This window comes from Actinoplanes sp. GCM10030250, from assembly GCF_042666575.1.
Lineage (GTDB): Bacteria > Actinomycetota > Actinomycetes > Mycobacteriales > Micromonosporaceae > Actinoplanes.
In genome coordinates this window covers 62,640-120,310 of the sequence record NZ_JBHTDO010000027.1, presented here as the reverse complement: position 1 = coordinate 120,310, position 57,671 = coordinate 62,640, and the positions used below count along the sequence as shown (strand labels likewise).

Annotated in this window: 52 protein-coding genes and 1 riboswitch (1 of these 53 only partly in view); of the genes, 30 read left to right on the top strand and 22 right to left on the bottom strand. The window is 71.9% G+C overall.

All coding sequences use genetic code 11. From position 1 onward, the window contains the following. The 4 genes in view from ACFQV6_RS29905 to ACFQV6_RS29890 are tightly spaced (at most 59 nt apart) and all read left to right on the top strand, a layout consistent with a single transcriptional unit that may run on beyond the window. Positions 1 to 123: the end of a phage holin family protein gene (locus ACFQV6_RS29905; RefSeq protein WP_378030957.1), read on the top strand. It extends 285 nt beyond the left edge of the window; only the last 123 of its 408 coding nucleotides appear in the window; its start codon lies beyond the left edge, outside the window; the stop codon is at positions 121 to 123. Then, a complete protein-coding gene (locus tag ACFQV6_RS29900) occupies positions 99 to 740 on the top strand; it encodes a DUF3618 domain-containing protein (protein WP_378030956.1) in 642 nt (213 codons plus the stop codon). The genes ACFQV6_RS29905 and ACFQV6_RS29900 overlap by 25 nt, the downstream gene beginning before the upstream one ends. A gap of 59 nt (positions 741 to 799) precedes the next feature. Next, positions 800 to 1,789 carry a TIGR03557 family F420-dependent LLM class oxidoreductase gene (locus tag ACFQV6_RS29895; protein WP_378030955.1) on the top strand — a complete coding sequence of 330 codons (990 nt, stop codon included), beginning with the start codon at positions 800 to 802 and terminating at the stop codon, positions 1,787 to 1,789. Beyond that, positions 1,786 to 2,640: a glycosyltransferase family 2 protein gene (locus tag ACFQV6_RS29890; RefSeq protein ID WP_378030954.1), complete on the top strand. Its 855-nt coding sequence runs from the start codon at positions 1,786 to 1,788 to the stop codon at positions 2,638 to 2,640. The genes ACFQV6_RS29895 and ACFQV6_RS29890 overlap by 4 nt, the downstream gene beginning before the upstream one ends. Here the strand turns inward: ACFQV6_RS29890 and ACFQV6_RS29885 are convergent. The 3 genes from ACFQV6_RS29885 to ACFQV6_RS29875 are packed head-to-tail and all read right to left on the bottom strand — an operon-like array spanning position 2,595 to position 5,233. Further along, positions 2,595 to 3,110, bottom strand: coding sequence for a DinB family protein (locus tag ACFQV6_RS29885; RefSeq protein WP_378030953.1), 516 nt, complete (start codon positions 3,108 to 3,110; stop codon positions 2,595 to 2,597). The two genes, ACFQV6_RS29890 and ACFQV6_RS29885, sit on opposite strands and share 46 nt — an antisense overlap. Before the next feature lies 1 nt (position 3,111). After that, a complete protein-coding gene (locus ACFQV6_RS29880) occupies positions 3,112 to 3,807 on the bottom strand; it encodes a nucleotidyltransferase domain-containing protein (protein ID WP_378030952.1) in 696 nt (231 codons plus the stop codon). A gap of 19 nt (positions 3,808 to 3,826) precedes the next feature. After that, entirely contained in the window at positions 3,827 to 5,233 is a 1,407-nt protein-coding gene (locus ACFQV6_RS29875) for an aldehyde dehydrogenase family protein (RefSeq protein ID WP_378030986.1), read from the bottom strand. Between the two features lie 173 nt (positions 5,234 to 5,406). Here ACFQV6_RS29875 and ACFQV6_RS29870 point away from each other — a divergent pair, with 173 nt between their 5' ends. From ACFQV6_RS29870 to ACFQV6_RS29820, 11 genes are read left to right on the top strand one after another with little or no spacing between them, the layout of a single operon-like run. After that, on the top strand, positions 5,407 to 7,056 hold the full coding sequence (locus tag ACFQV6_RS29870; RefSeq protein WP_378030951.1) for a carbamoyltransferase: 1,650 nt from the start codon (positions 5,407 to 5,409) through the stop codon (positions 7,054 to 7,056). After that, complete coding sequence (locus ACFQV6_RS29865; protein WP_378030950.1) at positions 7,053 to 8,069, top strand: glycosyltransferase family 2 protein; 1,017 nt, start codon at positions 7,053 to 7,055, stop codon at positions 8,067 to 8,069. The genes ACFQV6_RS29870 and ACFQV6_RS29865 overlap by 4 nt, the downstream gene beginning before the upstream one ends. Further along, positions 8,066 to 9,643 carry an HAD-IIIA family hydrolase gene (locus ACFQV6_RS29860; protein WP_378030949.1) on the top strand — a complete coding sequence of 526 codons (1,578 nt, stop codon included), beginning with the start codon at positions 8,066 to 8,068 and terminating at the stop codon, positions 9,641 to 9,643. The genes ACFQV6_RS29865 and ACFQV6_RS29860 overlap by 4 nt, the downstream gene beginning before the upstream one ends. Continuing rightward, a complete protein-coding gene (locus ACFQV6_RS29855; protein ID WP_378030948.1) occupies positions 9,640 to 10,566 on the top strand; it encodes a glycosyltransferase in 927 nt (308 codons plus the stop codon). The genes ACFQV6_RS29860 and ACFQV6_RS29855 overlap by 4 nt, the downstream gene beginning before the upstream one ends. Continuing rightward, positions 10,551 to 11,753 (top strand): glycosyltransferase, encoded by a 1,203-nt coding sequence (locus ACFQV6_RS29850; RefSeq protein ID WP_378030947.1) that lies wholly within the window; start codon positions 10,551 to 10,553, stop codon positions 11,751 to 11,753. The genes ACFQV6_RS29855 and ACFQV6_RS29850 overlap by 16 nt, the downstream gene beginning before the upstream one ends. Beyond that, entirely contained in the window at positions 11,750 to 12,349 is a 600-nt protein-coding gene (locus ACFQV6_RS29845; protein ID WP_378030946.1) for an SIS domain-containing protein, read from the top strand. The genes ACFQV6_RS29850 and ACFQV6_RS29845 overlap by 4 nt, the downstream gene beginning before the upstream one ends. After that, a complete protein-coding gene (locus tag ACFQV6_RS29840) occupies positions 12,346 to 13,698 on the top strand; it encodes a PfkB family carbohydrate kinase (RefSeq protein ID WP_378030945.1) in 1,353 nt (450 codons plus the stop codon). The genes ACFQV6_RS29845 and ACFQV6_RS29840 overlap by 4 nt, the downstream gene beginning before the upstream one ends. A gap of 3 nt (positions 13,699 to 13,701) precedes the next feature. Further along, positions 13,702 to 14,382, top strand: coding sequence for an SDR family oxidoreductase (locus ACFQV6_RS29835; RefSeq protein WP_378030944.1), 681 nt, complete (start codon positions 13,702 to 13,704; stop codon positions 14,380 to 14,382). Further along, a complete protein-coding gene (locus tag ACFQV6_RS29830; RefSeq protein WP_378030943.1) occupies positions 14,379 to 15,308 on the top strand; it encodes a glycosyltransferase family 9 protein in 930 nt (309 codons plus the stop codon). The genes ACFQV6_RS29835 and ACFQV6_RS29830 overlap by 4 nt, the downstream gene beginning before the upstream one ends. Beyond that, positions 15,289 to 16,248, top strand: coding sequence for a DNA topoisomerase IB (locus tag ACFQV6_RS29825; RefSeq protein ID WP_378030942.1), 960 nt, complete (start codon positions 15,289 to 15,291; stop codon positions 16,246 to 16,248). Before ACFQV6_RS29830 ends, ACFQV6_RS29825 begins: the two co-directional genes overlap by 20 nt. Before the next feature lie 8 nt (positions 16,249 to 16,256). Then, the gene (locus ACFQV6_RS29820; RefSeq protein ID WP_378030941.1) at positions 16,257 to 16,424 is read left to right on the top strand and encodes a hypothetical protein; all 168 of its coding nucleotides are present in this window, start codon (positions 16,257 to 16,259) and stop codon (positions 16,422 to 16,424) included. A 117-nt stretch (positions 16,425 to 16,541) separates the two neighbouring features. Here ACFQV6_RS29820 and ACFQV6_RS29815 read toward each other — a convergent pair whose 3' ends face one another. The 6 genes from ACFQV6_RS29815 to ACFQV6_RS29790 form a co-directional block, all read right to left on the bottom strand. Then, positions 16,542 to 17,504, bottom strand: coding sequence for a hypothetical protein (locus ACFQV6_RS29815; RefSeq protein WP_378030940.1), 963 nt, complete (start codon positions 17,502 to 17,504; stop codon positions 16,542 to 16,544). A 401-nt stretch (positions 17,505 to 17,905) separates the two neighbouring features. Further along, entirely contained in the window at positions 17,906 to 18,505 is a 600-nt protein-coding gene (locus ACFQV6_RS29810) for an exonuclease (protein WP_378030939.1), read from the bottom strand. After that, entirely contained in the window at positions 18,489 to 19,052 is a 564-nt protein-coding gene (locus ACFQV6_RS29805; protein ID WP_378030938.1) for a TetR/AcrR family transcriptional regulator, read from the bottom strand. The genes ACFQV6_RS29810 and ACFQV6_RS29805 overlap by 17 nt, the downstream gene beginning before the upstream one ends. 79 nt (positions 19,053 to 19,131) lie before the next feature. Next, positions 19,132 to 22,551 (bottom strand): thiol reductant ABC exporter subunit CydC, encoded by a 3,420-nt coding sequence (gene cydC, locus ACFQV6_RS29800; RefSeq protein WP_378030937.1) that lies wholly within the window; start codon positions 22,549 to 22,551, stop codon positions 19,132 to 19,134. Positions 22,552 to 22,634: 83 nt separating this feature from the next. Further along, positions 22,635 to 23,615, bottom strand: coding sequence for a cytochrome d ubiquinol oxidase subunit II (gene cydB / locus ACFQV6_RS29795; protein WP_378030936.1), 981 nt, complete (start codon positions 23,613 to 23,615; stop codon positions 22,635 to 22,637). An 8-nt stretch (positions 23,616 to 23,623) separates the two neighbouring features. Beyond that, a complete protein-coding gene (locus tag ACFQV6_RS29790) occupies positions 23,624 to 25,030 on the bottom strand; it encodes a cytochrome ubiquinol oxidase subunit I (RefSeq protein ID WP_378030935.1) in 1,407 nt (468 codons plus the stop codon). Between the two features lie 73 nt (positions 25,031 to 25,103). Here ACFQV6_RS29790 and ACFQV6_RS29785 point away from each other — a divergent pair, with 73 nt between their 5' ends. The 4 genes from ACFQV6_RS29785 (at position 25,104) to ACFQV6_RS29770 (ending at position 29,145) form a co-directional block, all read left to right on the top strand. Beyond that, on the top strand, positions 25,104 to 25,457 hold the full coding sequence (locus ACFQV6_RS29785; protein WP_378030934.1) for a BlaI/MecI/CopY family transcriptional regulator: 354 nt from the start codon (positions 25,104 to 25,106) through the stop codon (positions 25,455 to 25,457). Next, positions 25,454 to 26,365, top strand: coding sequence for a M56 family metallopeptidase (locus ACFQV6_RS29780; RefSeq protein ID WP_378030933.1), 912 nt, complete (start codon positions 25,454 to 25,456; stop codon positions 26,363 to 26,365). The genes ACFQV6_RS29785 and ACFQV6_RS29780 overlap by 4 nt, the downstream gene beginning before the upstream one ends. A gap of 108 nt (positions 26,366 to 26,473) precedes the next feature. Continuing rightward, positions 26,474 to 26,611, top strand: a riboswitch (cyclic di-AMP (ydaO/yuaA leader). Positions 26,612 to 26,625: 14 nt separating this feature from the next. Further along, positions 26,626 to 27,615: an NlpC/P60 family protein gene (locus tag ACFQV6_RS29775; RefSeq protein WP_378030932.1), complete on the top strand. Its 990-nt coding sequence runs from the start codon at positions 26,626 to 26,628 to the stop codon at positions 27,613 to 27,615. A 195-nt stretch (positions 27,616 to 27,810) separates the two neighbouring features. Beyond that, a complete protein-coding gene (locus ACFQV6_RS29770) occupies positions 27,811 to 29,145 on the top strand; it encodes an AAA family ATPase (RefSeq protein WP_378030931.1) in 1,335 nt (444 codons plus the stop codon). On the opposite strand, the gene ACFQV6_RS29765 is transcribed toward ACFQV6_RS29770, so the two are convergent. Continuing rightward, positions 29,118 to 29,291: a hypothetical protein gene (locus ACFQV6_RS29765; protein WP_378030930.1), complete on the bottom strand. Its 174-nt coding sequence runs from the start codon at positions 29,289 to 29,291 to the stop codon at positions 29,118 to 29,120. The genes ACFQV6_RS29770 and ACFQV6_RS29765 overlap by 28 nt on opposite strands. A gap of 77 nt (positions 29,292 to 29,368) precedes the next feature. Here ACFQV6_RS29765 and ACFQV6_RS29760 point away from each other — a divergent pair, with 77 nt between their 5' ends. Further along, entirely contained in the window at positions 29,369 to 30,259 is an 891-nt protein-coding gene (locus ACFQV6_RS29760; protein WP_378030929.1) for a tetratricopeptide repeat protein, read from the top strand. A 46-nt stretch (positions 30,260 to 30,305) separates the two neighbouring features. Continuing rightward, on the top strand, positions 30,306 to 31,139 hold the full coding sequence (locus tag ACFQV6_RS29755) for a phosphatase PAP2 family protein (protein WP_378030928.1): 834 nt from the start codon (positions 30,306 to 30,308) through the stop codon (positions 31,137 to 31,139). Between the two features lie 85 nt (positions 31,140 to 31,224). Here the strand turns inward: ACFQV6_RS29755 and ACFQV6_RS29750 are convergent, their stop codons facing one another. Then, the gene (locus tag ACFQV6_RS29750; protein ID WP_378030927.1) at positions 31,225 to 32,421 is read right to left on the bottom strand and encodes an outer membrane lipoprotein carrier protein LolA; all 1,197 of its coding nucleotides are present in this window, start codon (positions 32,419 to 32,421) and stop codon (positions 31,225 to 31,227) included. A 175-nt stretch (positions 32,422 to 32,596) separates the two neighbouring features. Between ACFQV6_RS29750 and ACFQV6_RS29745 the strand changes: the two genes are divergently transcribed. After that, positions 32,597 to 33,265: a response regulator transcription factor gene (locus ACFQV6_RS29745; RefSeq protein ID WP_378030926.1), complete on the top strand. Its 669-nt coding sequence runs from the start codon at positions 32,597 to 32,599 to the stop codon at positions 33,263 to 33,265. Further along, entirely contained in the window at positions 33,266 to 34,627 is a 1,362-nt protein-coding gene (locus ACFQV6_RS29740; RefSeq protein ID WP_378030925.1) for a sensor histidine kinase, read from the top strand. Here ACFQV6_RS29740 and ACFQV6_RS29735 read toward each other — a convergent pair. The 3 genes from ACFQV6_RS29735 to ACFQV6_RS29725 form a co-directional block, all read right to left on the bottom strand. Then, on the bottom strand, positions 34,615 to 34,884 hold the full coding sequence (locus ACFQV6_RS29735; RefSeq protein WP_378030985.1) for a DUF2277 domain-containing protein: 270 nt from the start codon (positions 34,882 to 34,884) through the stop codon (positions 34,615 to 34,617). The two genes, ACFQV6_RS29740 and ACFQV6_RS29735, sit on opposite strands and share 13 nt — an antisense overlap. A gap of 108 nt (positions 34,885 to 34,992) precedes the next feature. Then, positions 34,993 to 36,447, bottom strand: coding sequence for a DUF6114 domain-containing protein (locus ACFQV6_RS29730; protein ID WP_378030924.1), 1,455 nt, complete (start codon positions 36,445 to 36,447; stop codon positions 34,993 to 34,995). A gap of 144 nt (positions 36,448 to 36,591) precedes the next feature. After that, complete coding sequence (locus ACFQV6_RS29725; protein WP_378030923.1) at positions 36,592 to 37,206, bottom strand: DUF6230 family protein; 615 nt, start codon at positions 37,204 to 37,206, stop codon at positions 36,592 to 36,594. A 370-nt stretch (positions 37,207 to 37,576) separates the two neighbouring features. Between ACFQV6_RS29725 and ACFQV6_RS29720 the strand changes: the two genes are divergently transcribed. From ACFQV6_RS29720 to ACFQV6_RS29710, 3 genes are all read left to right on the top strand, one after another. Beyond that, positions 37,577 to 39,505 (top strand): ATP-binding protein, encoded by a 1,929-nt coding sequence (locus tag ACFQV6_RS29720; protein ID WP_378030922.1) that lies wholly within the window; start codon positions 37,577 to 37,579, stop codon positions 39,503 to 39,505. A 241-nt stretch (positions 39,506 to 39,746) separates the two neighbouring features. Beyond that, the gene (locus tag ACFQV6_RS29715) at positions 39,747 to 40,535 is read left to right on the top strand and encodes an FAD binding domain-containing protein (protein WP_378030921.1); all 789 of its coding nucleotides are present in this window, start codon (positions 39,747 to 39,749) and stop codon (positions 40,533 to 40,535) included. Next, positions 40,532 to 43,144 carry a molybdopterin-dependent oxidoreductase gene (locus tag ACFQV6_RS29710; RefSeq protein WP_378030920.1) on the top strand — a complete coding sequence of 871 codons (2,613 nt, stop codon included), beginning with the start codon at positions 40,532 to 40,534 and terminating at the stop codon, positions 43,142 to 43,144. Before ACFQV6_RS29715 ends, ACFQV6_RS29710 begins: the two co-directional genes overlap by 4 nt. Positions 43,145 to 43,416: 272 nt before the next feature. Here the strand turns inward: ACFQV6_RS29710 and ACFQV6_RS29705 are convergent, their stop codons facing one another. Next, positions 43,417 to 44,196: an AraC family transcriptional regulator gene (locus ACFQV6_RS29705; RefSeq protein WP_378030919.1), complete on the bottom strand. Its 780-nt coding sequence runs from the start codon at positions 44,194 to 44,196 to the stop codon at positions 43,417 to 43,419. Positions 44,197 to 44,246: 50 nt separating this feature from the next. Here ACFQV6_RS29705 and ACFQV6_RS29700 point away from each other — a divergent pair, with 50 nt between their 5' ends. Then, complete coding sequence (locus ACFQV6_RS29700) at positions 44,247 to 44,687, top strand: DUF2000 family protein (RefSeq protein WP_378030918.1); 441 nt, start codon at positions 44,247 to 44,249, stop codon at positions 44,685 to 44,687. A gap of 45 nt (positions 44,688 to 44,732) precedes the next feature. Here ACFQV6_RS29700 and ACFQV6_RS29695 read toward each other — a convergent pair whose 3' ends face one another. The 6 genes from ACFQV6_RS29695 to ACFQV6_RS29670 form a co-directional block, all read right to left on the bottom strand. After that, positions 44,733 to 45,680 carry a ricin-type beta-trefoil lectin domain protein gene (locus ACFQV6_RS29695; protein ID WP_378030917.1) on the bottom strand — a complete coding sequence of 316 codons (948 nt, stop codon included), beginning with the start codon at positions 45,678 to 45,680 and terminating at the stop codon, positions 44,733 to 44,735. A 91-nt stretch (positions 45,681 to 45,771) separates the two neighbouring features. After that, positions 45,772 to 48,504, bottom strand: a complete 2,733-nt coding sequence (locus tag ACFQV6_RS29690; RefSeq protein WP_378030916.1) for a VIT domain-containing protein — start codon at positions 48,502 to 48,504, stop codon at positions 45,772 to 45,774. Continuing rightward, entirely contained in the window at positions 48,501 to 49,310 is an 810-nt protein-coding gene (locus ACFQV6_RS29685) for a MerR family transcriptional regulator (RefSeq protein ID WP_378030915.1), read from the bottom strand. The genes ACFQV6_RS29690 and ACFQV6_RS29685 overlap by 4 nt, the downstream gene beginning before the upstream one ends. A 185-nt stretch (positions 49,311 to 49,495) precedes the next feature. Beyond that, positions 49,496 to 51,586, bottom strand: a complete 2,091-nt coding sequence (locus tag ACFQV6_RS29680; RefSeq protein ID WP_378030914.1) for a peptidase M6 immune inhibitor A — start codon at positions 51,584 to 51,586, stop codon at positions 49,496 to 49,498. A 57-nt stretch (positions 51,587 to 51,643) separates the two neighbouring features. Next, complete coding sequence (locus tag ACFQV6_RS29675; protein ID WP_378030913.1) at positions 51,644 to 52,426, bottom strand: ABC transporter permease; 783 nt, start codon at positions 52,424 to 52,426, stop codon at positions 51,644 to 51,646. Beyond that, positions 52,423 to 53,334: an ABC transporter ATP-binding protein gene (locus ACFQV6_RS29670; RefSeq protein ID WP_378030912.1), complete on the bottom strand. Its 912-nt coding sequence runs from the start codon at positions 53,332 to 53,334 to the stop codon at positions 52,423 to 52,425. Before ACFQV6_RS29670 ends, ACFQV6_RS29675 begins: the two co-directional genes overlap by 4 nt. 131 nt (positions 53,335 to 53,465) lie before the next feature. On the opposite strand from ACFQV6_RS29670, the gene ACFQV6_RS29665 reads away from it, so the two are divergent. Then, positions 53,466 to 54,710 carry a sensor histidine kinase gene (locus tag ACFQV6_RS29665; protein WP_378030911.1) on the top strand — a complete coding sequence of 415 codons (1,245 nt, stop codon included), beginning with the start codon at positions 53,466 to 53,468 and terminating at the stop codon, positions 54,708 to 54,710. Beyond that, complete coding sequence (locus ACFQV6_RS29660) at positions 54,707 to 55,357, top strand: response regulator (protein ID WP_378030984.1); 651 nt, start codon at positions 54,707 to 54,709, stop codon at positions 55,355 to 55,357. The genes ACFQV6_RS29665 and ACFQV6_RS29660 overlap by 4 nt, the downstream gene beginning before the upstream one ends. 158 nt (positions 55,358 to 55,515) lie before the next feature. Here ACFQV6_RS29660 and ACFQV6_RS29655 read toward each other — a convergent pair whose 3' ends face one another. Further along, a complete protein-coding gene (locus ACFQV6_RS29655) occupies positions 55,516 to 55,782 on the bottom strand; it encodes a hypothetical protein (RefSeq protein WP_378030910.1) in 267 nt (88 codons plus the stop codon). A gap of 170 nt (positions 55,783 to 55,952) precedes the next feature. Between ACFQV6_RS29655 and ACFQV6_RS29650 the strand changes: the two genes are divergently transcribed. Next, positions 55,953 to 57,671 (top strand): APC family permease (locus ACFQV6_RS29650; RefSeq protein ID WP_378030909.1); only part of this gene is annotated, 1,719 nt, incomplete at its 3' end.

The following is a 57,671-nucleotide window of genomic DNA, read 5'->3' as shown; positions in this document are numbered from 1 at the left end:
GCCATCGGCGCCGTTCTCTTCGTCAACGGCCGCAAGAAGCTCAAGACCGTCGACCCGGTGCCGCGCCGCACCGCGGAAACTTTGAAGGAGGACGCCCAATGGCTGAAGAACCCGACCGGCTGAGGCAGAACATCGAGAACACGCGTGCCTCGCTGACGCGTGACGTCGACCTGCTCGCTGAAAAGACAAACCCCCGCCAGGTAGCCCGGCGGCGCTGGACCGCGGTGAAGGAGAAGGTCATGGGCACCACGCAGGACACCGGGTACGCCGTGCAGGACAAGGCGTCCAACCTGGCGAGCACGGCGAGCGACAAGGCGTCGGGCCTGGCGAGCACCGCCAGTGACAAGGCGTCGCAGCTCAGCGACAAGGCCGGCGAGGCGGCACACGGCGCCGCGGACGCGGTACGGTCCGCGCCGCAGGCGATCGCCTCCCAGGCGCAGGGCAACCCGATCGCCGCGGGCATCATCGCCTTCGGTGTCGGCCTGCTGGCCTCCTCGCTGATCCCGGTCACCGACGCCGAGAAGCGGGCCGGCCAGCAGATCAAGGAGCACAGCGGCGACCTCACCGACAAGGTGAAGGACGTGGCGAGCGACCTCAAGGAGGACCTCGGCGGCACCGTGCAGCAGGCGGCCGGCGAGCTCAAGGAGACCGCCCGCGACGCCGCGCAGACCACCAAGGAGACGGCGCGCTCCGACGCGCAGGACGTCCGCGACCAGACCAAGCAGGCCGCGACCTCCTGATCGACCCGCAGGTGTAAGAAGGGCGGCCGACGGCCGCCCTTCTTGGCGTCCGGAAGCGTTTGTGCCGGTGGAACTCGGGAATCGCGTGCACCATGAGAATCGGATACAAACTGGCGGCCGAGGCGTTCGGCCCGAAGGACCTGATCGACCAGGCCGTCCGCGCCGAGCAGGCCGGCTTCGACTTCGTCGAGATCAGCGACCACTATCACCCGTGGCTCGACGTGCAGGGGCACTCCCCGTTCGCCTGGAACGTGCTGAGCGCCATCGCGGTCAAGACCCGTACGCTCGGCCTCGCGACCGGCGTGACCTGCCCGTCGGTGCGCTACCACCCGGCGATCATCGCGCAGGCCGCGGCCACCCTGGCGATCATCTCGGACGGCCGGTTCACGCTGGGCATCGGCTCCGGCGAGCGGCTCAACGAGCACATCGTCGGGTCCGGCTTCGGCAGCGTCAGGCAGCGCCACGAGCGGCTCACCGAGGCCCTGGACATCATCAACCTGCTCTGGCAGGGCGGCTACCAGTCGTACGAGGGCAAGCACCTGCAACTCGACGACGCCCGCGTCTTCGACCTGCCGGAGAAGCTCCCGGCCATCGCGGTCGCCGCCGGCGGAAAGTCGGCCGCGGAGCTGGCCGCCACCCACGGCAGCGGCCTGTTCGCCACCGAGCCGCGCGCCGACCTGGTCGAGACGTTCACCGCGGCGGGCGGCACCGGGCCGAAGTACGCCGAGGTCCCGGTCGCGTGGGCGCCCACCGAGCAGGCCGCGATCGCCGAGGCGCACCGGACCAGCCGCTGGATGGTCACCGGCTGGAAGGTGATGTCCGAACTGCCCAACCCGGTCAACTTCGAGGCGGCCTCGGCCACGGTCACCGAGGACGACGTCCGTGAGCTGGTCACCGCCGGCCCCGACCCGGCCCGCTACGTCGAGGCGATCCGGGAGTACACCACCGCCGGGTACGACCACGTCGTGCTGATGAACGCCGGCCCCGACCCGGACGGCTTCTTCGACTTCTTCGCCAAGGAACTGCGCGACCAGCTGGGCGACCGGTGACCGACCGGGTCACCGTGGTCGTGGCGACCCGGAACCGGCGGGACCGTCTCTTCGAGACCCTGCCGGAACACCGGGCGCCGGTGATCCTCGTCGACAACGGCTCCACCGACGGCGGGCCGGACGCGGTCGAGGCCGCGTTCCCCGCCGTCGAGGTGGTGCGGCTCGGCGAGAACCGGGGCGCGGCGGCCCGCAACGAGGGGGTACGGCGGGCCACCACGCCGTACGTGGCCTTCGCCGACGACGACTCGTACTGGTCGCCGGGTTCACTGGACCGCGCCGCCGCCCTGATGGACACCCACGACCGGCTCGGCCTGGTCACCGCGCGCGTGCTGATCGGGCCCGAGGGCCGCACCGACCCGGTCTCACAGGCCATGGCCGCCGCGCCGATCGGCATCCCGCCGGGCGCACCCGGCCCGTCCGTGCTGGGCTTTCTCTCCTGCGCCGTCGTGGTCCGGCGCGAGGCGTTTCTCGCGGCGGGCGGTTTCCAGCCACGTCTTTTCGTGTACGGGGAGGAAGCTCTCCTGGCGATGGACCTGGCCGCCGCGGGCTGGTGGCTGTGTTACGACCCGGCCCTGGAGGTGCGGCACTTCCCGCTCCCGGCCGGCCGTGACGGCGGCGCCCGCCGGCGGATCGAGACCCGCAACCGGATGCTGACCGCCCTGCTGCGCCGCCCGCCGGCCGTGGTCGCCCGGACGGTGACCGGAGCCTTGCCGGAGTCACCGGCGGCGGTGTGGGATGCGGTGCGGGCACTGCCGTGGGCCCTGCGCCACCGGCGGCCGCTGCCCCCGGGCGTGGAGGCCGATCTTCAGCGGCTCGCGGCGGCTGACGAGCTGGAGCCGGTCGCGGGGTAGTGGACCCCGCCGCTGAGGATCTGTTCGCGGAGGATGTCGGCGTGGCCGCAGTGCTGGGCCAGCTCGCGCAGCACGTGCAGGTAGACCCAGCGCAGCGGCAGCGGACCGCGCCGGTTGCCGAGCAGCAGGTCGTCCAGCGTCAGGCCGGCGGTGGCCTGCCGGGAGGCCTCGCAGGCGTCGCGGTGGGCCTGCTGGACCGAGGCGACGGTGTCGGTCCCGGTGAGGACGAACGACTCGTCCGGGGTGGCGGGGATGCCGATCTCGGCGCGGGAGCGGCCGGTGATCGCCTCGTCGAACCAGACCCGCTCCACGAAGGTGGCGTGCTTCACCAGGCCCAGCGGTGTGGTGCGGGACGGCACCAGCGAGCGCCGGGCCTGCTCCTCGGTGAGGCCGTCGAGCGAGGCGGTGAGCGCACGGCGGTGCTCGTCGAGGAAGGCGTCGAACTGGGTGCGCAGCGGCTGATCGAACACGTCAGGAGTCTGCCATCGTGTGGATCAGCTCGATGTCGGAACCCCAGCTGTCGAGGACGTCGCCGTGGCCGTGGTCGCGGGCCAGGGCCGCGACCGCGGGGAAGAGGCGGAGGGCGGCGGCCGGCAGGGCGGCCGGGTCGAGAGCGCTGTTCCAGGAGCCGGGCAGGGGGTACGCCGACAGCTCCCACGGCAGGTACTTGTTGTACGGCCGTAACCGTCCGTGCAGCGCGAACACCGTTTCGAGGAGCCACGGGACGGCCTCGATCTCGTCCAGGCGGGCGACCGCGGCGAACCCGTCGCGGTGGCTCTTGACCGCGCGGTAGAGCTGGTTGACGTACCCGTCGAGGTTCGTCCGTGCCGCCGCGGTGGCCTCGTCGGGGGAGGGGATAGCCTGCCGCTCCACCAGGGCGGCGATCCCGCCGTCCAGCCGGTCCAGCAGCACCCGGGCACCGCGGAAGCCGTAGCGGATCCAGTGCACCGAGGTGTCGGCGAGCGCGCCGGCGGTGCACACCGTCTCGTCGAGGTCGGCGTTGCGGACCCGGTGCCGCCACGGCTCTTCCTGGGTGTCCACGACGAGCGTGACGTCCAGGTCCGAGTGCGGGCCGGCCAGGCCGCGGGCGTGCGAGCCGGTCAGGATCAGGCCGCGCACGCCCGGGTCGGCGGTGGCCTCGGCGAGGACGTCCTCCAGGATTCCCACGCCGCAGGCTAACCCGGTCCTACCAGCCGGAGGGGGGCGCCTCGATGTGGACGGCCTTGGTCACTGTCATCTCGTCGAGGAGCTCAGGACCGTACCCGAAGCCCTGTCCGCTGCCGCGGCGCGGATGTGCGGCACCGCCCGGCGCACCGCCGAAGACCGCGTTGATCTTCACGGTGCCGGCCGGCAGCTCGCGCCAGGCCTGTTGCGCGTGGCTCATCGAGGTGGTGAGCACGGTCGCGGCGAGGCCGTACGGCGAATCGGCCGCCCGCTGGAGCGCCGACTCGAACGAGTCCACGGTGACCACTGGCGCCACCGGCCCGAAGGTCTCCTCCCGCACCACCGCCATGTCGTCGGTGCAGTCGGCGAGAACGGTCGGCGGGTAGAACGCACCGGGCCCCTCCGGCACCTCACCGCCGCAGACCACCCGCGCCCCCGCCGAGACGGCCTCCCGCACCTGCGCGTCGACCAGCGTGCGCAGCTGCTCATCGACGAGCGGCCCGATCTCGGCGGACCAGCGGGAAGCCTCCTCAGCCAGCGCGTCCACGAAAGCGCCGGAGATCGAGGAGTGCACGTAGACCCGCTCGACAGCCACGCAGATCTGCCCCGAGTTGACGAACGCGCCGAGCGCCACCTGCTGCGCCGCCCACCGCGGGTCGACACCGGCGTCGACGATCACCGGGTCGCTGCCGCCGTTCTCCAGCAGGGCCTTGGCCCCGGTCACCGCGCACGCTGCCGCGATGGCCCGCCCGGTGGCGGTGGAGCCGACGTGGGCGACCACGTCGACCTCCGCCGCGGCGAGCGCGGCGCCGACCGGCCCGTCGCCGTTGACCAGGGTCAGCACGTTCTCCGGGAAGTGCGGTGCGAGCAGCCGGGCGAGCCGCCAGCCGGTGCCGGGGGTGCGCTCGCTCGGCTTGTGCACGACGGTGTTGCCGGTGACCAGGGCGGCGCCGAGCAGGCCGAGCGAGACCGCGACCGGGTCGTTCCACGGGGTGATCACCGCGACGACGCCGCGGGGCGCGTACGCCATCAGGTCGATCGCCGCGCTGTCACCGGCCAGGGTGCGCCCACGGTGGACGGCGCCGAGTTCGGCGTACTGGCGCAGGGTGCCGACGCCGGCCCCGATCGAGTCCCGGGCGCCGTCGACCGGCTTGCCCATCTCGGCGGCCATGATCTCGGCGAGCTCGTCCGCCGCGGCCTCGACGGCGGTGGCGGCGGCGTGCAGGGCGGCGGCCCGGGCGGCCGGTGCGGTGCGGGCCCAGCCGGGTGCGGCGGCGCGGGCGGCCTTGACCGCGGCGGCAACGTCCGCTTCGGAGGAGACCGGCACCCGGGTGACCGGCGTGCCGTCCCGTGGATCCGTAACAGTCAGCGTCCGCCCGCCGCTGCCAGGACCCCAATGACCATCGATGAGCTGCTCTACCTCACGCATGCGGCCCGGTGTTCCCCACTGCATCGCATAGAAACGTGACATACGGCAACTATCTTGTTTCGGAGGTTGAGGATCAGTGCAGGTGAACCCCGAATTCTCGTCCTGAGGGATGGTTTTGCGGGAAGTCGATGATCATGTGCGTACTTGCAAAAAACTGGGGTAACCGCCCCGCCATGCGAGTTCTCGGAATCAACGCGATCTTCCACGATCCATCGGCTGCCGTGATCGTCGACGGTCGTGTGATCGCCGCGGCGGAGGAGGAACGGTTCAGCCGCCGCAAGCACGGCAAGCGGCCCGTGCCGTTCTCCGCCTGGGAGCTTCCCGAACTCTCCGCGGCGTGGTGCCTGCGGGAGGCGGGCCTGCGGCCGGGTGACCTGGACGCGGTGGCCTACTCCTTCGACCCGGCGCTGTGCCAGGAGTCGGCCGGGCTCGCCGCCAGTGACCCGTGGGACCACCTGCGGGTCGACTACGCCCGCCGGGCACCACAGTTCCTGGCCACCGCGCTTCCCGGCCTCGACCCCGACCAGGTGCGGTTCGTCCCGCACCACGTCGCGCACGCCGCGTCGGCCGGGCTGAGCGTCGAGGAGCCCAGCGCGGTCCTGGTCCTGGACGGGCGCGGTGAGTCCGCGAGCCACCTCGCCGGGGCGTACCGGGACGGTCAGCTGGAGACCTTCCGCAGCCAGGAGCTGCCGCACTCGCTCGGCCTGCTCTACGAGGACCTCACCCGCCACCTGGGGTTCATGCACTCCAGCGACGAGTACAAGGTGATGGCCCTCGCCTCGTACGGCCGCCCGAAGTTCCTCGGCCTGCTGCGTGACCTGGTCCACGCGAACGACGACGGCGGCTTCACCGTCGAGCGCATCGACTGGGACGCCCTCGCCAAGGCGCGCACCGCCGACGGCGAGATGACCGAGGCACACGCCGACCTGGCCTCCAGCGTGCAGATCCGCCTCGAAGAGGTGCTGCTCGACCTGGCCCGCTGGACGTACGAGGCGTCCGGCGGCCTGACGACGCTGACGATGGCCGGCGGCACCGCCCTGAACTGTGTGGCGAACGCCCGGATCGCCGCCGAGGGCCCGTTCGAGCGGGTCTGGGTGCAGCCGGCCGCCGGTGACGCGGGCACCGCCCTCGGCGCCGCGCTCGCCGTCACCGGGCGGCACATCCCGTTCGGCAGCGCGGCGCTGGGCCGCGGCTGGTCCGACGACGAGCTCGAGGCCGAGCTGAAGCGGGCGGCAGTGCCCTACGAGCGGCCGGAGTCGATCGCCACCGCGGCCGCCGAGGTGCTCGCGCGCAACGGCATCGTCGCCTGGTACCAGGGCCGCAGCGAGTACGGCCCGCGCGCCCTCGGCCACCGCTCGCTGCTGGCCCACCCCGGCGACCCGGACACCCAGACCCGGATGAACGACGTGAAAGGCCGCGAGCAGTTCCGCCCGATCGCCCCGATGGTCCGCGCGGAACGCTTCGCCGACATCTTCACCGGCGTCTACCCCAGCCCGTACATGCTCTTCGTGCACCGGGTGAAGCCGGAATGGAAGGACCGCATCCCTGCTGTCACGCACGTCGACGGCACCGCCCGCGTGCAGACCGTCCACACCGAGACCGAGCCGCTGGTGGCCGAGATGCTCGCCGAGTTCGAGCGGCTCACCGGCCTGCCCGTCGTGATCAACACGTCGCTCAACACCGCCGGCCGCCCGATGGTCGACACGCCGCGCGAGGCCCTCGAGCTATTCGGCTCCGCGCCCGTCGACCTGCTCGCGATCGGCCCGTTCGCGGTGCACCGCGCGCAGGCCTACCGCGCAGAGTCCGACCGGGAGGTGCGATGACGGGCATCTCCGTCGTCATACCCACGCTGGGGCGGCCCAGCCTGCACGAGCTGCTCACGGCACTGGGCCCGCTGCCCGCCGGGATGGAGCTGATCCTGGTCGACGACCGGGCCGAGCGGGCGGACCCGCTGACCGTCAGCGGCGCGCGGATCCTGCCGGGCCGGGCCGCCGGTCCGGCGGCGGCCCGCAACATCGGCTGGCGGGCCGCGCGCCACGAGTGGGTGGCGTTTCTCGACGACGACGTGCGGCCGCGTCCCGGCTGGGCCACCGACCTGGTCGCCGACCTGCGCGACGCGGGACCGCGGGTCGGGGGAGTGCAGGGCGTGATCCGGGTTCCGCTGCCGGCGGACCGGCGGCCGACCGACTGGGAGCGGGTCACCGCGGGCCTCGCGGACGGCGAGTGGATCACCGCGGACATGGCCTATCGCCGCGTCGCGCTGGAGCGCACCGGCGGCTTCGACGAGCGTCTGCCGCGGGCCTTCCGCGAGGACGCGGAGCTGGCCCACCGGGTGCGGGAGGCGGGCTTCGAGCTGCGGCCCGGCCTGAGATCGGCAACCCATCCGGTACGGGCGGAGCAGCGCTGGATCAGCGTACGGACGCAGCGGGGCAATGCCGACGACGCGCTGCTGCGCCGCCTCTACGGTCCACGCTGGCGTACCGTGCTGAACGTCCCGCCGGGACGCCGCCACCGGCACGCCGCGGTGACCGCCGCCGGGATCGCGGCGCTCGGCTGCACCGCCGCCGGCCTGGTCACCGGCCGTCGCGGCTGGTCCGCCGCGGCAGGTGTCGCCGCGGCAGCCTGGGCCGCCGGCACCGCCGAGTTCGCCGCCGCCCGCATCGCACCCGGCCCGCGCGATCCCCGCGAGGTCACCACGATGCTGCTGAGCAGCGTGGCGATCCCGCCGGTCGCGGTCACCCACTGGCTGCGCGGCTGGTTCCGCTGGCGCGGCGCGCGGCCGATGCCCGCTCCCGCCTCCCTGCTGGGCAGCGAGCCCGTGGAGGCCGGCCGGTGAGTGAGCCCCTCTACGACGCGGTTCTCTTCGACCGGGACGGCACCCTCGTCGTCGACGTGCCGTACAACGGCGACCCCGAGCTGGTCCGCCTGATGCCCGGCGCCGAGGAGGCCGTCGGCCGGTTGCGCGCCGCCGGGCTGCGGCTCGGCGTGGTCACCAACCAGTCCGGCCTGGCCCGGGGCCGGTTCACCGCCGATCAGATGGACGCGGTGAACCACCGTGTCGACGAGCTGCTCGGCCCGTTCGACACCTGGCAGGTGTGCCCGCACGACGACACAGCCGGCTGCCCGTGCCGCAAGCCCGCGCCCGGCATGGTCCTCGCGGCCGCCGCCGCCCTCGGCACCACTCCCGGCCGGTGCGTGGTGGTCGGCGACATCGGCCGCGACATGGAAGCCGCGCTCGCGGCGGGTGCCACCGGCATCCTGGTGCCGACCGATGTCACGCTGGCGGCCGAGGTGGCGGCCGGCCCGCACCGCGCCGCCGACCTGCCCGCCGCCGCCGGCCTGATCCTGAGCCGCCGGGCGCTGCTCACCCCGGCGGCCCGGCCGGCCCGCCCGCGCACGGTCCTCGCGGTCCGCTCGGACTCGGCCGGCGACGTGCTGGTCACCGGGCCGGCGATCCGTGCCCTCAAGGCCGGTGCCGACCGGGTGGTGCTGCTCTGCGGCCCGCGCGGCCGGTCCGCCGCCGAGCTGCTGCCCGGCGTGGACGAGATCGTCGAGTGGCGCCTGCCGTGGATCGACCCCGAGCCGGGGCCGGTCGCCGCGGACGACATGCGGGCTCTCACCGAGCGGCTGCGGGCCACCGGAGCGGACGAGGCGGTCGTCTTCACGTCGTTCCACCAGTCCGCGCTGCCGCTGGCCCTGCTGCTGCGCACCGCCGGGGTCGGCCGGATCACGGCGATCAGCGAGGACTATCCGGGGTCGCTTCTCGACGTCAGGCACCGCGTACCCCAGGGTCTGCCCGAAGCGGAACGTGCCCTCAGCGTCGCGGCAGCGGCAGGGTTCTCGCTCGCCGAAGGCGACGACGGCGGCCTGAAGGTGACCGCACCGAGGATGACCGGCGGCGGTCATCTCGTGGTCCATCCCGGAGCGAGCTGCGAGGCCCGTTCCGCGCCGCCGGAGAACCTGCGCCGGATCGTCGCCGCGCTCGCCGCCGAGGGGCACCGGGTCCTGGTCACCGGCGGCCCGGGGGAGCGGCAGCTCGCGGCCCTCGTCGCCGGCACCGCGGGCACGGACGCCGGGCCGATGTCGCTCGCGGACCTGGCCACGCTGCTGTCCGGCGCCGCCTGCCTGATCGTCGCCAACACCGGCCCGGCGCACCTCGCCGCGGCCGTCGGCACGCCCGTGATCAGCCTGTACGCACCCACCGTGCCGTATGGCCAGTGGGGTCCCTACCGAGTGCCCGCGGTCCGGCTCGGCGACCCCGCCGCACCCTGCCGCGACACCCGCGCCACCCGCTGCCCGGTACCCGGCCACCCCTGCCTGGCAACCGTCGAGCCGCGGGACGTCCTGAAGGCGGTGCGCCGGATCGGCGTGACCGCCCCGCATCCGCAAGAGAAGGTGGCTGTCGCGTGAACATCCTGCTCTGGCACGTGCACGGTTCCTGGACCACCTCGTTCGTCCAGGGCAAACACCGCTACCTGGTGCCGGTCAACAACGACCGCGACGCCTGGGGCCGCGGCCGCGCTCGGACCTTCGACTGGCCGGAGACCGTCGAGGAGCTCCCGCTCGACGAGATCCGCGACATCGACGTGGCGATCGCCCAGCGGCCCGAGGAACTCGACCTGATCCCGCCGCACGTCCCGGTGATCTACGTGGAGCACAACACGCCCAAGGGCGACGTGCCGTTCAGCCGGCACCCGCTCGCCGACCGCGACGACGTGCTGATCGCCCACGTCACCCACTTCAACGAGCTGTTCTGGGACTGCGGAGCCACCCGCACCACGGTGATCGAGCACGGCATCGTCGAGCCGAAAGCCCGCTGGACCGGCGAGCTGGAACGGCTGGCGATCGTCACCAACGAGCCGGTACGCCGCGGCCGGGTCACCGGCACCGACCTGTTCCCGCGGTTCACCGGCGTGGCGCCGCTGGACGTGTTCGGCATGGGCGCCGGCGGCCTCACCCACGAGCGGATCACCGCGTACGAGGACCCGCCGCAGCACGAGATGCACGCCGAGGTGGCCAGGCGGCGCGCGTACCTGCACCTGTGCCGGTGGACGTCGCTGGGGCTGAGCCTGATCGAGGCCATGCAGATGGGCATGCCCGTCATCGCCCTCGCCACCACCGAGGCGGTCGACGCGATCCCGGCCGACGCGGGAATCCTCGCCACCCGCGTCAGCACGCTCGTCGAGGCGGCCCAGTGGCTGATCGACGAACCGGACGAGGCGGCCCGGCTCGGCGCCCGGGCCCGGCAGGTCGCGCTCACCCGGTTCGGGCTGGACCGGTTCCTGGCGGACTGGGACCGGCTGCTGGAGGAGGAGACATGCGCATCGCGATGATCTCGGAACACGCCAGCCCGCTCGCGGCGCTCGGCGGGGTCGACGCGGGAGGGCAGAACTCGCACGTCGCCGAGCTGGCCGCGGCGCTCGCCGGCAGCGGTCACGAGGTGCGCGTCTACACCCGCCGGGACGACCCCGGCCTGCCCGCCGTCGTGCCGATCGGTGAGCAGGCCGAGGTGGTGCACGTACCGGCCGGTCCGGCGGGGGTGCTGCCGAAGGACGACCTGCTGCCGTACATGGGTGCGTTCGGCGAGTGGATGGCGCGGGACTGGCGGGACCAGTGGCGGCCGGACGTGGCGCACGCCCACTTCTGGATGAGCGGCCTGGCCGCCCTCGAAGCCGGGCGGGCACGCGGTGTGCCGGTGCTCCAGACGTTCCACGCGCTCGGCTCGGTGAAGCGGCGCCACCAGGGAGCGGCGGACACCAGCCCGGTGGGCCGGATCAGGTACGAGCGGCACCTCGGCCGGTCGGTGGACCGGGTGATCGTGCAGTGCCGCGACGAGATCGGTGAGCTGCTCCGGCTGGGAGTTCCGCGGTCCCGGATGGAGCTGGTGCCGTCCGGGGTGAACACGGAGCGGTTCAGCACGCGGGGACCGGCGGTGCCCCGGGCGGCGGGGCGGATCCGGATCCTCACGGTGGCACGGCTGGTGGAGCGCAAAGGGATCGAGGACACGATCCGGGCGCTGACTGTCGTACCGAACGCGGAACTCGTCGTGGTGGGCGGCCCGCCGGCGGGGGAGCTGGACGCCGACCCGTACGCCCGCCGGCTGCGCGCCCTCGCCGAGCACTGCGGGGTGGGCGGCCGGGTCACCCTGGCCGGCGCGGTGCCCGCCCACGAGATGCCGCAGTGGTACCGCTCGGCCGACATCGTTGCCGCCACCCCCTGGTACGAGCCGTTCGGCCTGACACCGCTGGAAGCCATGGCGTGCGGGGTGCCGGTCGTGGCCACCGCGGTCGGCGGCCTCACCGACACCGTTGTCGACGGGATCACCGGCGACCTGGTGCCGCCGCACGACCCCCGCGCCCTCGGTGTGGCCCTGCGCCGGCTGGCGACCGACGAGGTCCGCCGGTACGGCTACGCCGCGGCCGCCGCCGACCGGGCCGCCGCGTCCTACTCCTGGCCCCGCATCGCCGAACGCCTTGCTGCCGTCTACTCCGTCGTCGCCGACCTGGAGGTCGCTGCGTGAATCCCCTCGACAGTCACTTGGACGGACTCGCGGAGGCGCTCTCGGCGTACCGTGAAGAGGCCTCCATCCTGGAAGCCTGGGGCGCCCACCTGGCCCGCCACCTCGGGCGCGGCGGCCGTCTGCTGGTCGCCGGCAACGGCGGCAGCGCGGCCGAGGCGCAGCACCTCGCCGCCGAACTCGTCGGCCGGCTGCGCGACGAGCGGATGCCGCTGTCCGCGATCGCCCTCACCCCGGACTCCTCCGCGGTCACCGCGATCAGCAACGACTACGGCTTCGACGAGGTCTTCGCCCGGCAGGTCCGCGCGCACGGCCGCCCCGGCGACGTGCTGCTGCTCCTGTCCACCAGCGGCCGCAGCCTCAACCTGGTCCGGGCCGCCGAGGCCGCCAGGGAACTCGGCCTGCACACCTGGGCGATGGTCGGCGAGGCGCCCAACCCGCTCGCGGAGGCCTGCGACCAGGCGCTGCGCTGCCCGTCACCGGACAGCCAGGTCGTGCAGGAGCTGCACCTGGTCTCGGTGCACGTGATGTGCACCTACCTGGACCGGTACCTGCTCCCTTTCTCGCACGCCGACCGGAAGGAGATGGCAGCGGTATGAGGCTCGTCATCGTCGGCGACACCCTGCTCGACCGCGACGTCGACGGCAGCGTCCGCCGGATCGCCCCGGACGCGCCGGCACCGGTCCTCGAGGAGGAGCGGGTCTCCGAGCGCCCGGGTGGCGCGGGCCTGGCGGCCCTGCTGGCCGCCGCACACGGGTACGAGGTCGCGCTCGTCACCGCCATCGCGCCGGACGCCGCCGGTGCCCGGCTGATCGAGCTGCTCACGGCCGCGGGCATCGAGGTGTACGCCCTCCCGCTGCCCGGCACGACCGCGGAGAAGATCCGCCTGCGCGCCGCCGGTCAGGTGCTGCTGCGCCTCGACCGCGGTGGCGAGCCGCAGCCGCCCGGCGACGCCCCGCAGGCCGTGCTCGACGTCCTGCGGGAGGCCTCGGCCATCCTGGTCAGCGACTACGGGCGCGGTGTGGCGCGGCACCCGGCGCTGCGTGCCGCGATCGAGGCGGCGAAGGCACCGGTGGTCTGGGATCCGCACCCGAACGGGCCGCCGCCGGTGCCGAACGTGCGCCTGGTGACACCGAACGAGAGCGAGGTGCGCCGCCTCGCCGGTGACGCCGGGAACGGTTCGGGCCTGGCCACCGCCCAGCGCGCCGGGCAGCTGCTGCGGCAGCGCTGGCGGGCCGGTGCGGTGGTGGTGACCAGGGGTGCGCAGGGTGCGGTGCTCTGCCATTCGGGCACGACACCGCTGGTGATTCCGGCGCCCCGGGTGAGCGGCGGCGACACGTGCGGGGCGGGGGACAGCTTCGCCGCCGCGGCGGCTGTCGCTCTGGCCCGCGGTGCCCTGGTCTCCGAGGCGGTGCAGGAAGCCGTTGCGGCGGCCAGCGCTTATGTCGGGCGTGGCGACGATATGTCGGACAAATCTGACGCGATCGAGCGCGTCGGCGTGCAAGCGGCCGGTCAGTTGGTGGCGGCGATACGGGCCAAGGGCGGCACCGTCGTCGCCACCGGCGGCTGCTTCGACCTGCTGCACACCGGCCACCTGGCCACCCTGCGCGCCGCCCGCTCCCTCGGCGACTGCCTGATCGTCTGCCTGAACAGCGACGAATCCGTCCGCGGCCTGAAGGGCCCGGACCGCCCGCTCACCGCACAGGCCGACCGCAGCCGCCTGCTCGCCGCCCTGGACTGCGTCGACGCCGTCGTGATCTTCGACGACCCGACACCCGAGCCGGTGCTGTCCTGGCTGCGCCCGGACGTCTGGGTCAAGGGCGGCGACTACGACTCCCTCCCCGAGACCGAGCTGGTCGAACGCTGGGGCGGGCAGACAGTGATCGTGCCCTACCTGGACGGCCGTTCCACCACGAAAACCATCAGCGAAGCACGCAGCAGGAGGTAGGGAATGGAATCAGTCATCGTCACCGGCGGCTCGAGCGGCCTGGGTGCCGCCGTCGTCGACGCCGTGATCAAGGCCGGCGGGACACCGTACGTGATCGACCGGCAGGCGCCCGCGGACGGCGTGCAGTGGGCCGAGTGCGACCTGGCCGACAGCCGGGCCGCCGAACGCGCCACCCGTGAGCTGGTCGAACGTGCCGGCGGCTCGATCGACGGCGTGGTCACCGCGGCCGGCATGGACGTGCCCGGCGCGCTCGCCGACATCCCCGGCGAGACCTGGGACCGGATCGTCGCCGTCGACCTGCTCGCCACCGCCGCCGTCATCCGGGCTGCGCTGCCGGAGCTGAAGCGGTCGCACGGCGGGATCGTCACGATCTCCTCCACCCTGGGGATCAAGGCGGTCTCCGACGCCACCGCGTACTGCGCCGCCAAGTTCGGCGTGGTCGGCTTCACCCGCGCCCTCGCCGCCGAACTGGCCGGCGAGGTCGGCGTCACGCTGCTCATCCCGGGTGGCATGCGGACCAAGTTCTTCGACGAGCGCGACGACCGGTACAAGCCGGGGCCGGACGCGATCCTCAACGACCCGGCGAACGTGGCGGCCGCCGTCATGTTCGCCCTGAGTCAGCCCGCCGGCTCCGCGGTGCGGGAACTCGTCGTGGCGGCGGAGACGGAGAGCTCGTACCCGTGATCCTCGTCCTGCGCGCGCTCGGCGTGGGAGACCTGGCGACCGCGGTGCCCGCCCTGCGCGGGCTCCGCGCCGCCTTCCCCGGCGAGACGCTGAGCCTGGCCGCCCCCGCCTGGCTCACCCCGCTGATCTCCGCGATCGGGGGCATCGACCGGACGGTCGCGGCCGCCGAACTGGAACCGCTGACCGGTGCGCCGGCCAACCCGCAGATCGCGGTCAACCTGCACGGATCCGGTCCGGAGTCGCACCGGCGGCTCCAGGCGCTGCACCCGGCCAAGCTGTGGGCGTTCGCCAGCCGCCCGGCCGGGCACGCCGACGGTCCCGGCTGGCACGACGACGAGCACGAGGTGCAGCGCTGGTGCCGCCTGATCCGCTATTACGGCGTACCGTGCGATCCTGAAGATCTTGATCTTGACGTGCCTCCGGCGGACGTGCCGCGGGGCGTGACGATCATCCATCCGGGTGCGAAATCGCCCGCGCGGCGCTGGCCTCCGGAACGCTTCGCGTCCGTCGCGCGCCGGTTGAGCTCGGCGGGTCACCGCGTGCTGATCACTGGTTCCGCCGCAGAGCACGAGCTTTGTGTACGGGTGAGCGACGCGGCCGGGTTCGACCGGAGTGCCGTCGCCCGTACCGATCTCGGTGAGCTCGCCGCCCTGGTGGCGGGAGCGCGCCTCCTGGTCAGCGGCGACACCGGGATCGCGCACCTCGCCACCGCCTACCGCACGCCGTCCGTCGTGCTGTTCGGGCCGGTCTCACCGCGGCGCTGGGGCCCGCCACCGGACCGGCCGTGGCACCGGGCCATCTGGCACGGCACCCGCAGCGAGCGCGGTGACCTGCCCGGACCGGTGCATCCGGCGCTGCTCGCGGTGAACGAGGACGAGGTTCTGACCGCCGCTGACGAGGTGTGCCGTGCGGCTGCGGCGCAGTGATCTGAGCAAGCCCGGCCTGGGACGCCGCGGCAAGCGCTTCGTGGACGTCGACGGCTCCTGGCTGCGGGACTCCGGCTCCATCGAACGGATCAAGAGCCTGGTGATCCCACCGGCCTGGAAGGACGTGTGGATCTCGCCGGACGAGCGCGACCACATCCAGGCCACCGGGGTCGACGACGCCGGGCGCAAGCAGTACCTCTACCACCCGCTGTGGCGCGAGCAGCAGGACCGGGCCAAGTTCGACCACGCCCTGGAGGTGGCCGAACGCCTCCCCGAGGTGCGCGAACGGCTCGACAAGGCGCTGTCCGGCCGCGGCCTCGGCCGTGAGCGGGTGCTCGCGGCGATCGTCAAGCTGCTCGACATGGGCATGTTCCGGGTCGGCGGCGAGGAGTCCGCGGCCCGCGAGGACGACCCCACCTTCGGCCTGTCCACGCTGTCCCCCTCGCACCTGCGGGGCAAAGGCGGCTGCGTGCTGCTGGAGTTCACCGGCAAGTCCGGGGTCTCGCACGCGGCGACGGTCGGCGACGGCGAGGTGTGTGCCGTCCTGCGCGACCTCAAGCGCCGCCGCCGGGACTGCCCCCGGCTGTTCGCCTACTGGGATCCCTCGCAGCGCCGCTGGCAGGAGATCCGCGCCGACGCGATCAACGAGTATCTGCGGGAGATCAGCGGCGAACAGATGAGCGCCAAGGACTTCCGCACCTGGCACGGGACCGTCAAGGCGGCCGAGGTCCTCGCCTCGGAGGGACCGCAGCCCACCCGGGCGAAACGGAAGAAGGCGGTCGCGAAGGCGTCCCGGGAGGTCGCCGAACTGCTCGGCAACACCCCGACGGTGGCGCGGAACTCGTACATCGACCCGCGCGTCATCGAGCACTTCGAGGAGGGCCGCGTCGCCGACGGCGAGAAGGAGGTGCTCGACCTGCTCACCGACGACTCTGCTTGACTGGCCCGGTGGATCGGTCCGGGGTGCTGACCCTCGACCTGCGCGGCGACAACAGCGGGGCGGCCGCCCTCTACCGCTCAGCCGGCTTCCACCAGTACGGCCGCCTGGAACGCTTCGTCGCGGTCGGCGGCGCCCGCTACGACAAGCTCCTCTACGCCCTCGACCTCCGCGCCTGATCACCCGCACTTACCATCAGCTGGATCTTCGTGGCTGGCTTCCAGGGCTGTGTCGCGGGCTCGGACACAGCACTCACAACCAGCTGGTGCTGCATCCCGTGATGCGTAGGGGAGCGGCTACCACATCTCCTGGTGCGGCGTCTCGTTCCTCTCCGGGTAACCCATCGCGTCGATCTCCACCCGGCCGGTCTCCGTCTTCTCGACCTTGCCGCTCGTCACGTTGCCGCGGCCGATCGCGACCGCACCGGCTCCCTGGACTCCCGCTCTCCGGCCTCGGGTGACGGCGATCGCCCCCAGTCCGGTCAGGGCATTCGCCTTCTCCGGTGCCTTCGCCCGGCCCATGCTGTCGGTGACGGCCCTGCCGAGCCGCTCGGTGGCGCGCCGGCCGGCCCGGATGCTGTCGAACAGGTCGCGAGCCAGCCGGTCGTCGCGGCGCGCCAGGCAGCCGAGCCGCACCGCGCACTTGCGGACCACCAGGTCTTCCCGGCTGCGGATGCGGTTGTGGTTGCCGAGCACCACGCCCGAACACCCGGCGATCTCATAGCCGCTGGCCGACCGGAACGACCTGCTCACCCGGCGCACCGGCGGCGCCTGTGAGGGCCACTCCAGCCGGCTGCGCAGGCAACTCCGGAACCTGTTGAACTCGGCCCGCGTGACCGGCCTGCCCAGATCCCGGCCGCGGCGGAAGTCCTGCTCCGCCCGCCGCACCGCGTCCACATCCCGGCGTTCCACCTGCACCTGCTTGACCCGATAGCGGTACCGCACCTCGATCCGGTTGTGATCCCCCACAACGACCGAATGCGACCCGGTCACCCGCATCTGCCCGGCCCGCCGCAACCGCGGAACGGTGACCAGCGCCTGTCCGCTTGCCGGAGCGAGCACGTCGACACGCTGCCGCTTCGACCACGCGAACGGGCGGCCCATGCCGGACGGTGCTGTCAAAGGCCCCGCCCGCCGGCCGGCGGTCCCCACAAACGGGTTGATGTGCCCCGCGGCCTGAGCCGGCCCCGGCCACAGACCCGCTCCGGTCTGGTGCGGGTCGGCCGATCCGGCCGGGACGCCGCGCCGGTACCAGGGCATGGCCCCGCCCTGATGGGGATCGGCTGTGCCTTTCCGCACGCCGGTTCCGGGCCACGCGCTTGCTCCGCCTTGGTGGGCGTCGCCCGCGCCGCGACGGACGCCGGTTCCGGGCCACGCGCTTGCTCCGCCTTGGTGGGCGTCGCCCGCGCCGCGACGGACGCCGGGTCCCGGCCGCGCGCCTGCTCCGCCTCGGTGGGCGTCGCCCGCGCCGGGGGCGACGAGCGGTCCGGGCAAGGGGCCGGCCCTGCTGGGAGCCCGCGCCCGCAGTTCGGCCGCGGTGCGTGCGACAGTCGCGCGCTGTGTCGCGCTGATCGCCTGGGTGGTGATGACTCGAGCTGTGGTCATGACGGCGTCCCGGCCTCCGCTCCTCGAAATCCCCATTCTTCGCCCGGCGGGCTCCCTCAGCTGCCCCTCGTCCTCGATCCGACTCGGGCCCGGGCCGCCGCGAAGACCTGCGCCGCGGCCTGGGCCGCCGCGAAGACCTGCGCCAGCTCGGCCGCGTCCTCGCCGGCGTGGTGGGTGTGCGGCAGCCCGCCCAGCCCGAGCGCGTGCTTGATCTTCCCCTTGTGGGTCTCGGCCCACTCCACACCCGTGGCGCCCATCCAGTAGCTGCGCAGGTCCACCCCGGAGCCGGTCGGCCCGAACGGGCTGTGCCCCGTGTACCGCACGAAGTACCAGTGGACGAACATCCCGTCCCACACGGCCGGCGCCGCCAGGAACACCGGCCGCCCGGCCCGGCGCAGCCCGTTCACCCATGTTGCCGCCGCCGCCATCGCGGTCGCGGGGTCCGGCGCCTGTTCGCGCAACAGTTCCCGGTCCAGCCCGGAGACCGCGAGGGCCTGCGGCACGAAGTCGTCCGAGATCGGCTTCAGCTCGGTGTAGAACGTGAGATCGGGCTGCCCGGCCACCGCCATCCCCAGCGACAACATGCTGTAGGGCCCCGGGATCGGCCCGTCCGCCTCGACATCGACGGCGACGTACAACTCAGGAAGTTTTGTCACCCCGGCAGGATGGGACCAGTTCGGCGACCCAGTCCACCGCTATTCGGGCCTGACTCGGTGGTCCGCCGTACAGCCCGTTGACGATCAGCCAGATGCGGTCGGCCAGCAGACCGTCCCCGCCGGACTCCGCGACCAGGCGATCCACTTCGGCGCGGGTGTCCCCGAGGTAGGTCTTGGCGACCCGGGCCGGTTCGTCGTCCTCGCCCGGGAACTCGGTCAGATAGTTACGGAAGGCGCACCCCCGATAACCCGGCCGCTGGACCGTCTCGGCGATCTCGGAGATCAGGGCGGTCAGCCGCTCCACCGGCTCCCCGGACCACCGCAGCGCCTCGGCGACGGACCTGTCGCGTTCCCGCCGGGCCAGTTCCAGATAGGCCGCCGCCAGCTCTGCCTTGCTGGGAAAATGCTTGTACAGGAGGTTCTTCCCGCAGCCCGCGACCTCCACCACCTGCGCCATCCCGACGGCCCGGACGCCGTGCTCGTAGAAGAGCCCGGCGGCGGCGGTCAGGATCGTGTCGCGGGTGCCCGGTGCCGGCGTACGTGCCATAGGGACGAGCTTAACGGACCGCTCAGTCCAATCCGACAATAGACCCGGACCGATCGGTCCTTTCCGGCGGGCACGATCATCAGAGCTCCAGCACCCGATCCACCAGATCAAGACCTTCCGCGCGATGCGCGAGCACCAGCACGGTACGCCCGGACGCCGCATCCAGCAGGTCCGCCATCAGCTCCCGCGCACCAGCCTCGTCGATGCCCTCGGTCGGCTCATCCAAAATCAGCAAACCCGGCTCCGCCAACAGCGCCCGCGCCGTAGCCACCCGCCGCCGCTGCCCACCCGACATCGTGCTCCCACCCGTGCCCAGCCACGTGTCCAGCCCGTCCGGCAACTCCCCGAACCACCCACGCAACCCCACCCGTTCCAGCACCGCGATCAGCTGAGGGTCGGTCGCGGCAGGTGCCGCAAGACGCAGATTCTCTCGTACGGTCGAAGCGAACACATGCCCCGTATCCTCCCCAACCAGCACCACCCTCCGCCCCAGCCCTCCTCCGCCCGGCCTCCCGGCGCCGCTCCCGCCGATCTCCACGGTCCCGGCCCACGGCGTCAGGAGTCCCCCCAGGACCGCCGCCAGCGTCGACTTCCCCGACCCCGACCGCCCGGTGATCGCCGTCCGCGACCCCGGCGCCAGCTCCAGGTCCATCCCGTCAAGCGCCGGTCCCCGCTCCGGATCCCACCCGGCCACCAGCCCTTCGACCCGGACCGCGCACCCCCGCCCCTCCGGCGCGGCGCCACCCGTCACCCCTTCGCCGCCCGGCTGCCCGCTCGTAGTCACTGGTTCCGCGGTCAGCTCGGCCACCCGCTGGTCCGCCCCGGCGGCCTGACGGCGCGCGATCGCCGCCTCCGGCAGCGCCACCACCGTCTCACCCAGAACGATCATTCCCAGGAGCAGCACGGCACTCCACTCCGCCGACAGCCCGGCCCCCGCGAGCACCAGGGCGGTCCCTGCCGCCGCCGCGCCCCAACCCAGGTGCGCCACCGCCGCGGCCAGCCCGGCCGCACGCGCCGCCCGCGCCTCCAGTTGAGCGAGGGTCCGGCTCCGTTCCTCCGGTACGGGACTCCGGCTCGCCCCCGCCCCGATCTCCTCGACACCGTCCACTGTCTCCACCACGGCATCCCGCAGCGCGGCCCGCGCCTCCCCGGTGGCCGCCTCCGACCGAGCCACCTGCCATCCCGCGATCGCCGGCGCCACCACCCCCGCCACCAGCACCCCCACCGCCAGCGGCACGATCATCCCCGGAGCCGCCCACACCGCAGCCGCTCCCGCAACGGCCACCGTCACCGCCGCGGCCAGAGCCGGCAGCCGCCCCCGCAACAGCCCGTCCACCTGAGCGTCCACGTCGTCCACCAGCCGGGTCAGCAGATCCCCGCGCCGGTGCGCCCGCCTACCCGGCACCCGCGGAACCAGCTCCGCGTACACCCTCGCCCTCCGCCCACCCAGCCGGGCGAACGCCAGATCATGCGCGACGAGCCGCTCCAGGTACCGCAGCAGTGGCCGCGCCACCGCACTACCCCGCACCACCACGACGGCCGCCGAGAGCGACAGCACCGGCGGCAACGACGACGCCCGCACCAGCAGCCACGCCGCCGCCCCGGTCAGCAGAATCCCGGCCAGCGACGCCCCGGCCCCCAGCGCAACCGCCACCCCCGGCCGCCTCGCCCACCCGCCAGCTGGATCATCCCGGCTGGTGGTGAGTGCTGTTTCCGGGGCGTTGAGACGACCCTGGGAGCCAGCTGGATCATCCCGGCTGGTCGTGAGTGCTGTTTCCGGGGCGTCGAGACGCCCCTGGGAGCCAGCCGCGGGGGAGGGCAGGTCGACGATCCGGTCGGCGGCGGAGAGCAGGGCTGGGCGGTGAGCCACCACGAGGACGGCAAAGCCGCGGGCGGAGAACTCGCGCAGCCGGGCGATCACCAGGCGCTCGGTGAAGGCGTCCAGGTGAGCGGTGGGCTCGTCGAGGAGAAGCGTGCCGACGGACGTACCCGGGGCGGCGGCCTCAGCGCGGTGAAGCAGTGCTGCCAGAGCCAGGCGCTGCCGCTGGCCGGAGGAGATCCCGGAGCCGTACTCGCCGAGCGGCGTGGTTCCGCTGATCTCGCCGCCCAGTCCGACGGTCCGGAGAGCGGCCCGGATGTCGCCAACGCTCGTGGAGGGCGGGAAGACATCGGCGACGGTTCGGGCGTGCGGCAGCGCCGGCCGCTGAGGAAGATAGAACGTTCTACCAACAGCGATGGCCCCAGCCTCCGCGGGGTGGAGTCCGGCCAGAACACGCAACGCCGTCGTCTTCCCCGCACCGGACGGACCCCGCAGCGCCACCATCTCCCCGCCCCGCACACCCAGCTCGTCCAAACTGACCGCACAGCCACGCCCACCCGGGTAACGGGCCCGCAACCCGGTCACCCGCACACCCCACCGCCCGGCAGCGACCGGACTGAACGCGAGCCGGACAGAACTCGCCGTGGTCGTACCGTCGATGGCGACGGCGGAAGGCGGCGGGGTCAAAGGGCCGCGAGCGGGCGAGCCGGGAGCCAAGGAGCCCGGAGCGGCAGAGCCCGGGGTGAGGATCTCGTCCACGTCCGCGATGACGGCTGCGGCATCGGCCGAGGCGTGGTAGCGCGCCGCCATCTCCCGCAGCGGCCGGTACGCCTCCGGCGCGAGCAGGATCACCAGCAGCGCGGGAGCGAGCTCCATCGTGCCCGCGGCCACCCGGAGCCCCGCCTGCACAGCGATCAGTCCCACCGACAGTGTCCCGACCAGGTCCAGGGCGGTCGACGACAGGAAAGCCACTCGCAGCACCCGCAGGGTCGCCTTCCGGTGCCGGTCGGTCAGCTGGGCGATCACCCGGGTCTGGCGTGCGGCACGTCCGTACACCTTGAGGGTCGGGAGGCCGCGGACAACGTCGAGGAAGTGACCCGCCAAGCGTGCGTCGGCCGCCCAGCGCTGCTCGGCACGTGCCTGCGTGGCCCAGCCGATCAGCGCGCCCAGCAGCGGCAACAGCGGCAGCGTGCACAGCGCGATCACCGCGGACGCCGGGTCCACGGCGAACATCACGACGACCACCACGGGTGGCAGGATCACGCCGAGGACCAGCGCCGGAAGGTAGCCCGAGAACCAGGGCCGCAGCGAGTCGAGTCCCGTACCCAGTACGGCAGTCAGCCGCCCCGCCCCGTAGGACGCCACCCAAGCGGGCCCCCGCCGCACCACCTCCCGCAGCAGGGAGCGCCGGAGTTCGTCGGTGACCCGCGCCGCCGTACGCCGGGCCACCACCTGTTCCGCCCAGGCCAGCCCGCCACGCACCGCGAACGCCCCGCCGAGCAGCGCGATCGCCCCGGCACCCCGCCCGGTCACGATCCCGCACAGCGCCATCGCGATCACCAGCGTCGCCGCCGCCTGCCCGATCCCCACGGCCGCCAGCACAGCGATACCCACCCGGCTCGCCCGCGCATGCCGCAACAACCGCGGATCAACAGGCCCCCGCCGCCCGATCTTGGACATCTGAGCCGCCGATAGCCGGTCTGGTTGTCCAAGATCGCCCCGAGGAGCCGCTTCTGACGCGGAAGCCGAAACCACCGGCGCGCTCACGACGACACCCGCTCACTCGCCACCCGCCGCCGGAACACCCAGTACGACCACACCTGATAAACCAGAACCCCCGGCAGCACCAGAACCCCCGCCACCGTCAGCAACCTCAACGCCTCGACGCCAGCCGCCGCCGACTCCCGCGTCAACGACCACCCCGGATCCAAGGTGCTCAGCAGCACCACATCCCCGTGCACCGTGAACACCGCCACCACACTCCCCACCACAGCAGCCGCCACAGCCCCGAACGCCGTACCCTCCCGCCCCCGCCGAGCCTGCAACCCCGCCACGAACACCAGCGCCGCCGCCGCCAGCACCACCCGCGACCCCGTACCCACACCCAGGATCAAAAGCGCAACCGCCCCCACCGTGCTCACATGCCGCGCCAGATCGCGCGCCCGCTTCCGCACCGGCCCGGTGGTCCGCAGCGCCAGGAACGTCGCACCGAGAAGCACCGCCCCGAGCAGTCCCGCCAGCGCACCCAGCCCCGCCGCCGGCGTCACCAGCGGCCCGAGGCTGCGCCCCATCCCGGTCCCGGCCACCTCGCCGTCCGCCCGCAGGGCCAGCCCGTGCACGAAGATCCCGAGCACCGCACCCCACAGGAGCACGATCCCGGCCGAGCTGACCGACAGCAGGACGTCGCACCGCCACCGCCACGACGGCGACGAGTGCTTCCCGCGGAACTCCAGCGACACCCCGCGCACCGCGAGCAGCAGCAGGATGAGAACCATCGGCAGGTAGAGGGCCGACAGCATCGCCGCGTACCAGTCCGGGAACGCCGCGAACGTCACGCCGATCGCCGCCACCAGCCACACCTCGTTGCCGTCCCAGAACGGCCCCACCGTGCGGACGATCGCGCCACGCTCGTGCTCGTCGCGGCCGAGCACCGGCCCGAGGATCCCGACACCGAAGTCGAATCCCTCGAGGACGAAGTAGAGCACCCACGCGAGGACGAGCACCGCGAACCAGAAGGTGATCACAACAGCTCCTAGTAGGCCGGAACGGGTTCGGAGGAAACGGGCGACTCGGCGGGAACGAGCGGCCGGCGCGACAGGTGGACGACGAGCCGGCACCAGGCCACCGCCAGCAGCCCGTAGATCAGGGTGAAGCCGGCCAGCGACACGATCACTTCGGTCCGGGTCAGCCCGGGTGAGATGCCGTCGGCCACCTTGGAGATCCCGAACGCCAGCCACGGCTGCCGCGCCGTCTCCGTGAAGATCCAGCCGAGCGTGTTCGCCGCCGCCGGCAGCAGGGGTGCCAGCAGGGCGAAGCGGCGCAGCCACCGTGGCGTTCCCCGGCCCGCCTGCAAGAATCGGGGGAGCAACGGTACGCGGAAAGCGCGCCCGCTCGACCACAGGTGATAGGCCGCCAGCGCCATCCCCAGCACCCCGACCCCGATCATCAGCCGGAACGTCCAGAACGCCACCGGGATCATCGGCACGTAGCTTCCCGGCCCGTACTCGGCCACGTACTGCGCCTGCAGATCGTCGATGCCCTGCACGGTCCCGCCGAACGACCCGGTGCCCAGGAACGACAGCAGCCCCGGGATCTCGATGCTGAAGAACGGCCGGTCGTGCCCCAGTTCCCCGATCGCGAAGATCGAGAACGGCGCGCCGGTGGTCGTCTCGTACAGCGCTTCGGCCGCGGCCATCTTCATCGGCTGCACGGCGGTCATCACCTTGCCGAGGTGGTCGCCGCTGATCGCCGTGACCGCGCCGCCGGCCAGCATGATCCAGGCGCCGAGCCGGGAGAGCGTACGGAAGGTCGCGTCCGCCGCCACCCGCCAGATCCCGATCGCCATCAGCAGCCCGCCGCCGGCCATCGCCGCACCGCCCATGGTGTGCGGGAACGCCGCGAGCACCACCTCGTTGGTCAGCAGCTGCGTGAAGCTGGTGAGGTGCGCCCGCCCGGTGTCCGGGTCGAGGGCGTACGCCACCGGGTTCTGCATGAACGAGTTGGCCGCCAGGATGATGTACGCCGAGAGCAGTGTCCCCACGGCGACCACCACGATCGTCGCGGCGTGCAGCCGGCGGGGCAGGCGGTCCCACCCGAAGTACCAGAGCGCGAGGAACGTCGCCTCGAGGAAGAACGCCAGCATCCCCTCGATCGCCAGCGTCGGCCCGAACACGTCACCGTAGAACCGGGCGAACGCGCTCCACCCGAGCCCGAACTGGAACTCCTGCACGAGCCCGGTCACCACGCCGACCGCGAACGTGACGATCAGCAGCTTGCCGACGAACTTCGTCAGGTGCAGGAAACGGTCCTGCCCGGTGCGCATCCAGGCCAGCTGGAGCCCGGCGGCGGCACACGCCAGCGAGATCGACACCGGCACGAACAGGTAGTGGTAGATCGTCACGACCGCGAACTGCAGCCGGGTCAGGTCGAGCACGTCCACGAAGGCCCCCTCTACGACGACTCGTAGTAGATACTACGCCGTGTAGTACGACAGTGTGCAGTAGGATGGCGGCATGGCGATGGGCGATCTCGAGCGCGAGGTCATGACGAAGCTGTGGGACGCGCCGGAGCCGCTCACCGTGCGGCAGGTGCACGACCTGCTCAGCCGTGACCGCGACCTGGCCTACACGACAGTGATGACCGTCCTCGACCGGCTCGCCAAGAAGGGCCTGGTCACCCAGCAGAAAGCCGACCGTGCCTACCGGTACGCGCCGTCGCAGACCCGCGAGGAGATGACAGCGGGCCTGATGCTCGACGCGCTGAGCGCCACCCCCGACCGCGACGCCGCCCTGGCGTACTTCGTCGGGCAACTGCCGCCGGAGGCACTCGCCGCGGCGATCGAAGCGGTGCGCTCGCCGAAGAAGTGACAGCCCTCCTGCTCGGCGCGCTCGGGCTCACCCTCTCGCTGGTGGTGCCCGGCATCCTCGCGAACGCCCGCTGGCCGGACCGCGCCCCGGTGGCCGCCGTGCTGCTCTGGCAGGCCGTCACCCTCACCGCGGTGCTCTGCGCGCTCGGCGTCGTGCTCGCCGCACCCGAGGAACTGACCCGGGCGGCCGGTGCCCGCCACCCCGAGACTGTCGCGGCGCTCGTGTTCTCGCTCGCGGTCGCCGCCACCATCGTGGTCCGGCTGCTGATCTCGCTCGGCCGGGTGAGCTACCGGGCCCGGGCCCGCCGCGCCCGGCACCGGATGCTCGTCGACCTGCTCGACCGGGTGGAACGGCACGAGGACCTGGGCGGGGAGGAGGTGCGCGTCCTCGACGGCCCCCTCCCGCTGGCCTACTGCGTGCCCGGCCGGTCGCCCCGGGTCGTCCTCAGCGACGGTGTGCTGCGGGTCCTCGACCGGGAGCAGGTCGGCGCGGTCCTCGCCCACGAGCGGGCCCACCTGCGGCACAAGCACGAGCTGGTGATGGAGTCGTTCACCGCGTTCCATCGAGCCGTGCCCCGTCCGCTGCGCAGCAGGGCGCCGCTGGACGCCGTACACCTGCTTCTGGAGATGGTGGCCGACGATGCCGCGCGCCGCCGCACCGGGCCCGCGCCGCTGCGGGCCGCGCTCGCTCGCCTCACCGACGCCGTCCCCCTGTCGGAGGAGGTGACCGGCGACCCGGAGGGTGAATCCCGGCGCCGCCGACTGTCCCGGCTGGACGGTCCGGGCCGCAACTCGGCCATCCTGGCGGTGTCCGCTACCACCGCCGCGGCCGGTCTCCTGGTGCTACCCACCGTGATCCTGGTCGTACCCTGGCTGGGAAAAGCGCTCGACACCTGGCCTTTCCGGTAGCTCACCGTGACCAGGCTGGTGCGTAAAGTCCCGAGCTTCATTTGCCTCCATGATCCGAGTACGGTGGTCCCCGGTCCGGCAGCCCCCAATCGTCCCCCCGGCCGATCTGACGGACCACCGCCCAATCGCCCTCCGGGGTGAACCGGGGACCCAGGTTTGTGGGGTGAAGCCGCGGAGTTCCGCGGCCGGGTGTGCTTCCCGCCCGAACCCGTCAGCTAACCCGGTCGGCGGCTGACAGGAAGAAAGGACGAAGCACCTACGTGAAACGGATTGGCGCGCGGCGCGCTGGTCTCCTGCGCGGGCTGGCACTCGTCGTGGCATCCGCCGGACTCGTTCTGACCGGACCGGCCGCTGCCCATGCCGAGCCCACGCCCTCCAGCGTCGAGAAGCAGATCGACACGGAGTGGAACAAGCTCGAGCCTGTCATCGAGCAGTACAACGACGTGCACGGCAAGCTGACCAAACTGCGCAAGCAGCAGAAGGATCTGGCGAAGACCCTGGCGCCGCTGCAGGCTCAGGTGGACGCCGCGATGGTCGAGGTTCGCGGCCTCGCGGTCGACGCCTACATGCAGGGCCCGCCGAGCACTCTCAACGCCATGCTGATGAGTGGCAACGCGACGGGCCTGGCCGAGAAGCTCACCCTCCTCGACCAGCTGGCGTTCAACCAGAGGCAGTCGATCGCCGACGTGGCGAAGCTGCGTGACAAGTACGCCGCCGACAAGGCGAAGGTGGACCAGCTCGAAACCGAGATCGCCGCACGCGACACCGACCTGGCGTCGAAGAAGAAGGCGATCGAGGGGGAGATCAAGGACCTCCAGAAACTGCGGATTCAGGCGTACGGCACCGCGAACGTCGACGACGGCGCCTTGCGGACCGGACCCTGCCCGGTCACGTACACCAACGACAAGGGTGGTCGCGCGGCCCAGAAGGCGTGCGATCTGATCGGCAAGCCCTATGTCTTCGGTTCCAACGGCCCGAACAGCTACGACTGCTCGGGTCTGACGCAGGAGGCGTGGGGTGCGGTCGGCGTGCACCTCGAGCACTACACGAAGGACCAGTACGGTTCCACGAGATCGGTGAGCCGGAGTGAGTTGCAGCCAGGTGACCTGGTCTTCTACTACTCCGACGTGCACCATGTCGCGCTCTACATCGGCGGCGGCAAGGTGGTGCACGCACCGCACACGGGAGACCACGTGCGGATGGCGACGATCGATCGAGGCCCGATCGCCGGCTACCGCAGACCGGCGTAAGGCCTGTGCGAAAACGGTCGCTGTCAGTTTCTGGCAGCGGCCGTTTCGTTTTTCATCGTACGGTCGGCCCGTCCCACCGCGGCGGTTCCTGCGGGACCCTCCAGGCTCCCGAGCAGCTCTCCCGGTCCGCGCTCCCGGCTGCCATGACGCCGCTCCCCGGCATGGCCTCAGCGGGCCGGGGCATAATCGCCTCTCATGAGCGACGCCTTGATCGACAGCCTCACCGCCGCGGTGCAGGCACGTCCCGACGACCTGCCGTTGCGGCTGCACCTCGCCGAGCTGCTGGTGTCCGCCGGCCGGGGCGCCGAAGCGATCGGGCACGCCGCGCAGGTCCTCGCCCGCGAGCCGGGCAACACCACCGCCCAGCAGCTGATGTCCCGTGCTCTGGGCCCGTCGGCGCCCGCCCAGCCCACTCAACCCCCCGCCGCCCCACCCGTCACGCAGCCCGCCGCCTCACCCACTCAGCCCGCTCAAACGCCCGCTCAACCCCCCGCTCAACCCCCCGCTGATGCCGCACCCCCCGCTCAGCCCGCTCCCGCCGCCCCCGGAAACGTCGACTGGGCCGCCCTCGAGCAGCAGTTCGGCGACGTCGTCCCACCACGGTTCGCCCGCGCCGACGGCAACCCCGACCCGATCCAGGGCCACGCCGACCGCGCCTTCGACATCGAGCACTCCACCATCACCCTCGCCGACGTCGGCGGGATGGCCGAGGTCAAGAAGCGTCTCGAGGTGTCGTTCCTGGGCCCGCTGCGCAATCCGAAACTGCGCAGCCTGTTCGGCAAGAGCCTGCGCGGTGGCCTTCTGCTCTACGGCCCGCCCGGCTGCGGCAAGACGTTCCTGGCGCGGGCCGTCGCGGGGGAGATGGGCGCCTCGTTCATCTCGCTGAGCATCACCGACGTGCTGAACATGTGGATCGGCAGCTCCGAGCGCAACCTCCACGACCTGTTCGAGTCGGCACGCGGCCACGCGCCGTGCGTCCTCTTCCTCGACGAGATCGACGCGCTCGGGCACAAGCGGAGCCAGTTGCAGTCGTCCATGCGTACCGTGGTCAACCAGCTGCTCACCGAACTGGACGGCGTGGACGGCGGCAACGACGGCGTGTTCGTGCTGGCGGCCACCAACGCACCCTGGGACGTCGACGCGGCCCTGCGGCGGCCGGGGCGCTTGGACCGTACCCTCCTGGTGTTGCCTCCGGACGGCCCCGCGCGTGCCGCCATCCTGGAGTTGCACCTGCGTGATCGCCCGGTGGCGGGCATCGACCTGGCCCAGGTCGCCGCCGCCACCGAGCACTACTCCGGCGCCGACCTCGCGCACCTGTGCGAGACCGCCGCCGAGTACGCGATGCGCGACTCGATCGCCACCGGCGACATCCGCATGATCAACCAGTCGGACATGCTCGCCGCCGCCCGCGAGATCCGCCCCTCCACCGACGCCTGGTTCTCCACCGCCCGCAACGTCGCCATGTTCGCCAACGAGAGCGGCGAGTACGACGACCTGGCCGCCTACCTCAAGAAGCGCAAGGTGCGGTGACCCCCGCGTCCCGGGCGCGCCTGCTCGCCGGCGTCGGCCGCCTCCGCGACGCCGAGGACGCCGTCCGGACCGGCCTGACCGACACACCCGCCGACCCGGAACTGCTCGCCCTGCTGGCCGGCCTCCTCCGCCTCCAGGGCCGCCACGCGGACGCCCTGACCGCCGCCGGCGCCGCGGTGGCCGCCGCCCCCCACCTGGCCGGCACCCACATCGAACGAGCCGAGTGCCTCCTCACACCCTCTCCGGCCGTCCCGCCGAGCCCCTCACCGGGCCCCTCACCGGGCCTACCGCCGGGCCTACCGCCGGGCCTCCCGCCGGGCCTCCCGCCGGGCCTACCGCCGAGCCGCTCAACGAGGCTCTCGCCGAAGCCCGGGAGGCGGTCCGCCTGGAGCCCGCTCACCAGCCGGCTCACCGTGTTCTCGCCAGGGCGCTCGCCGCCCGCCGCGACTTCGACAGTGCCCGGGAAGCGGCCCGCCGCGCCCTCTCCCTGGACCCCGCATCGATACCCGACCTGCTCAACCTCGCCGAGATCGAACGTCAGGCCGGCCATCGGTCCGCAGCGCGCGAAGCGGTCCGGGCAGCCCTTGCCCGCGATCCCGACAACCCCGACGGCCGCTGGCTGATCGCCCTCCTGGACGCCGAACGGCTCCGCGTCGGCCCGGCCATGCGCGGCCTGCGCCGCCTGGCCGCCGAACACCCGGCCCAGCTGGCCGGCGCCGCGATGACCTGGCCGATCCGCGGCCTGCTCGGCGGCCTGCGCCGCGGCCTCACCGCCGGCGTACTGCTCACCGCGATCCTGGCGGCCACCGCCCTGCCCTGGCCGTCCACCCTGATCCTCGCCCGCGCCGCGTCCCTGACCGTAGCCGCCGTGATGATCCTCTTATCGGCCCTGGTACTCATCCCGGCCGGCCGCCTGCCCTGGCGCTGCCTCACCCTCCTGCCGCCGCGCATGCGCCGCGCGGTGCTCACCGGCCTGGTCGCGGCAGCCGCGACGGTCACGCTCCTTCTCACGTACGCGCTGAGCCCCCGCTGGCAATCCCTCCCCCTGGCGGCCGCGGCATTGCTCGCCCTCCTCGCCGCCGGCCGGGCCGACCGCGTTCCGGCTGCGCGTTAGATCACTTTCGTCCGAAAGAATCTTGCCCAATCGGCAAGATCGCCGGATGCTGTCCGAACATCAGTGGACGGGGGAGCGTCATGCCGAATTCGAGCGTCGTTTGAGCCCCCGCAACCCGGCTAGGGCGCCGGGTCTCTCCGCACTGCGGGAGCTCGCCCTCGTGGCCGGACTGTTCCTGGCCTACAAACTGGCGCGCCTCGCAGCCGACGGGCACGTCACCGAGGCGTTCCGCAACGCGTCCACCATCGGGGACCTCGAGCGCCGGCTCCACCTGCCCAGCGAACTCTCCGTGCAGCACACCCTGCTGGACTGGCCCGCGCTGGTGACGGCCGCGAACAGCTATTACGCGTACGTCCACTTCCCGGCCACCGCCGCCTGCCTCATCTGGCTCTACCTCCGCAGGCCCAGCCACTACCGCCGCACCCGCAACGTTCTGGTCCTGCTCACTTCCGGCGCCCTGGTGGTCCACTTCCTCTACCCGCTCGCCCCGCCCCGCATGCTCCCCGAAACCGGCATGCTCGACCTCGGCCGCCTCTACGGCCCGGCCGTCTACGGCGCCCCCGAGACCGACCAGCTCTCCAACCAGTACGCCGCCATGCCCTCCCTGCACGTCGGCTGGGCCCTGGTGGTGGCGATCGCCCTGATCACCGCCACCTCCCCCCGATGGCGCGGCCTCTGGCTCCTCCACCCCGCCATCACCCTGCTCGTAGTCGTAGGCACCGGCAACCACTACTGGCTCGACGCTCTCGCCGCAGCCGCCCTCCTCGCCGCCGCCTACACCCTGCTCCCCACTCCCCGCCCCACCCTCAAGCCGGCCCTCCCGCCTCTACCGCATCAGCGCACCCCCACTACCGCCGAGCCGGCCCCCGCCGCTCCCTGACCCACAGCCGGCCCTCAGCGCTGTCACGGGAACGGGCAAGGGCCCCGCCACCGGAGTGGCAGGGCCCTTGTGATGGAGCTGTGGATCAGGCGACCGCGTACAGGGCCTCCGGGGTGACCGCACCGGCGAAGACCCGGCCGTCGTCGGTGAGCAGGACGCTGAAGAGAGCGCCGCTGAGCAGCCGGCCGCTGCCCCACTCGCCGCTGACCTTCGGCATCACGTCGAGGAACGCCTGGGCCTGCGCACCCTCGCCCTCGGCCTCCGCGCCGGCCAGTGCCTTCTCCGGCGACTCGGGCAGCTTGGCGGTGACGATCGAGGCCCAGCCCTCGCCGATCACCTTCGGCTCGCCCTTCTCGCCCAGGCCCTTGTGCAGCTCGGCCTGAGCCTCAGCCCGCGCCTTGGCGGCGTCGGCCTTGGCACCGTCCGGCTTGACGGCGCCCGGCTTCATGCCGTCGGCACCGAAGAGCTTGCCGGCCTCGTCGACCTTGGCGCCGGGCGGCGGGTTGAAGGTGAACTGTTCCGCGTCCGGGACGGTGAAGGAGATCTGCTCGAACGCCACCCGGAAAGCGGGCTTGGTGGTGTTCTTCGCATACACGTCCACCCGCAGCGGGATGTGCTCGGTCGCGTCGATCGCGAGCCGGACCTGCCCGACCAGCGAGGACGAGTTCTTCGGGCTGAGCACCAGCTCGTACGCGTCGCGCCCGGCCACCTCGGCCGCACCGGTCGTGGCGACCTGGGTCGACGGGTCGATCGCGGCGAGCGCGGCGTCAGCCGCTTCCTTGGGCGTGGAGGGGATGCCGGAGGGCAGCGCCTCGGGCTTCTCCTGGGTCTCCGCCGGCAGGACCGCGTGCGTCCCGGTGTTGTCCTGGCTCTGCCAGACCCAGACGTCCTGCCCGTTGCGGATCACGTCGGTCTCACCGTCGGTGCCGACCAGCGCGAACCTGACCTTGTCCTCACCCGCGTACCACACGCGGGCGGTGTTGCTGCCGGCGATCAGGCTGGTCAGCCCGCCGCCGTTGCCTGCCACGTTGCCCCCGGCCTTGCCGAGCAGCCCGGCGATCCCCGGCAGGCCGAGGTCGGAGCTCTGCACGACGGTGCCGGAGAGACCCTTCGGGTCGGCACTCTGCAGGTCGACGAGCAGCTGGGCGGCGGTGCGATCCGGCAGTGCCGGATCGGCGTTCGCCACGATCGTTCCGGCCGCCGCGCCGCCCCCGATGACAGCCACCGCGGCGGCTGACGGTACGAGCCAGCGCAACGCCGGCCTGGACCTGAACACGGACACGATGTCCACCTCCTGTTGTCTGGGACCCATCGTGCCCCGGCACCGCTGTGATGCCGCTGAGAAAGTCCCTTAAGGGAAGTCCCCGCCGGGGTGCCCTGAAGCCGCGTTGATCCCGCGCTGTGAACCCGCTGAGAGCGGGTGACGGAACCCCGCCACGGCATGCCAAGGTGTGGGGGTGCGGTTGCTGGTGGTGGAGGATGAGGCACGGCTCGCCGCGGCGCTGCGCCGTGGCCTGCAGGCCGAGGGGTTCGCGGTGGACGTTGCCGCCGACGGGCAGGACGGCCTCGAGATGGCCCGCCACGGCGGCTACGACGCGATGATCCTGGACGTGATGCTGCCCCGGCTGTCCGGTTACCGGGTGGTGCGGCAGCTGCGAGCCGAGCGGCACTGGCTGCCGGTCCTGATGCTGTCGGCGAAGGACGGGGAGTACGACCAGGCCGACGGGCTGGACTGCGGTGCCGACGACTATCTGACGAAGCCGTTCTCGTACATCGTCCTGCTCGCCCGCCTGCGGGCCCTGCTGCGGCGCGGCGCCCAGGCCCGCCCGGTGGTCCTCAGCTTCGGCGACGTCGAACTCGATCCGGCGGAGCGCCGGGTGCTCGTCGCGGGCACCGAGGTCACGCTGACGGCGCGCGAGTTCGCCCTGCTGGAGTACCTGATGCGCCGTCCCGGCCAGGTCGTCTCCAAGACCGAGCTGCTGGACCACGTGTGGGACGCCGCGCTGGAGACCGCGCCGAACGCGGTCGAGGTCTACGTCGGCTACCTGCGCCGCAAGATCGGCCGGGATCGCCTGGAGACGGTCCGCGGCGCCGGCTACCGGCTGGCTGCCGTCCCGGCCGCGTAGATGCGCCGCATCCGGGAGTTGAGCCTGCGGGCCCGGCTGATGCTGGTCTCGGCCGCCGGCCTCACCCTCGGTCTGGCGGCGGGCGGCATTCTGCTGGTCGCGGTTCTGGGGTACGCCCAGACGCGCTCGGTCCATTCCGAGTCCATGGACACCGCCCTGGGCGTGCAGCGGCTCGTCGACCAGGGCTCGCTGACCAACCTGATCCCGGTCTCCCCGAACGTGCAGGTGCAGGTCATCGACGCCGAGTCCCGGGTGATCGCGGTGTCCGCCCTCGCTGACCGGATGGTGCCGATCCTCTACAGCGCCGAGCTGCGCGACCTTCCCGACGGGCGCAGCGTGCCGATCCCCGGCACCCGGATCGGCTACGACGGCGAGGCGCGGGTCGTCAAGCTGACCGCCGGGCCGCCGACCGCACCGGTCCGCATCCTGGTCGCCCGTTCCACCGACCAGATCACCCAGAGCGTGCACCTGCTCCGGCTCACCCTGCTGGTGATCTTCCCGCTGCTGGTGGCGCTGCTGGCCGCCGTGCTGTGGCGGGCGCTGGACGCCGCGCTGAGCCCGGTGGACGCGCTGCGTTCCGGAGCCGAGGAGATCACCGGCGGCACCCGGGAGGGCCGTCTGCCCGTACCGGACTCGCGCGACGAGATCCACCGGCTCGCGGTCACCCTCAACGACATGCTGCACCGCCTGGACGCGGCCCGCGCCCGGCAGCGGGCGTTCGTCGCCGACGCCGCCCACGAGCTGCGCAGCCCGCTCACCAACATGCGCACCGAGCTGGAGGTGGCGCAGCGGCTCCCGGACGACACCGACTGGCCGGCGCTGACCGACGATCTGCTCGCCGACGTGCAGCGGCTCTCCCGGCTCGTCGACGATCTGCTGCTGCTGGCCCGGCAGGACGACGGGACCACCCGCGCGGTCACCAGCCGGGTCGAGCGCATCGACCTGGGCCAGCTGGTCGGCGAGACCGCGGAACGGTACCCCGGCGTGGAGTACCGGGACGCGGGTGAGCCGCTGCCGCTGTCCGGCGAGCCGGACGCGCTGGCCCGGGTGGTCGCGAACCTGCTCGACAACGCCGTGCGGCACCGGCGGGAACAGGTCACGGTGAGCACCGCGGCCGACGGGAATCAGCTGGTCATCGTGGTCACCGACGACGGCCCCGGCATCCCGGCGGCCGACCGCGACCGGGTCTTCCAGCGGTTCACCCGCCTCGACGACGCCCGTGCCCGTGATGCCGGCGGTTCCGGCCTGGGGCTCGCCATCGTCCGCGAGCTGGTGCGCAGGCACGGCGGCACCGTCACGCTGGGCGATGCGGAGCCGGGCCTGCGAGTTGAGGTACGCCTACCCGCCGCTCAGGACGCGTAACGCTTCTCCGCCCGGGCCCGCGCCTTCGCCGCCTCTTCCTCGCGGTTCTTCGGCGGCGCGGTGGTCACCAGCTCAGCGAGCAGCTCGGCCGTGGCGGCGGCGACCGCGGCGACAGCCGTGTCGAAGGCGGCCTGGTTCGCCTGCGACGGCCGGGTGCTCCCGGCGATCTTCCGGATGTACTGCAGCGCGGCCGCGTGCACCTCGTCGGGCGTCGCGGGCGGTTCGAAGTTGTGCAGCTGGTGGATGTTCCGGCACACGTCGGCCTCCTTGTCGCTGGGCACCTGCCGGCCCCAACCTATGCCATGGCCGGCGCCGCGCGCGTGCCTGCCGGCTCGCCTCGCTCCGGCCCGCTCCGCCGCGGGTGCCTAGAACTCGGTGATCGCGATCGGGTCGGCCGTGAGGACGTCGCACTGGACGTAGGCGAGGTCGATCGTCACGTCGGTGAACCACAGCACCGGCAGGGTGAGCGGTGGCGGCTGCTCCGGGGTGAACGTCACCGGGATCAGCCCGAACAGCTTGCCGGCGAACTTGGGGGAGTAGAACTCCACGTTCCCGTCGGTGATCAGCTCGTTGCTCTTGATCAGGGTGGTGGCGTCGCCCGGCTCGTCGATCTCCAGGCTGAACGGCTTGTTCACCGCCTTGTCCATGACGAAGCGCAGCGCCCGGATCGTCCCGCCCGCGGTCGGCAGCTCGGTGACACCTTCGTAGGTCGAGTTGTACATGGTCAGCGAGCCGACCTTCATGACACCCGGCTTCATCGCGGTCAGGGGTAGGCCGTCGGCCGAGGCGACCAGGCCCTCCTGCCGGGCGCCCAGGCAGGGAATCTCCTCGGCCGCTCTCTTCGACGCGCTCGGTTGCACGCTCGGCTTCCCGCTCGTTGACGGATCAGCGGCCTGGCTGGGCGCGGCCTGGCTGGGTGATGCCTGACTCGGTGTCTGGCTCGGTGCCGCCTGGCTGGGTGCGGCCGACGGTGACGGTGTCTCGTCGTCCTTGTCCGGGTCGAACAGGTCGCCGATGCCCTCGATCACGTCGCCGATGCCGTCCAGGATCGGGTGACCGGTGCCGTCGCCGGCGGACTCCGACGGGGACGCGGACGGCGACGGTGACGCCGACGGGGACCCGGACGGCTTCGGCGCCGTGCTCCGGCTCTTCACCGGTTTCGGCTTGGCGGACCTCGCCGTCTCGGGTGCGCCGGCCGCCGATCGGGACGGCAGGCCCTCCGGGCACTCGGCGGCGTCGGCCGGCGGGCTGCCGGCGGTCGCCACGACCCCGGCCACCGCGAGCGGCACGATGAAGATCAGCGCTTTACGGTGGAAGGGCCGCCGGCCGGGATCGGGTTCTGGTTCCGGCGTACCCATCGGCCCCGACTCGGGTCGCAGGCCCGGCACGATGATGGAATCGCTGGTGGGATCGCTGGTCACCGGGTCTATCTCGGCCGTCGGGGTGTCGTCGCGCGGCGCCGGCCCCGGTGCCCCTGGCGGTACCCAGGCGATCGCCAGCGCCCCGCCGACGATACCGAGGATCATCCCGGCGAACCAGCCGCCGAGGTTCAGCCCGATGAACGAGTAGAGCGCGGTGAGCAGCCCCACGATCCCGTAGAACAGCCGCTGCGCCGGTGAGAACCAGATCAGCGCACCGCAGGCCAGCATCAGCACCGGCAGCAGGTACGACAGGAACCCCTGAGGCCCGATGTGGAGTTGCAGGTCGGCGAGGGCCATGTTGGCGCTGAGGAACATCTCCAGTCCCGACAGCACGAGGAACAGGCCGGCCCAGAACGGGCGTACCCGCCGCCACTCGCGGAACTTGTCCCAGTAGCTCACTCGTGTTCCTTCCGCCCGGACGCCGCCGGGCCCGCGGAGTTGCCGCTCCACGAGCCCGGACTTTTCAGATCAATCCGTGCCACTCGTGCGAATCAATCCGTAAAGCACTTCGTGCGTATCAATCCGTAAAGCACTTCGTGCGAATCAATCCGCGTAACACTCGTGCGATCCGCCGACGTGGAGCTTGAGGCTCATGCCGTTGAGCGTGAAGGTCGAGGCCGAGGTGTAGTAAGCCTGCTGGCGCAGGCCGATGATGGTGACCTTGGTGGCCTGCTGGCCGAAGCCACCCGAGGCGCCGTGAGCCTCGTCCTGTGCCGCGTCGAGGGTGCCCGCGTCCAGGCCGATCTGCATGTTCTCGAACGTGGCGTCGCCGCCCAGCTCGGACATCCCGATGAGCAGGTTCGTCGCCTCGACCGGGTGCTCGGGGTCGCCGCCCGCTTCGATCCGGAGCGTGACCGGCCCGACGGCAACCGACTGGCAGAGGTCGTTCAGCGTGGCGCTCTCGATGCCGGACATCGCGGCCGGAACCGTTCCCTCCGCGGTGTCGAGCTCGCTGCTGTACTGGGTGAAGCCGTTGCCGACCAGCTTGCTGGCGGACAGCTTGAACTGCTTACCGGAAATGGTGAAATTCGCGGCCAGGGCGCCCTCCGCGAGCGCCACGACCAGGCCCCCGGCGACAATTGCCGGTACGCCCACCGCCACGGCGAACCGGCGCCAGTTGGTACGCCCGTACGCCGGAGCGCTCTGCGCATCCTCCACGGAACCTCCTAATGTTCGCTGCGACCGCCGACCGGTAAAGCGAGGTCCGTCGATGCCGGGGCCGTAATGTGCCGGAAATGTTGCCCCTGAAGCCCGGTGACTACAAGGCCTCCGGCTACTAGTCAGTAACCCCGATCACATGATCAAGAGTGACGCTGAGTGATGCCCGCCACCGCCTGACCCGGCATTTCGGACAGAAAGTCGGCGGCTCAGCGATTTACCCGTTACCGCCGGTACGCCATACCGTAATGATCACGGATCGATAACGAAGTTCCGGGCGACTTCGGGTGAGACGATCGCCGACGTGACTTAGGTCTCCACCCCTGCCTGCCGATCGGAAGGGCATGGACGTCCGCCGGGATCGCCGCCGATGAGCGTGCAGCGACGGCTCAACGTGGGCTTCGCTGCCCTGTTCGTACTCTTCCTGACGTTGCTGTCGGTGCAGTTCGGGGTCGGTGCGCACCTGCATGCGGAGCACGACGCCCTGGTCGGCCGGATCACCGCGGCACAGGCGGCCAACGACCGCGTCCTGCAGCGGATGACCGACGCCGAGACCGGTGTACGCGGCTTCCAGCTCACCGGCGAGCGGCTGTTCCTGGAGCCGTACGAGACCGGGTGGAGTGACGCGTTCTCCTCCCTCGACGACGTCGCGGCCAACACCAGGGACGACGAGGTCCGCAACCTGGTGACCCGGGAGCGCGACGCGATCCGGTCCTGGCTCGACGAGTACGCCCTTCCGGTGATCGACGCCGGGAGCACCGGAAGTGATCATGATCGGGCCGCGCGCGCCAAGGTGCTCTTCGACGACCTGCGGCTGGTCAACGACGCTGTCGAACTGGCGATCAGCACCGAGGAGCGGTCCGCCCTGAGCCGCGGGTCCGCCGCGCAACGGCTCCTTTACTGGGCCGCCGCTCTGCTGGTCGTGGCGATCCTGTCGATCGGGTACCTCGTCGTGCGTACCGTGCGGGGTCAGCTCCTCACGCCGCTGGAGCACGTCGGCCGTACCATCCGCCGTCTCGCCGCAGGCGACCACTCGGCCCGCGCCGAACCGGTCGGCGCGACCGAGTTGCGCCCGGTGATCGAGGCCCTCAACGACCTGGCCGCGCAGACCGAGACCCTCCTCGCCGGTGAGCAGGCGCGCGTCGCCCGCGCCGGGCTGCGGCAGGCCGTCGCCGCCGAACTGCAGGAGATGCGCGAACCCACCGACACCAGCCGCCGCATCGCCGGCCTGATCGGGATGGCCGTCGGCGCCGACAGCGTGCATTGCGAACTGGGCATGCCCGGCAGCGTCCAGGTGAAGATCCACTGGCCGTCCGACGCCGCCGACCTGCCCGCCAGCACGGTCGCCGAACTGACGGCCGGGTCCGCCGGCGAACCCCGCATCCGGCCCGGCGGCGAATTCTCGGTCACCATCCGCGCCGACCCCGCCGACCCGGAGTGCGAGCCCGGCTACCTGCTCGTCACCCGTGCCGGCGCGGCCTGGGCCGACGCCGAGCACCGCCTGCTCACCGGCGTGACCCTGGAGATCGAGCGGGCGCTCAAACAGCTCACCCTCCAGCACCACCAGGCCCGCCTGATCAGCGAGCTGCGCCGGCTGGACCAGCGTAAGGACGTTTTCATCCAGACCGTCACCCACGAGCTGCGCACGCCGCTGACCAGCATCCTCGGCTACACCGAGATGTTCGCCGAGGACGGCGGCGACAGCCTCAGCCCGTTGCAGAAGCGTGCCGTCAGCGCGATCCTGCGCAACGCACACCGGCTGCACGAGACCATCGGCGACCTGGTTCTGCTCGACCGCCCCGACGCCCACGCCGGCGTCACCACCGAACCCGTCGACCTGGCCGCCGTCGCGATCACCGTGCACGGTGAGCTGGACAACGCCGCGCGCGCCAAGGACCTCGCGGTCTCCTTCGAGGCGGGCGACGCGTGGGTGTGCGGCGACCGTACGCAGCTCCAGCGGGCCATGCGCAAGCTGATGGAGAACGCCATCAAGTTCACCCCGCCGGGCGGGCGTGTCGACTGCCACCTGACCGCTGACGATCGTTCGGTCGTACTGTCGGTGACCGACACCGGCATCGGCATCCCCGCCGACGACGTGCCGGGCCTGTTCACGCCCTTCCACCGCGCCGGCAACGCGATGGACCAGGCCGTTCAGGGCCCGGGGCTCGGCCTGGCCATCGTCCGGGACATCGTCCGCGACCACGGCGGCACGATCGCGGTCCAGTCGGTGGTCGGCCGCGGCAGCACCTTCACCATCACACTCCCGGCGGCGCTCGCCCCCACCCCCATCCCCGTCTGACCCCGCCCCCACCCCGCCCAGCCCCAGCCCCGTCCAGCCCGCGCCCGGCCCCGCCCCAGCCCCGCCCCGGCCCCGCCCCGGCCCCGCCCCCGGCTGGCTACCAGTGCTGCCTCCGGGCCCGCGAGGCAGCACTCAGCGCCGGCTGAAGCACTGCGGCGGGGGCGTGAGAGCGGGTGGGAGTGCCGGAAACGGGACTCGAGGATCACCGGGATCGGAAACATCTGGCGCGTAGCGTACGAACGTGGATCTGCACACCGTGACCGAAGTGATCAGCCCTGCGGCACCCGGTGCGTGGCGGCCCGGCGACGCCTGGCTCGGTGGCGGGACCGCCCTGTTCGGCGAGCCCCGCCCGCACCTGCGCCGGCTGCTCGATCTGACCGCCGCGGGATGGCCCCCGCTCACGTTCGGTGACGACGGCGTTGAGGTTGCCGCGACGTGCACCATCGCCGAGCTGGCCGACGGCCTTTCCCGGCACGGCATCGTCCGGCAGTGCTGTCACGCGTTCCTCGCCTCGTTCAAGATCTGGAACGTCGCCACGGTCGGCGGCAACCTCTGCGCGGCGCTCCCGGCCGGCCCGATGATCTCGCTGAGCGTGGCGCTGGACGCGACACTGCTGCTCCTCGGCCCGGACGGAGCCGAGCGCCGGGTCCCGGCCGCCGAGTTCGTGACGGGAGAGGGCGTCACCGTGCTGCGGGACGGTGAGCTGCTGAGGTCCATCCACTATCCGCACCGGGCTCTTGCCGCGCGTTCCGCGTACCGTCAAGGCTCTTTGCATCGCCACGGTCGCTCCGCCGTGCTGGTGATCGGACGGGCGGAGCCCGCCGGTGGCCTCTCACTCACCGTGACCGCCGCGACCCGCCGGCCCCACGTCCTGCGCTTCACCGAACCGCCGCGAGCGGACGAGGTCGCGGACGCGCTCGCGACGATTCCCGACGAGGACTACGTCGATGACGTGCACGGGCGCCCGGTGTGGCGGCGGCACCTGACGCGTCACTACGCCGAGCAGATCCGGGCGGAGCTGGCGTCATGAGCGTCGAGATCAACGGCGCCGCCCACGAGCGCGCGCCGCGGCCGGGCCAGTGCCTGCGCACCTACCTGCGTGAGGAGGGATGCTTCGGGGTCAAGAAGGGGTGCGACACCGGTGACTGCGGCGCCTGCACGGTGCACGTCGACGGCAAGCCGGTGCATTCCTGCGTCTATCCGGCATTCCGCGCGCAGGGCCGCAGCGTCACCACCGTCGAGGGCCTGGCCGGACCGGGCGGCCCGCACCCCGTGCAGCAACAATTCCTCGACGCGCAAGGCTTCCAATGCGGCTTCTGCACCGCCGGCATGATCATGACCACGGCGGCGCTCCCCGCAAGCCTGCGCGAGGATCTGCCCCGATCGCTCAAGGGAAATCTTTGCAGGTGTACGGGCTATCGCTCCATTCTCGACGCCATCGAGGGCCGCACGTCCGTGACCACGTCACCGGCTCCGGGGGCCGCGGTGGGGTCGAGCCTCGGCGCCCCGGCCGGTCCGCAGGTGGTCACGGGGCAGGCGCGGTACACCTTCGACGTGGACGTGCCCGGTGTCCTGCACCTGAAGGTGCTGCGCTCGCCGCATCCGCACGCGCGGATCATCTCGGTGGACACGTCCGCGGCGATGGCGGTGCCGGGTGTCGAGGCGGTGCTGACGCACAAGGACGCTCCGGACCGGCTGTTCTCGACGGCTCAGCACGAGCGGGAGGCCGAGGACCCGTACGACACGCGGCTCCTCGACGACGTGGTCCGGTTCGCCGGGCAGCGGGTCGCGGCGGTGGTGGCCTCGTCGGAGGCCGCCGCCGAGGAGGGATGCCGGCGGCTTCGTGTGGTGTACGAGGTGCTGCCGTTCGTGCTCGATCCGGTCGCCGCCATGGCTCCGGGCGCGCCGCTGCTGCATCCGGACAAGGGTGCCGACCAGGGAATTCGCCGATCGTCGTCGAACGTCGTGGGGGAGTTGCACGCCTCGCTCGGTGACGTCGCCGCCGGATTCGCCGAGGCGGACGCTGTCTTTGAGGGGACGTTCCGGACGGCTCGGGTGCAGCATGCGAGCCTGGAGACGCACGGGGCCCTCGGGTGGCTCGACGACGACGGGCGGCTGGTGATCCGCTCCAGCACGCAGACGCCGTTCCTGACCCGGCGGGCGGTGGCCCGGCTCTTCGACCTGCCTGCCGACCGGGTACGGGTGATCGCCGGACGGGTCGGTGGCGGATTCGGCGGCAAGCAGGAGATGCTGGCCGAGGACCTGGTAGCGCTCGCCGTGCTCCGGACCGGACGGCCGGTGCGCTGGGAGTTCACCCGTGCGGAACAGTTCGCCGGCGCGACGACACGGCACCCGTTCGTGGTCACGCTGAAAGCCGGTGCGCGCCGCGACGGGACCCTCACCGCCATGCAGCTCGACGTGCTCGTGGACACCGGCGCGTACGGGAACCACGGCCCGTCCGTGATGCACCACGGATGCCACGAGTCGCTCGCTGTCTACCGGTGCGCGAACATGCGGACGGACGCGGTGACGGTCTACACCAACACGGTGCCCGCCGGTGCGTTCCGCGGGTACGGACTGGGGCAGGTCACCTTCGCCGTGGAGTCGGTGCTCGACGAGCTGGCCCGGCTCCTCGGCATGGATCCGGTCACCTTCCGTGAGCGCAACGTGGTCCGGGAGGGCGACTCCCTGACCGCCCCCGGTAGCCACGTCGACGACCTGGGCATCGCCTCGTACGGGCTGGACCAGTGCCTGGAACGGATGCGGGAGGCGGCACTGACCTCCGACGCCGTCCCACCCGGGTGGCTCTCCGGGCAGGGAATGGCGATCGCGATGATCGCGGCCGGTCCGCCGGGCGGCCACTTCGCCGACGCGACGATCACCCTGCTGCCGGACGGGCGGTACGAGGTGGCTGTCGGAACCGCGGAATTCGGCAACGGGAGCACGACTGTGCACGCTCAGATCGCGGCCGACGAGCTCGGGGTCAGCCCGGATCGGATCGTAATCCGTCAATCGGACACGGACGTGGTCGGGCATGACACCGGGGCGTTCGCGTCGACGGGTGTGGTGGTGGCGGGGCAGGCGGTGCTGCGAGCCGCGCGGGCTCTCCGCGCTGCGCTTCCCGCGCACTCGGGGGTTCCCGCGCACTCGGGCACGGGGCCGCTCGTGGCTTCCGGGCACTTCGACGGGACGCCGCGGTCGGTGGCGTTCAACGCGCAGTGGTTCCGGGTGGCGATCGACCCGTCGACGGGGGAGCTGCGGATTCTTCGAAGTGTGCACAGCGCGGACGCCGGGACCGTGATGAACCCGCTGCAACTGCGGGGGCAGATCGAGGGTGGGGTGGCGCAGGCGCTGGGGGCGACCCTCGCCGAGCATGTGGACATCGACTCGTCGGGGCAGGTGACGACCACCGGGTTCCGGCAGTACCACCTGCCCACGGTTGCGGACGTGCCGGAGACCGAGGTGCATTTCGCTTCGACGTCGGATGCGATCGGGCCGCTCGGGGCGAAGTCGATGAGCGAGAGCCCGTTCAACCCGGTCTCGCCGGCGCTGGCCAACGCGATTCGGGACGCTCTGGGCGTACGCCTGACCGACCTGCCCTTCACCGCCGACCGCATCTGGCAATCCCTCCAACCCTGACCCCCCTCCCGCCTCTGTTTCCAACTCAAAGACCCCCTCCCGCCCAGCTGGTTGGTCCGGCTGGCTCTCAGCGGGGTGTTTTCGGCTCGGAGGCCCCTCTCACGTCCAGCTGGCTGGTCCGGCTGGCTCTCAGCGGGGTGTTTTCGGCCTGCAGGCCCCTCTCACGTCCAGCTGGCTGGTCCGGCTGGCTCTCAGCGGGGTGCTTTCGGCCTGCAGGCCCCTCTCACGTCCAGCTGGCTGGTCCGGCTGGCTCTCAGCGGGGTGTTCGGTCGTCAGCGGGCGAAGCGTCCCGGGCTCACGCCGAGGATGCGCTTGAAGTGGCGGACCAGGTGGGGCTGGTCGTAGAAGCCGCTGCTCACGGCCACGGAGCGCAGCGGTTGCCCGGAGAGGATCAGCCTGCGGGCCAGGTCCACGCGGCGGGAGATCAGGTATTGATGAGGGGACATGCCGAACTCGCGCCCGAACGAGCGGACCAGGTGAGCCGGATCGAAATGCAGCTGCTCGGCGGCTCTGGTCAGGGGGAGACCCGGGACGATGTGCTCCTCGAGGAGGTCGCGGAGCCGGTGCGCGGCGTCACGGGCGGGCGGTTCCGGTGCCTGATCGCCGAGGTGGGCGCGGAGCCTTTCCAGGGCTACGGCCAGGACGGCTTCGGCCGCAGGCTCATCGCCTGGCGTCCGCAGCAGCCGATGCACGTCGGAGACCATCCGGTGGAGGTGACCGTCGGTGACGGCGGGAGCGTCGACAGCGGTGCCGATCAGGCGGTCGGGGAGCAGGCCGGGTTCCAGGTAGAGGACCCGTTTGCGGAAGCCACCCGGCCGCGCGGCCGTCCCGTTGTGCGGAACTCTCGGTGGCAGCAGGGTGACCAGCTCGCCGAACGCCCCGCGCTCGTGCCGGTCCAGGTCATAGCGGACGGCGCCGTCGTCGACCAGCAGCACGGTCCAGGTGTCGTGGGCGTGCATCGGGTACGCGTGCTCGCCGAACCGGGCGTGCAACACCTCGGCGACCCCCGGCAGCGGCGGTCGCCATGCTCGGATCAGCGGCCCGGCCAGCACGTCAAAATCGTACAAGACCTGGTCGCGGCGGCCGCGAAACGATGATCCCCATGAACGCACCGACCACGCCGCCCGCACCGCTACGCTTTGCCACCAAGATCGCAGTCCTGCTCCGTGACGACCTGCTCGTCTGGCAACGCCTGAACGTCACAGCGTTCCTGGTCAGTGGCATCAGCTCGGCGTCACCGGAGTTGATCGGCGAGCCCTACCAGGATGCCGGCGACGTGACCTACCTGCCGATGTTCCGCCAGCCGGTACTCGTCCTCGAAGCCGGCAAGGAACTGCTGACAGCGGCGCACACCCGCGCCCTGGGCCGCGACGTGTCGATCTCCGTCTTCACCTCCGACCTCTTCACCACCGGCAACGACGCCGACAACCGAGCCGCCGTACGCGCCGTCCCCACCACCGCCCTCGACCTGGTCGGCCTGGCCGTCCACGGCCCCCGCAACCTTGTCGACAAGATCACGAAGGGCGCAGTCATGCACCCGTAAGACGCCCGGTCGAGCGCTAGCGGTTCGGGATGTGCGCCCGGTCCGTCAGCGGAACGTCCATTTCTGGTTGGCGGCTCCGGTGCAGAAGGTGACGATCACCGGGTTGCCGGGGCGGGCGCCGAAGTTCGGGTCGGCGAGGCAGCGGCCGTTGGCGGCGCTGATGAGCCGGCCGTCGTCGTTCAGGGCCCACTGGGCGGTGGTCCGGCCGTCGCAGCGGACCAGTTCCACCCCGCCGTCGCCCTCCAGATAGGCGCACAGGTCGCCCACGGCGAGCGTGCGATCCGAGTTCAGTTCCCAGCGCTGAGGGCTGGTGTCGTTGCAGTCGTCGACATGGACGTCGGCGCCCTCCTCGACGTCGCCGCCGCGCAGGTCCAGGCAGAGGCCGTTGCCGCTGACCAGCTCTTTCCCGCCATTCTCCAGGAGGGACGGAGCCAGCTCAGCGGGCGGGGCGGGCGCCACTGTGCCAGTGGTGGCCGGCTTGGTGGGAAGCGGCGTGGCGGTGGTCGTAGTAGCGGCCTTGGAAGCCGCCGTGGTACGCGGTGAGGTCCTGGATCCGCCCGTATCACCACCGCTGTTGTCCGCATCAGCACCGAGCGCGGCCCCGTCGCTGGGCTGGCTGCTGGCTGTCGGCACCGGACCGGAGACCACCGGCAGCTGCTGATCCGGCAGCGAAGTGGAGACTGTGGGCCGCAGCCCCTGGCCCAACAGCGCCCACAGGGCGACCGCCAGAACCGCCACCACCCCGGCGCCGACCACCAGCAGCGGACGGTGCCGGCGCGGGGAACGCCCGGCGGCCGGCGGATCGGACGGCACCACCGGAATCACCTGGGTCGGTATCTCCCGAACCGGATCGGCAGGCCAGGTAGCGGAGGGGGTCGCCTCCGCCACCGGCTCGCCGTCCGGCAACATGAACGGGCGCACCAGCAGCGGATCACGGCCGTCGCCGCTCTCCTCCGGCGTCGCACCCTCGCCGCCCGCTGAGCTCGCGCTCACTGATCCTGTCACCCCCGGTCAGCCGATACGGTGACCCAACTTACCGGCACCCGGGCACCGGCGTGGGGGCCGTTCGGCTGGACATCCATGGTCAGCGCTTCCAGAACGGCACAGACCTGGCCGCCTTCCCGGATCCTGTGGTCGGCGTCTCACCGTCGCCCGTGGACGATGCACGCCCACCCTGCGACGCGGCTCCACCACCCTGCGACGCGGCTCCACCACCCTGCGACGAGGTCCCGCCTCCACCCGTGGCTCCGGCTCCTGGCGACGGCTCTTCGCCGGTGAAGCTGCTCAAAACTCGCAGCGCGGCGGCCCACCTCTCGTCCAGTGAAGCGTCGCTGCGCATCAGGTCGACCAGTTCGCGGATGGGCGTGACGTCGGTGCGCGGCAGTGACTCGAGCAGCATGGCGAGGCGGCTGGCCAGGTCATCGAGGAGGTCGCGCCGGTCCGCCGCGGGGAATGCGGCGGCGTCGCGCAGGCGGCCGGTCTCCACGACGAGAAGGGCGCGGAACTCGGCAAGCTCGCGTGACGGGCCGGCGTCGTCGAAGTGGAGGGCACCCGATTCGTCGGGCGCTGAGAGCGGGGCCGGCATCTGCGGAACCAGTGACTCGAGTTCCGGCTGGTAACCGGGCACACTCGCTCCGCCGGGCGCACTCGGGCTGCCGGGCGCACTCGGGCTGCCGGGCGCACTCGGGCCGCCGGTTGCACCTGGGCCGCCCGGCGCATTCGGGCCGCCGGGCGCATTCGGGCCGGGCTGCTTGCCGCGCGGTGAGCGGGCGACGGCCGAGCCGTGCTTCCCTGCGCCGCCGGGGAGTCCGGCGATCCCGGCGCCGCGGGCACGGGCCGGGGCGAACGGGGGCCTGGGCGGCATCTGCCCGGCCGGTGCGGCCGGCATCGGCGAACCAGGTCCGCCGAGGAACGGTGACATCGCGCGAGCGGCGAACAGCGGCGGCACGGGCGCCGGTGCGGCCTCCCATCCGGAGGGCAGTTCCACGGGCTGCGTAACCCGTTTCTGCTTGCCGTCCTCGTTCACCACGCGCTCGTCCACCGCCACGAACGAGGTGAACCGGCAGAGCACCCCGAAACGCAGGGAGGTCTGGATGATCTCCTGTTCGAGCGAGTGGTTGCCTGCCGCGTACGCATCTTCGAGGTCCCGCAGCCGGGCCCGCGCCCAGAGCGAGCTGACCGCGCGCTCGGACCGTTGCTCGACCGCGACGGCCGTGGTGAAGTCCTGCTCGTCGCGGGTCCGCCCGGTGACCGTGAGCGTCCCGCCGGGACTGCCCGTGTAGCGGCCGGTGACCACCAGCGGCACCCCGGAGTAGAGGCCGGGCAGCCGCGCCGGGCTGCGCGTGTCGCCGAGCAGCTCGATGCCGTCGCCGGCGATTGCCAGGCCGGTCACCACGGGTGCGCCGATCCGGTGGTGGATGTGCTCCATCGCCTCGTCCAGACGGTCCTCGCTCTCCACCAGTTCCGAGCGGCCGGCGCCGAGTGCGGCCAGCCGGCCCAGGAAGCCGGCGTTGACCGCACGGTCGATGCCGACGGTGTGCACCCGGGTCGCGCCGATCAGGCCGGAGACCTCGTGCACGATCTGGTCCTCGTTGCCCACCTGGCCGTCGGTGACCAGGACCAGGACGCGGTCCCGGCCGGTGCTGTCGGAGAGCAGGGCGAGGCCGGCGCGCAACGGGGTGAGCAGCTCGGTGCCGCCGCGGGCGTCGGCCCGCGCGAGGTGCTCGACAGCCCGATAGCGGTGGCGGTCGGTCGCCTCGACGAGGCCCTCGGCCAATCCGTCCGGTCGCTCCATCTGGTGGTCGAAGGTGAGAACGGCGAACCGGTCGGTGGCGGTCAGGGTGTCGATCACCCGGGCGGCGGCACGGCGGGCGGCCACCATCTTCCAGCCGCCCATGCTGCCGGAGCGGTCCAGCAGCAGCACGACATCCTTCGGGCGGGCCGCCGTCGCTGGCTGGGGCGGCAGCACCACCAGCTGATAGGTGCCCTGGTTGCCGTCCTCGTCCGGGACGGCCACCGCGGTCTCGCCGCCCGGCGCATAGGCCAGGCGCAGCACGAAGTCGCGGTCCGCCCGCTCGCCCGGGGCGATCCGCAGCCGCCCGTCATCCTCGGTGACCGTGTGCAGACTGGACCGGACCTCACCGAGGTCGAGCCCGGCCGGGTCCACACCGACACCGATGGACAGCCGCAACGGGTTCGGGAAGCCGGGCAGCAGCACCGGTGGCGAGATCCGTGAAGCGTCCGGAACCACATCGGTGTCCGGGTGCTGGCCGTCGCCCACATAGGGCCCGGGCAGCGGGGTGCCCGGCACATACCGCGGTGCGACAACGAGCGGGAATCGGAAGGTGGCCGCTCCGTCCTCATATGCCAGGGGGCCGACCATCCGCAGGTGTACCACCACGCGCTCGCCCGGCAGGATGTTGCCGACCCGCATGGTGAAGACGTCGGGGCGCTCCTCCTCGGCGATGGACGCCCGCTGCCCGGCTGCCACCGCCTGGTCATACTCCTCGCGCGCCTGGCCCCGCTCACGCAGTTCCGCCACGACGGTCCGGTCGGCGGCGGTCATGGACATGCCGGTGACCGCGGCCCGGTCCGGCAGCGGGAAGACGTAGGTCGCCTCCAGTGCGGTGTCGTGGGCGTTGACGAATTCGGTGGTCAGTTCGGTCCGGACGACCAGCCCGCTGATGTCGGCCTGGACGTCGAGCCGGTCCAGCGGCAGGTTTCCGCGGTCGGTGCGCAGGGTGCCGAGGCCGGCGCCGGGCTGGTCCCGGAGGCGGTCGAGCTCCACCGGGCCCATCGGATTGACGGAAATGATCATTCATCTCTCCCAACGGTGAGCCCACGGGACGCGAGCAGGTCGAGCAGGGGTCGGGCAGCCGTGGCGAGGTCGCCCCGGTCGATGTCGTCGAGCGGATGAGGGATCAGCAGGATCACGCCCATCCCGAGTGGCACGCCGGTCAGCACCAGGCCCGACTCGCCGACGGCGCGAATCGGATCGCCGGCCCCCGGCGTGCCGGACCGGGCACGCGCTGCCAGCTCCACGGTCTGCTCAAGCGCGGCGCGAGTGGCACCCTCGCCTACCACGGGAGAAGGCTGATCGTGTGAGAGCAGGTCGTCCGAGAGCTGATCAGGGTCGAACTGAGCGGAGGGCTGGAGGCCGGGGGATTGGAAGCCGGGGGACAGCTGATCCGCGGAGTGCTGAGTGGTGGGCTGCTGAGTGGTGGACTGCTGAGTGGTGGATTGCTGGGCGGGTGAGTGTTTCCAGAAGCCGGTGCGCGGCGGGCCCTCCACCGGAGGCGGATCGGTGCTGAGCAGGTCGGCGGGGATGCGGGCAGCCGCTGACAGTTCTTCCTCCGAGGCGCCGGCGAGCTCGGCCTGAATCTCGGCGAGGGTCCGGCCGGAGGCTTGCCGGCGCTTGATCGCCACCAGTTGCAGCAGGTGACGCGGACCGTAGAGAGAGACCCGGCCGCGGGTGCCGAGAGGCCGGTCGACCAGGCCGATCGTCGTATACCACCGGATCGAGCGGCGGTCGGGCACCTCACGGACGCGGCCGTTGGGCGCGCCCGGGTATTCAGCGGCGAGCGCCGTCTGAACCCGATCCACCAACTGCTCCATCGTCCACATGCCAACATCCTGACACTGTCACACTGACACTGTCAACTTCGGGTATGGTCCCCAGCATGAGATGGACCCGAAGCAGATCTGCCCGCCACGCGAGCACGAGTGCTCTGTGGCGGGCAGGCCTGTGGCGGGCAAATCGGTGGCGGGCAGATTTGTGGCGCGCAGTAGAGACGCTGGCCGGTGCGGTCCTACGGCGCACTGCCGCCTGGCTGCACCTCGCCGTTCACGGTGAGGGTGTAGGGGGCGTACTGGGTGACCGTGCCCGTCGGCTCGTCGTAAGCGATCACCGCGACGGTCTTGGGATAGGTGCCGAGCTTGTCGAAGTCCGCCAGCCCCACCGCTTTGGCGCGCGAGGTGCCCAGCCCGACCAGGGTGACGTGCCAGTTGTGCACCGGTGTGGGGCGGACCTGGGTGGGCGACCGCCAGCCGTCGAGCGTGGCGCTGTCCACCGTGGTGGCGCCGACCTTGACGTCCCAGATGTGCCAGCCGCCGAGGCTCACGGCCGCGTCACTGACGTACCGGAAACCCAGCAGGACGCTCTTCCCGGCATGTGCGGACAGGTCGTAGCTCAGGGTGACGTCCGCGGCCTGCCCGGTGATCGCGGCACCCAGCGGACCCTTGACCGTCCGGTCGCCCTCCACCGGCTGGTATGTCTTGCCGCCGTCCGCGGACACCGTCACGTATCCGTAGTCGAAGTCCTTCTCCAGGCCGTATGTGGTCGTAAGGCGCAGCACCGGGTCCGCCGCCGGCACGTCGACCGCCCGCACCGCCGTCTCGTCGGTGGCCGGCTCGTTGCCGGAGAAGAGCATCGCGGCGTCGGTCTTCCAGCTGAGCGGGGTCGGTGGCAGCGTCACGGCACCTTTGAAGTCGATCGAGCGCAGCTCTCGCGGCAACCGGACGAAATCGGCGCCGTTCGGCGCGGCACCGGGCGCGCCGAACGCGGAGTCGTCGGACAGGTTGACCGTGGAGCGCAGTCCAGGCGCGGTCACCCGCTTCCGGGGCAGGCCCTTCATCACGCCGTCCGGCCGGCCGACGGCCTTGTCCACCAGGGTCATGATCTGGAAATCGTGCAGCACGTCATAGAGCTCGGTGCCCTTCGGCAGTGCCGCGGCGATGCCCGCCAGGCCCTTGTTCTTCGTGTCCTTGTGCAGGGCGGTGAGGGCCTTGGCGCCGAAGCGGTCCCTGAGGTAGATCATGAGTTCGTAAGCGATGCCGTAATCGGCCAGCACCTCGTCCGGCTTTCCCTCTTTCCAGAGGTTCAGCGAGTTCGCCGGAGCGCTGCACGCCCGCGGATTAGGGTTGTAAGCCGTCTTCACCCCGCCGAAGCCCTGATAGCAGGCGATGTGGTTGTCGAAGCCCCGGCGGTAGACGTTCAGGCTCGGGTCGACGTAACCGGTGAGCGTCTGGGCGTATTCGGAGAGGCCCTCGTCGATCCAGACGTCGTCGTCCGGGTCGGTGTAGTAGCTGAGCAGGTGGAGCCACTCGTGGGCGAAGGTCGACTCGTACATGCGAGGGCGGGCGGGACGGCTGGTGCAGCGGTCGTCCGTGGGCTCGTGCGCCGGGTTCGCGCCGGTCTGATGCGCCCAGTCGTAGGCGTCGATCGTGATGATGTTGCGGTCGAAGAGCTCGTTGAGCTGTTCGGAGAAGAATCCGGAGACGTAGGTGACGTTCGCGGGGAACTCGACGTAGTTGCCGTCGCGGATGTTGTCGACAAGTGTCACGGTCCGGTTCCCGGCTCCGGTGAAGTCACCGGGGAGGCCGGCGTTGGCTCCGGTCCGGTCGGGCGGCGTGCTGAAGGCCGCGGTCTCCTTGGGATAGATGTTCTCGTCGAACTCGCGCATCACGGCGCCGAGCTGGGCGTCGGTGATCTCGGTGGCGTTGCCGCGGCAGTCACCCGCCGGGAAGGTGAGGTCGTTGGCCACCCACATCTCGATGTGCGTGCCGACAGCCCGCAGCGTGTAGTCCTTGCGGTACACGTCGTTGTCGAGCACGTTCAGCCCGGCCCAGCTGCGCACCGTTCCGATTGCCGGAGTGTCCGCGGCCGCCCGCCGTGCGGCCGGCTTCGGTGTGTAACTGGCCGGCGGCAAGGGCTTCCCGTTGAGGGTGAGCCGGTCGGGAATGAGGCTCGCGACGTCGTCAGCCGGGACAGCGGCCGATGCGCTCGGACTGGGCGACGGCGGCGGTGGTGGTACCGGCACAGCACCGGCGGCGAGCGGACCGGCGAAGAACGGGACAGTAACGGTTATTGCCGCGAAGCTCGCAAAAAGGGTGCGCGTCACGTCTCGCGACGCTACCTGCGATCGCGAGCCCGTGACGTCAACACCCGGTGTTGTGGATCAGGAAACCTCCCTCCGGAGCACTCGAACGAAGCCGACGACCAGCGGAAGCACCACCCAGACACCGACCGAGACGGCCAGCCGGGCGTACTCACCGCCGGTGGCGTCCGGCTCCGAGAGGGCCTGGGAGGTGACGTTGAGGTCCAGCCACTGGCCGGCTTCCTGGAGCTTGGTGATGATCCCGCCCAGCACGGACCAGACGGTCGGCAGCGCGAAGTAGACGACGATCGCGACGGGAGTGTTGAGCAGCAGAGCGCCGAAACTGATACCCATCAGCACGAAGATCACCTGAAGCAGCAGGCTCTGCCAGATCAGCGACGGGTCCAGGCTCCACGAGGCGTCGCCGCCGAGCGAACCGGCGATCACGTTCGCCACCGCGGCCAGCAGCCCGGCCGCCACCGTCGCCGCGATCGCGATCAGGGTTCCGGCGGCAAGCTTCGCGACCATGACGCGGCTTCGGGCCGGTACCAGCGTGAACGTGGTCAGCGCGGTGCGTTGCGACCACTCGCTGGTCACCGAGAGGATGCCCAGCACCGGCAGCAGCACTGCCGACGGGAGCATGCCGAAGGTGAAGAAGCTGCTGAATGTCTGTTCGCTGTCCGGTGCCCAGCCAAGCAGGATTCCCGACGTCGCCGCGGTTGCCAGGCCGATGACCAGCAGCAGCCAGAAGCCGGCTCGGGTGTCGGCGAGCTTGCGCAGTTCGACAAGGGTCAGTCGACCCAGAGGAACGGTGCGGGTCTTCTCGGTCAAGACAGTGCGGGTCTTCTCGGTCATGACAGTCATCGGACGACCTCCTGCAGCTCGGACGCGCCATTGCCGTTACCGGTCAGGCGCAGGAACATCTCCTCGAGCCCGCCGGCACCGGCCGGGCGCAGCTCCAGCAGCACCACTCCGGCGGCCGCCGCGGCCTTGCCGATGGTCTGCGGGTCGGCAGGGACGAGGACGCTGCCGTCCGCCGACCGGGAGCCGGTGACACCCATCTGCTGCAGCAACGTGTCCAGTTCGGCGGGGTCGGCGGCGCGGACCAGCGTGCCGGCGGCGCCGAGCAACTGCTCCTTGTCACCCTGCAGCAGGACGCGGCCGCCTCCGATCACCACCAGGCGGTCGGCGACCGCCTCCACCTCGCGCAGCAGGTGCGAGGAGAGCAGCACCGTGCCACCGCGGTCGGCGAAGTCGCGCAGCAGGCCGCGCATCCAGAAAATGCCTTCGGGGTCCAGGCCGTTGGCCGGTTCGTCCAGGATCAGCACGGCCGGGTCGCCGAGCATCGCGTACGCAAGACCCAGCCGCTGCCGCATCCCGAGCGAGTACGCGCGTACCCGCCGTTTCGCCGCTGTGCCGTCCAGCCCCACCCGGGCGAGCCGTTCCGGAACCCGGCCGGTGTCGAGCCCCATCGTGATCGACGCCAGCGCCAGGATCTCCCGCCCGGTACGCCCGGCGTGCTGGGCGGACGCGTCGAGCAGCACACCGACCTGGCGCCCCGGATTGCCCAGCCGGTGGTACGGCTGGCCCGCCACCGTGGAGCGGCCGGAGGTGGGCGGGGTGAGCCCGCAGATCATCCGCATCGTGGTGGACTTACCGGCACCGTTGGGCCCGAGGAAACCCGTCACCGTGCCCGGCTCGCAGGTGAACGACACGTCGTCCACGGCGAGGTGGCTGCCGTACCTCTTGGTGAGTTGCTCGACCTCAATCATGGGATCAGCGTCGCCCCGCGGAGACCTCCCGCGCTTCGGCCAGTGGTCGATGCCTGCGAACCTTCGTCGTAGTCGCGGTTACAACTTTGGTCGGTATCGGCCGGGTGCGAGCGGCCGATATCGTCATCGGCGTGGGCAAGTCACTACCGGAATACCGCTGGTTGTGGCCCTCCGCGCTCGCTGGGGATCCCGCCGGACCGGTTCCGGCGCGGCGTTCCACCCGGGACTGGGTGGTCGACACGCTCTGCTTCGTGATCGGGTTCGGCTTCGCGGCGTGGGCCACTGTCGACCTGCTCGGCAGCGATCCGGTCCTGGTGCAGGAGTGGTATCCGACACCCCACTGGCTGGTGCTGACCGATGGTGTTCTGAGCATGATCGCTGGAGTCGGCCTCTGGTGGCGGCGCCGGTTCCTGATCCCGCTGGCCTGCTATCTGGTGGTGCTGTCGTTGTTCTCCGTCGCCAGCGGGCCCAGCCTGTGGATCGTCCTCTTCACCATCGCGGTGCACCGCCGGTTCCCGGTGCTCGCCGCCTTCCTGGTGGTCACCTTCTGTACCAACGCGCTTTTCGCCGTGGTGCGGCCGGAGACCGGGGCGGGATTCCACGCGACCTTCTGGTGGGGCAACGTCATGGTGGTGATCGTTGCTCTCTGGGGCATGCTCGTCCGGTCCCGCCGGCAGTTGATCGTCTCCTGGCGGGAGCGCGCCGAGCGGGCCGAGTCCGAGCAGCAACTGCGGATCGCGCAGGCACGGGTGCTGGAACGCACCCGGATCGCCCGGGAGATGCACGACGTGCTGGCCCACCGGATCTCGCTGCTCAGCCTGCACGCCGGGGCGCTGGAGTACCGTCCGGACGCCCCGGCCGCCGAGATCGCCGGTGCCGCGGCTGTGGTCAGGGAGAGCGCACACCAGGCACTTCAGGACCTGCGGGCGGTGATCGGCGTGCTGCGGGACGGGCAGTCGGAGGAGACCGGGCCTCCAGAACGGCCGCAACCCACGTTGACCGCCCTGCCCGCACTCGCCGACGAGTCACGGTCGGCGGGGATAAAGGTACGGCTGGAGGTGACAGCCGATTCGGAGGCGGCGCCGGTGGCGACGGCGCGTGCCGCGTACCGGATCATCCAGGAGGGGCTGACGAACGTGCGCAAGCATGCGCCCGGGGCGGTGGTGCGCGTCGCCGTGGGCGGGGCGCCCGGCGAGGGGCTGACCATCGAGATCCGCAATCCGTTGCCGTTGACCGCACCGGCGGCGCCGATTCCCGGCACGGGGGTGGGGCTGATCGGCCTCGCCGAACGCGCCACGCTGGCCGGCGGCCGGCTCAGCCACGGGATCGACGGGGACGAGTTCGTGCTCAGCTCGTGGCTGCCGTGGACGCAGTGAACCCGGTCCGCGTGCTGATCGTGGACGATGATCCGCTGGTCCGCGCCGGGCTCTCGATGATCCTCTCCGGTGACGGCGAGGTCGACGTGGTCGGCCAGGCGTCCGACGGCGCCCAGGTGCCCGCGGCGGTCGCCGAGCACCGGCCCGACGTCGTGCTGATGGACATCCGGATGCCGGGGGTGGACGGCCTGGCCGCCACCGAGGCGCTGCGGGGGAGGCCGGGGGCGCCCGAGGTGCTGGTGCTCACCACGTTCGACGCCGATGAGTTCGTGCTGCGGGCGTTGCGTGCCGGGGCCAGTGGTTTCCTGCTCAAGGACACCCCGCCGGGCCAGATCAAACAGGCGGTGCTGAGGGTGGCGCGGGGGGAGGCGACGCTCTCACCGAGCGTCACCCGGCAGCTGATCGCGCACGTCTCGTCCGGGCCGCCGGACCGTGGCCGGGCGGGCGAACAGCTCAAGCGGCTCAGCACTCGGGAGCGGGAGGTGGCGCTGGCGGTCGCACAGGGAAAGTCGAACGCGGAGATCTCGGCCGAGCTGTACATGTCGGTGGCGACCGTGAAGGCGCATGTCTCCCGGGTGCTCACCAAACTGGACCTGAACAACCGGGTACAGGTGGCCCTGCTCGTCCACGACGCCGGCCTGGCCTGATCCGCGGCGCCTGATCCGCGGCGCCTGATCCGGCGGCGTTGGGAGGGCCCGCGGCGCAGTTCGGCGTGACCTCGCGGCTGATCACGAGGGCGGGGCGGTGTAGGTCACGCGTGATCCGCCGGCTGGGAGGGGCGGTCGGGTGTGGGCAGGACCGGTCCTTATTCGAAGAGGGAGTGGTCGCGGCCGCCGTCGGCGCGGGATCGGGCGCGGCGGCGCAACTGGACCACCACGATGTCGACCGCGGCGACCGCTGCCCAGGCCGTGAGCAGCCAGCCCGGCACCGTCCAGCCGGCGCGGAACAGGAGGACAGCCAGGACTGTGCACACGACGAAGCCGAAACTGGCCAGGACCAGGCGCAGGTTCAGCGGCGAGTACGGCTCCTCCACGGTGCCGCGGCGGCCTTTCGGCTGCGGTCCGATGGGCATGAACCGAGCCTACCCGCGGGCCTGACGCACAAACGTCCGGCACTGCCGGCGAAGCCCGCCGGAAGCCCGGCGACCGGGCATCCAGCTTCACAAGATCGAAAACTTTCTATATCGCTGGTCCGCTGTGGACGACATGATGGGAGGCGGTCATCCCCTCGATAGGAGGCGCCATGCCCCAGCCGGGCCCCACCTCTCCGGAGATCACGACCCCCGAGCGCAAACTCGGTACGTGGCCGATCTTCGTCATCGCGGTTTCCGCCATGACGCCGCTCACCGTCGTGGCCGGGGCGCTGCCCCTCGGGTACGGGCAGGTCGGGGAGAAAGGCATACCCGTCGCGTACATGCTGGTCGCGGCGGTGCTGGGTGTCTTCGCCGTGGGTCTGGCGGCGATGGCGCGGCACGTTCCGAACAGTGGTGCGTTTTATGCGTACGCGGCTTCGGGTCTCTCCCGGCCGGCGGGTGTTGGTACCGCGTTTGTGGCGCTGCTCGCGTACAACGCCATGCAGATCGGTCTGTACGGCGCGTTCGGTGTGGCGACCCACCACGTGATGGACGCGTTCGGTCTCGATGTGACCTGGGTGGTCTGGGCGCTGGCCGGCTGGGCACTGATCGCCGCCCTCGGCCGGCTGAACATCGATTTGAACGCTCGCATCCTGACCGTCCTGGTCTGCGCGGAAGTGCTGATCGTGCTGATCCTGGACGCGGCGATGCTCCGGAACCCGGCCGGTGGGACGGTCACCTTCGACACGCTGAACCCCGGGTTGATCGCCAGCGCCGGGGGTGTCGCCCTGCTGGTCGCGGCGGTCGCCGGCATGGTGGGCTTCGAGGCGCCGCTGGTCTACGCGGCCGAGGCCCGTGACCCGCGCCGCACCGTCGCCCGCGCGATCGGGCTGACGCTGCTGGTGGCGGCCTTCCTCTACGGCGGCACCGCCTGGGTGATGTCGGTGGCCGCCGGCCCCGACCAGATCGTCGTGATCGCCGCGGATCACCTTGACGACCTGTTCTTCTTCCTGCCCGAGCCGTACCTGCCGGCCGTCGTCATCGACCTCGCCCGCGTCTTTTTCGCGACCAGTCTGTTCGCCGCGATGCTCGCCTTCCACCACACCGTCGCCCGCTATGCGCTGACCGTGGCTCGCGAGGGCGTACTCCCCTCGTCGCTGGCCCGCACCCGCAACGACGTCCCGATTGTCGCCTCGCTCGCGCAGTCCGGGCTGGCCGTCGCGGTGCTGTTGATCTTCGCGATCGCCGGATGGAACCCGACCACCGACCTGTTCTTCTTCGGAACGGTCTCCGGCGGCCTCGGCGTCCTCATTCTGATGGTCATCGCGGGCATCGCGGTGGTCCGATACTTCCGGGCCGGCGACCACGGCGAGACCCGCTGGCGCCGTTCGATCGCGCCATGGATCTCGCTGGTCTTCCTCACGCTGATTTTGCTGCTCACGGTCGCGTCGTTCGGCATCCTCCTGGACTCCGACAACCTGCTCAAAGTCTGGTCACCGCCGCTGGCGTTCCTCCTTCTCTTCCTGGCGGGCGTGCGCTGGGGAAGAAAGTTGCGGCAGGACCGCCCCGAGGTCTATGCAGTCATCGGTACGGGCAAAGCACCGGCTGCCTCCACCCACAGCGGTACTGGGGCAACCCCCGCACCCGCGGTCACCGACACGGCCCCCGCCGACCCGCCGACCGTCCCGGCCCCGCCGGCAGCAGCCCCCCAACCGGACACAAAACGCGAAACCGATCCGCCTTCCGAATCCAAGCCGCCCGCCGAAGCCCCCCCGCCCGCCGAAGCCGCGCCGACTGCTGAAGCTGCGCCGACTGCTGAAGCTGCGCGGACTGCTGAAGCTGCGCGGACTGCTGAAGCTGCGCGGACTGCTGAAGCTGCGCGGACTGCT

Coding starts and splice junctions, on each gene's coding strand:
- cydC (WP_378030937.1), bottom strand. CDS start 22,551: ATGTCCAAGATCGGGCGGCGGGGGCCTGTTGATCCGCGGTTGTTGCGG.
- ACFQV6_RS29805 (WP_378030938.1), bottom strand. CDS start 19,052: ATGGCACGTACGCCGGCACCGGGCACCCGCGACACGATCCTGACCGCC.
- ACFQV6_RS29710 (WP_378030920.1), top strand. CDS start 40,532: ATGAGCGTCGAGATCAACGGCGCCGCCCACGAGCGCGCGCCGCGGCCG.
- ACFQV6_RS29690 (WP_378030916.1), bottom strand. CDS start 48,504: ATGATCATTTCCGTCAATCCGATGGGCCCGGTGGAGCTCGACCGCCTC.
- ACFQV6_RS29655 (WP_378030910.1), bottom strand. CDS start 55,782: ATGCCCATCGGACCGCAGCCGAAAGGCCGCCGCGGCACCGTGGAGGAG.
- ACFQV6_RS29835 (WP_378030944.1), top strand. CDS start 13,702: ATGGAATCAGTCATCGTCACCGGCGGCTCGAGCGGCCTGGGTGCCGCC.
- ACFQV6_RS29865 (WP_378030950.1), top strand. CDS start 7,053: ATGACGGGCATCTCCGTCGTCATACCCACGCTGGGGCGGCCCAGCCTG.
- ACFQV6_RS29670 (WP_378030912.1), bottom strand. CDS start 53,334: ATGATTGAGGTCGAGCAACTCACCAAGAGGTACGGCAGCCACCTCGCC.
- ACFQV6_RS29685 (WP_378030915.1), bottom strand. CDS start 49,310: ATGTGGACGATGGAGCAGTTGGTGGATCGGGTTCAGACGGCGCTCGCC.
- ACFQV6_RS29675 (WP_378030913.1), bottom strand. CDS start 52,426: ATGACTGTCATGACCGAGAAGACCCGCACTGTCTTGACCGAGAAGACC.
- ACFQV6_RS29785 (WP_378030934.1), top strand. CDS start 25,104: ATGGCGATGGGCGATCTCGAGCGCGAGGTCATGACGAAGCTGTGGGAC.
- ACFQV6_RS29720 (WP_378030922.1), top strand. CDS start 37,577: ATGAGCGTGCAGCGACGGCTCAACGTGGGCTTCGCTGCCCTGTTCGTA.
- ACFQV6_RS29815 (WP_378030940.1), bottom strand. CDS start 17,504: ATGCCCTGGTACCGGCGCGGCGTCCCGGCCGGATCGGCCGACCCGCAC.
- ACFQV6_RS29770 (WP_378030931.1), top strand. CDS start 27,811: ATGAGCGACGCCTTGATCGACAGCCTCACCGCCGCGGTGCAGGCACGT.
- ACFQV6_RS29740 (WP_378030925.1), top strand. CDS start 33,266: ATGCGCCGCATCCGGGAGTTGAGCCTGCGGGCCCGGCTGATGCTGGTC.
- ACFQV6_RS29900 (WP_378030956.1), top strand. CDS start 99: ATGGCTGAAGAACCCGACCGGCTGAGGCAGAACATCGAGAACACGCGT.
- ACFQV6_RS29875 (WP_378030986.1), bottom strand. CDS start 5,233: ATGCGTGAGGTAGAGCAGCTCATCGATGGTCATTGGGGTCCTGGCAGC.
- ACFQV6_RS29840 (WP_378030945.1), top strand. CDS start 12,346: ATGAGGCTCGTCATCGTCGGCGACACCCTGCTCGACCGCGACGTCGAC.
- ACFQV6_RS29870 (WP_378030951.1), top strand. CDS start 5,407: ATGCGAGTTCTCGGAATCAACGCGATCTTCCACGATCCATCGGCTGCC.
- ACFQV6_RS29700 (WP_378030918.1), top strand. CDS start 44,247: ATGAACGCACCGACCACGCCGCCCGCACCGCTACGCTTTGCCACCAAG.
- ACFQV6_RS29850 (WP_378030947.1), top strand. CDS start 10,551: ATGCGCATCGCGATGATCTCGGAACACGCCAGCCCGCTCGCGGCGCTC.
- ACFQV6_RS29755 (WP_378030928.1), top strand. CDS start 30,306: ATGCTGTCCGAACATCAGTGGACGGGGGAGCGTCATGCCGAATTCGAG.